The sequence below is a fragment of the Nostoc mirabile CHAB5784 genome (assembly GCF_020829645.1).
In the GTDB taxonomy this organism is placed as follows: domain Bacteria; phylum Cyanobacteriota; class Cyanobacteriia; order Cyanobacteriales; family Nostocaceae; genus Nostoc; species Nostoc mirabile.
In genome coordinates this window covers 173,014-230,684 of record NZ_JAIVFS010000003.1, presented here as the reverse complement: position 1 = coordinate 230,684, position 57,671 = coordinate 173,014, and the positions used below count along the sequence as shown (strand labels likewise).

The window sequence follows — 57,671 nt, the reverse complement described above, 5'->3', positions numbered from 1 at the left end:
ATAGCCCGTCGTAGACATCGCATCGGGCGGGTATGCGATCGCACTTTTGATCCAAAGCATATAAATAACAGCCTAATCTTCAGTTACAATCTCACCTCAGACTAAAATAGTTATGGAAAAGCACCCTTGTAAATAAATCTATGAATGTGTTCTTAAATCCAGAGATAGAGCAATTCATCCAAACTCAGATTGAAAGTGGTAAGTATACTTCGGCAGAGGAAGTAATTATTGATGCTCTCAAGATGTTTGCAGCAAAAGGTCACATTGAAGCACCAGTGCAGGTAAAAACACCCGAAGAATTGGGATGGCCTCCTGGTTTTTTTGAACAGACAGCTGGTTGTCTGCAAGATGATCCTCTGGTGAGATATCCCCAAGGTGAATATGAAGTGCGGCAGCCGTTAGAGTGATTTATTTATTAGATACCAATTTAATCTTAGTTACCCACAAGAGGAGTGAATTTAATCGCGTGAATGGGTTACAGATTGAGGATTGGGAGGAAGAAGGTTGATAATTGAGTTAGTAGCTACGAATTACTACTAATCTGCTTCCACTACTTCTAATGTCAAAATTCCTTTTGGTTTATTCACAACCAACTGCATAATATCTAACCACAGTGAACCCATCAAAATATCAGCTAGTTGTTCTCCTACATGAACAGGAATGATAAATTCTTTGCCAGCAACAATGACTTTTCCTTCATATAAATCAAAATACTCTAATCCTCTGGCAGTTTGCATCTCAATCTTAGGTATAACTATCGGCCAGTCAATAGCTTCCAAGTCTTGAGAATTAATCGCCAGCCACCCAGATGTAAAACCTGTATCAAGTATTGCTTCAACTTCAAATTGCTCACCATTAGCTACAACCAATTGTATTTCAAAGAACAATTCTCCATTGTTACCAAACTTGCCCGCAATCATATCGTGCCGCAGGCTCCAATTTCGTTAAGGCGAAAGATAGTAAGTTTCGCATCTGGATTAGTATATCGCGCGCGAATTTGCTGTAGCAAACCTTCTAGTTTCGGGTCAATCAGGTAGTTTTCGCTTTCTGCATCAATAGCGATAAACCAGTTGTAATGGTTGTCGATGAGTTGGGGACGAAGGCACTCAAAAATAGTACGACACCGCGCACCCAGTTGATGACGTTGTGCTTGACGGAGATTTATTTCTTCAGGCGTGACGTTAGATTTTATCCATCCCCGATTTCGGCTTGTTTTTGATAATTGAGCCATATTGAATAAAAATAGATTAGAAGCAGTATTTTAATTATTGCGTGCTATTGTTGATTGTCTATAAAATATTGGAATCGCTTCGGCTAATGCAGCTAAATTTTGTAGGTTGGGCTTACCGTGTGAGAACCCAACATTAACGTCGAGTATTGTCATGGGTAATGTTGGGTTTCGTTCCTCAACCCAACCTACGAATTACGAACTATGAAGCTATAAGTGATATGATTGAGTTATATATAATACATTCGTGTGATTAGAGCGAAAACAATAGTTCCATTCCTCACCAATTTCTTAACTATGTTATTCTGTACCGAATGTTGGTGTTGTGGTTCTAAAAAATTGCGATGTCTACGACGGGCTGCGCCTACGCACATCGAAGACACCCTACTTCTACCCATCGCTGAAATAGAAAAACGACCATTCAAAAATTAAATCGCCTTCTTCTTTGCGCCTCTACATGAGCAAAAAATCAAACAAAGGCGGGTGCGGGGATTGAACCCGCTAATCCCCACAATGGTGGAGACGTAACCGATAACCCTAAATTCTCCGGCCCCGAAAGGCAAGTTGCGAATAAGGGTAACCCGCCATGAAGTCTGAAGGATAAAGTGTTTCATCCTTTACCCTTCAGCAATATCTACAACTCATCCGTAGCCAGCATTTGGATGATCCGAGGTGTACTTGGGTCGAACCCTGCCAAATCCCAAGACAGCGAATCTTCAGGATCTACTAAAGTAATTTGGTAAGGTGTCAAGGTGACATACACCGCCTTCACGTCAGGATTTACCTTTTTCCGGTACTCCTTCAACGCTTGACTAGGATGCTTATTTCCCGCCCAGCTTTCCGAGTCAGTCCAAAAGCAGACAACATCTGCTTTAAAGTTATTCTTAATCATCCAGTCATAAGCTACAGATGCATCCGTTCCACCAAAGTTTTGGTTGCTAGCTTTGCGAACCGCAGAACTAAAACTATCTTTAGCAGTAATATCTAATTCACGGAATTCGGTAGCAAAGCCGCGAATCATGTAGTTTTTCTCTGCTTTTGCTGTCACCAGTGCCATTGTGGTGGCAATTTCACAACAACTTAGTCCCATATCTGCAACCAAGTTACCCATAGAACCAGAAACGTCTACGGCGTGCATGAACACTTTACCTGTGGGTTGCACAACATCAAAAGATAATTCAACCGCTTTTTCTAATATGTCCACAATCCGAGGAACTGGGTTCCAAGTTTTCTTACTGCGTCCTAATGTTCCACCAGATTCATAAGTTTTGAGTGCTTTCAAAACATCAATCGGATGGATGCGACCTTTACGCAGATGTTCTCTGCGATTAAGAACTGCTTCCACTTGGAGCAAATTAGCGTTTTCATCAGCTCGTAACACACCCAGTTCAGTTAAAGAACCCAAGTTACGTAACATTGCACCTATTGGCATTTCCTGAAATAGCAGCTGCCAAGCAAGCTTGTCCATTTTGCCCACTGGTGCAGCCATTTCGTGGGTTAAGCGTCCTTGGGAAATAGCTTCATGGGTTTGGGTGGGATTCCGCTTGAGCCACTCATACCACCAAATCTGCGCCAACGCCTCTGAGGGGATGTCTGCTGGCAATTCTTCCCAGCCTCTAACTACCCACTCAAATAGTTGACGGTGATTTTCTGTAGGCGGTTTGACATGGAACAATCGCAAGGCATCTCGGTGGGAGAAGCCTTGACGCTGTTGATATTTCAACAGTTGATAAGCCAAGCCCTTGACATCTTCCCTTGAGAGCCAAGTTTTACCAGCTTCCCGTACTACTTTGCCAAATCCCCGCAGAGATTTGGTGTAGTTCAGCCATTCATAGAAGTGGCTACCAGTGCGGACAACTTGCGGGAAGATTTCACCAAACGCCTGTTTTGCTTCTGGTGCTTCACCCATCGACAGCAACACCAAAGCTAATATTGGCGCACTGTTATTGATGGCGCGTCCATCGCTAGCATACAAAATTTCTTCTGCCGCACGGCTGGGATTTTCGGTAACAGCTTGTCTGACAACTATCACAAAATCCTCAGTTAATTCCTGTTTACCAGCGTAGTAAGTGCTTTTTGCTGTGCCAACTAAAAGACAACGCCGCAGCATTTTCCAAATACCAGCATCAAACATCCAGCCGCCGGAACGTCCCTGAACCATTTCTGCTTCCCGACCGGGGATAGGCTGATTTTGTGGTGTAGTTGTTTTCTTATTAGTAAAAAAATTGTAATTCATCGTTTCATCTCCCGGCCCTTGTGGGCAAAATGAAAGGTGGCAGAGCAGGATTTGAACCTGCGACATCCGGCTTAACAGGCGATAACCCTAATTCGTCGGCCTTTTCAGGCAAGGTGTGAATAAGGATGTTTTTCGGCGCTCTACCAAACTGAGCTACCTGCCACATGAAAATTTTGGATTTTGGACTTCGGCTACGCTCAGTCGAACGATTTTAGATTTTGGATTGAATCTAAAATTATTTGGTGTAGCGGAGCGGGATTTGAACCCGCGACCTCTCGAACCCAATTCGATAACCCTAATTCGTCGGCCTTTTCAGGCAAGGAATGAACAAGGATGTTTAGCGCTCTACCTCTGAGCTACCCGCCACATAAAAAGTTAGGAGTTAAGAGTTAGGAGTTAAATATTTAAAACTTCTCACTCTTGAGTTTCTACTCAGCATTCAGTACTCAATTTGGTGTAGTGGAGCGGGAATCGTAGCTTGCTTCCCGTAGGGTACCCGCGACCTCCCGCTTGGCAGGCGAGAAGCCTGCTGCGATAACCCTCAATTCGTCGGCCTTTTCAGGTAAGGGCTGAATAAGGATGTTTAGGCGCTCTAACCACTGAGCTACCCACCACATATCAAGTAAAGTTGACTTGTATTATTAATGTAATATATGTATTATTTGTTGTCAAGGGGTTGGCAAGTTAATTTGTAGAGTTCTTGGTTGAGTCAAAAACCCTCTTATTTTCTTTGGTAAAAAACTTTTGCCCGATCGCAGACCAATCTTAAATAAGTTGCAGATTCAAAAGGTTATAACACTCACTAAGGAAAGGTTTTGCCGGCAACTTTGCCAAAAGATACAAAAAAGTGTCCTAATTTTTGCCAATATAGATAGTATTATTTCCCAAAATTCACTTGGCAAAAATCGGCATGAGTGAGAAACCCATAGAAGATAACGGCAAGGCTTTTCTCGTTCTACTTTTGCCCATCTCGTTCTTGATTATTTTCCTCGTTACCACTTGGAGATTTTTACTGGCGCTAATTGTGCTAGTAATTGGCTTCAAGCTTTGGCAGGAATATCAATGGCAACAGTGGACTCATCGAGTTAACCCAATTTTTCATCAGTTGGTTCGGGAAAATCAGGGCAGACTTACGCCAATGGACTTGGCAATGAGGGGCAATTTTCCTGGAACGACGGCAAAACGCTACTTGGATAGTAAAGCCTCGGAATTTGGCGCTAGTATAGTGAACTCCGAAGATGCCGGGCAGTCTTATTACTTTATAACTGCCAGCATTCTCGGCAATATTCTTGATAGTAGTGAGCCTGTTAAAGAACTTCCTACTCAACCTGTTACTAAAACTGCGCGTTCGCTCCTAGCACCACCACCAACCCTACAGGAGGAAGAACCAGAAACCGAATCACCACCACAGCCAACCCATGAAGAAGCTCAACGATCGCTGGAAAAACAGTTAATTTTTGGCTCTCTCATTCAATCTGAACTTGCCAAACGGCTAAATGTCTATTCCAGCACGGTTTATAAACGGCGAAACGATCCAGAGTTTCCTGAGTGGAGTCGCAGCAAAGACCCTGATGGTATTGCCTGGTCATACTCGGAAAAAACTAAGGAGTTTTTTCCAGTGGAAGAAGGGTAAAACAATTCGTAATTCGTAATTCGTAATTCGTAATTAGAATTTTTGAATTTTTGTTTGTAAACCCACAGCTTCGTTGATGGAATTTAAGCCGCTTTGTTCTAGTAAGACAAGCAAACCTGCTAGAATCTGGCGTACCATCAGTGGGCCTTCGTAAATCCAGCCTGTATAAACCTGGATCAAACTAGCACCAGCAGTAATTTTCTCCCAAGCATCTTCAGGAGAAAATATGCCACCAACGCCAATGATCGGGATTTGTCCTTGGGTTTGCTGCCAAATAAAACGAATTACCTCAGTGGAGCGATTGCGCAATGGTTCACCGCTAATTCCGCCAGCTTCATCCTGGGGTGATTTGCCCGTTTGGTCAATCACCTGGGTTTTTAGTCCATCACGGCGGATGGTGGTGTTAGTGGCGATAATTCCCGCTAGTTGGTAGGTTTTAGCTAAAGAAATAATGTCAGCGATCGCAACCCAATCCAAATCTGGCGCTATCTTGACAAAAATGGGTTTTTGTGTAATATTTTCTTGTTGTAATAAATTCAAGATGGCACTGAGCATAGAAGCATCTTGGAGCGATCGCAACCCCGGTGTATTGGGAGAAGAGACGTTAACAACAAAATAGTCTCCCAAATTTTTGAGTAAGCGAAAACTATCGAGATAATCTTGTGCGGCTGCTTCTAGAGGAGTTACCTTAGATTTACCCAAATTTATCCCTATGGGTATTGACTGGGTTAACTTCTGCTTTTCCTGTGCCAAACGTGCCGCCATTGCTGCTGCACCGAGATTATTAAAGCCCATCCGATTGAGAGCAGCTTTATCCAACGGCAAACGAAACAAACGGGGAGGCAGATTTCCTGGCTGTGCGTGAAAAGTTACAGTTCCTAATTCCGCAAAGCCAAAACCCAGGTTAGACCAGATGCTGGCAGCTACTCCATCCTTATCAAACCCAGCTGCTAACCCTACCGGATTTGGGAAGTTTAGCCCAAACAAATTTTGTTCTAGGCGTGAATCGTACAGACACAAGGATTTTTGTAAGCGTTGGTTTACCCAACTAGCAGGGGTTTGCGATAGCCAGCTAAAACTGCGAATCGTCTGCTGGTGTAACCACTCTGAATCGGCTTTTACCACATTGAACAAAAGCGGACGAATGGCAAATTTATAAATATCCATTAGCTTTTCAAGAAAATTACCCACTTAGGCATAGTTGCATAAAAAATACCCTCACTTACGGGTAAGGGTATTGGAATATTACTATGTATGAAATATCCTTGTTTTGTCACTTTGGGAGAATGTAATAGCCTAAAGGTTTACGGAGCTTTAGTTTCGAGTTTCTGTCTATAATTTTTAGTTGATGTTAGAAAATAAAGCCTCAAACCTTTATAGTCTGAGAGTTTGGTTTCCATTATCGTTTACCGAGAGTGACAAAACAGGGATAAAACAGTTCTTTAGCTGTGTAACAACGACGAATTTATCGTAAATTAAAGGGTTTAAGACCCCAACCATTACATGTAGCATCCATTTCAGTCGGGGTTTAAATCCCCGTCTGAAATGTCTAAAATGTTTGAATTTTGAATGCGTGAATTTTGAATTGTTAATCTGCTTGGGAGGCTTTTTGCTTGCGCTTGCTCATCCATCCCATGACACCAGCAACTGCTATGGCACTAAGAGTACTGGGTTCAGGAACAGAGGTAATCGCTACTTTCGTTCTGAAGATGGCATAATTGCGATCGCTGCTAGAGTCGTCGTTGAGCGAGTCATGCCATATAAACTTTGCTTGCGAAGATATACCTGGAATGGTAAACCAAGGAGAAGTTCCTTGGGGAGCCGACGCCTGTGGAATACTCCAAGTTGCGCTACCTATTTCGCTAGTGACAGTTGTTAATGAAGGAACATCACCAAACACACCTGGATTTGCACCACTACCAATTTTGTATACCCAATCGCTGGTATTTGATAAGAGGGAAACGCCACTAGCCAAATTGAACTCGCCTATCCAGTTTTGTGGGAAGCCATCATCCCAAGCTAGGACGTACAGGTAGTCTCCGTCATTGGCGTTGAAATTGAAGGTTTCAGGCAAAGACCAGTTATATTGTCCAGGATCGCCAGCTTCACCCTTCTCGTTTCTACCAACAAATGTCAACCCGCTACCGTCCTCTTGACCGTAGTAAAGACCATAATGGTTATCTGCTGTCAGGGTTGCTGTAATATTGACAGCTTGAGCCGAAGTTGTTCCAGTTAACAATAAAGCAACTGATCCTAACATCCCTGTTAGCCCAAGTTTGAGAGAATTAGGATTTGAAATGAAAGTAAAACTCATTTGCTCTCCAAAAAAGCTCAAATTTAGTCTGTCCAGACGTACATCGTCGGACAGCATATATATTACTGCTAAAAATACTTAGTATCAATCGCTAATTGAGCTTTTTACAAAATCAACATCATATCAACATCATGTATAATTTATTTTTTTATGAAATTAAATATATTTAAGCTATGTACCAGGTTTGCAGCTTTTTTACAGTGTCTTTACTTAAAATAAAGTTTTTATAAAGTTTAGGACTTACGCATTGACAAGAAATACCAAATATAAAGGAAGTTAAAAACCATATCTTTCGTAAGGGCACAGCATTGCTGTGCCCCTACAGCATGGTCTATTTACGATCGCAGGATAATTAAGAAAGCCTGAAATAACCTATTTTAGTTAATGCACATCACGATGCATTTGTACAGTGCGTAAGTCATAAAGTTATAAATGTTTATAGTTCACTGATTTAAGAGTCTCGTCTGGGCAAAATGCGCGATCACTTAATTACTCAGGGTACTTTTCTGGGCATCTTATATATTACAAGTTATGTTAACCAATAAATCAGATGGGGCAGCCGCAAAAACCTATAGCCGCCGAACAGCAGATCCTCTCATTGGGGCGCGTCCTCCAGAGCCTCAGAGAAGAAGATGATGTTGACGTTCTGATTGAAACTACTATTTCTTATCTTAAAGAACAGTTTGACTACAGACTGATTTGGATTGCTCTTTACGATCGCCTGAATCACATATTATTCGGCAAAGGGGGCATCACACCCGATCATGACACGAGCTTTTTACGCCAAAGGGTTGTTCTCAGTCCTGGGGATTTATTAGAGCAAGTGGTGATTGAACAGCATCCCTTGGGCATAGCTGATTTACAAACTGAAATCCGCGCCCCCGAATGGCGAAAAATTGCCGAAAAATCCCACATCCAAGGAACGATTATTTTACCAATTCGCTATAAAGACCGTTGCTTGGGTGTGTTGTTACTCGGTTCAGAACGCTGGGGCTACCTACTGACAGGGGAAACAAAAGCACGTTTGATGATGGTTTTAGGCGAACTGGGGGCAGTGCTTTATCAAAATGAAATGCATTTGCAGCAAAAGCAAACCAAGCGAACCGACGAGCCATTATTAGAATTGCTAGAAAATTTACGCACCCTTAGTAACCTTAATCAAAGACTAGAAGCTGCGGTGCAAGCAACTCATAAATTTGTCTCTCCCAACCGGACAAATGTTTACTGGTTTGAGCGAGAAGGGCGCTACTTTTGGTGTCGGATGAGCAATCAGCTTGTCACAATCGATCGCAATTCTAGCAGTCAGCAAGCAGCAGGAATGACGGTACAGGAGTTGAGCGACTTTTATTATGCTTTGACAGTTAACCAAATTGTCTCAATTGGTGATGCACGCAGTTCTTTAAAGAGCCATTTTACGGCAAAATTACTGCAACGGCTGAAGGTGCGATCGCTCTTGGCAGCTCCAATTATTTGGCAAAAGAACTTGCTCGGTTTTCTGGCGGTGGAAAGCAATGAACCTCGAATCTGGATGGAGACAGACAAAAATTTTGTCCAAGGTGCTGCTGGCTTAATTTCCCTAGTCGCAACTACCGAAAGCATGGAAAACACTATCAAACAGATTCAAGAGGATGCCCAACTGACTGGCCAGGTTGCCCAAGGTATCTATAGCGAACATGACCTTCAGGAAACTTTAGACAGCTGTGCTAAGAGAGTTTTAGCTCGATTAGCTGCCACCCGCTTTTTGCTATTGCAGTATGATCCTGAACAGAATAATTATCAATTTATTTACCAAAGTCAGCCCTATAATCGCCGGCCGTTGACATTTGCCCTTAATACTCTTAAAGAGTTAGATGGGCAGCTTTTGCAACGTTCAACTCAAGCGGTGGAAATTGAGAACTTAGATGAAGATTTACGCTTTTTTAATTGGCGTTCTTTGTTGTTAGAAAGTGGAGTGCGATCGCTACTTATTTGTAAATGCACTCACAATCATATACCAGCAACGCTTTTGGTCATCACTCACGACACCCATCGTTCTTGGACAACTCTTGAAAAAGAATTACTCTGGGCCGTTAGTCAACAGATTGGTGTAATTATTCGCCAGTGGCAATTACATAACCGCACCACCCAGCAGCAAAAAACTTCCCAGGCATTTGAGCAATGCCTACGCATTCTGACACAATCCCAAAATAGCAAAATCGAGGTAGAAAAAAAACATTTAGAACGTACAGCACTCGAACAAATAGCATCGATTCTGGGTTGTCCCTTAGCGGTACTGCTATCCTGGTCACCTGGTGAAAGTTGGGCAGAAATTATCCCTGGAGTGGTTGACAATAGCCTATTTGGGATTTTTTCCGATGCATCTATTCCTATCCACACAGAAGCCTTAATTCAGTGGGCACTTGCCACAGAGAGTTACCTGACTTTGAACGTAGATAATTTACCCCCCAAAACTCGAAAATGGTTGAATACTCCAGACAAAGGTCAAATTTTGGTGATGGCATTACGTACCAATGCTGATTATGAAATTACGGGTGTAGTGTTGTTAGCAGACTATCAAGAGCGTCACTGGTCAGAACAAAACCTCAGTGCAACCGCAACTTTAATTTCTCAATTAGCCTGGTGGCGTCGTGAAAAGCAAATTACCCGACTTCTAGAGTCTACAACAGAAGAATTACGACAACTTAACTGGTACAAACATCGCCGCTTAGAGGAAATTCAAAGAATAACGGCGCTATCGCTTAGACAAATACATGATTTGGGTATTCCTGCTAATGAACTGACTCAGATGCGCTACGAACTATTGCTGCGGCAGTTAGACCATACAGCCGCCTCCATGAGTGGAATGCTAAAACTTGAGCAATGGCAGCTACATATAAGTTGGGAAACTATGCCCATAGCCAGTTTACTAAAGCGATCGCTCGAACGCATTGAAAATTTACTTAAACACCAAAAGCTGTGGATTGGTGTACATGGTTTGGGACAACATATTGAGGAACAATCGCCAAAAAATTCTTCACTCGCCAGAGGTGTTCCTACCTCCAGCGCTCAATCCGCAATGGCGATCGCTGGTGATATTGTCAAAATTGAGTTAGTTATCCATGAATTATTGGTTAATGCCTGTAACCGTTCTCAAAGCGGCGGCAGAATTGATATTTGGTGTCGCCGTTTAGATGCATCTAAAAACTACGATTCAAAGCATTCTTCTGGAAGTGGAGGGGCTGAACATCAGACATCTTTAGAACTGTCGATTACATACAACGGTGCGATCGAACCACAGCTACTAACAGAACTACATGATAATACACCTAAAGATGTGCTTGCTCCCTCCAAACTCGACCAACCGCCAGGTTTACATCTGCTAATTTGTCAAAACCTTATGCAGGAACTAGGAGGAGAGTTGAATTTCTATCAATTACCAGATAATCGGGTAGTTAGCCGCTTGTTGTTGCCGTTAGTTGGTCATGATTCTTAGCCCGGATTTTTCACTCGTGATAAAAAATCATGGGCGTGAACAAAATTTAGGGTAATTAAATTGATCCATGATTAGACTTTACATAGCAGGATGTCATAGCATTTCTTTTGAAAGATGGCACTATATAACTTACGCAAAAATACACGCCGTAGAAGCAATTGATGAATTGCTTCTACGTGAAGAAAGCGTAGGCTTACATAGAATTGGTATCAAAGACTCAGATTGAGCCAAAAAAGTTTTTCAGCTTCTGACAAGCTAATTTCAAAGTAGCCTATTATGCACAAAGCAGTTATTAAAAAGATGAAGATAAACCGTTTCATATTTTCCTCAAAATAAGTAAGATTTTCTGGCAAACTCATCATATCCAAGCAGCAACTAATTAGTTGCTGCTTACCAGTTTTGGAAGTTTACATCAAGCCCTTAACGGACGATCGCTCGTTAAGTAAGTAATAAATCTGGGTGATTCATTCGGAGGTTAGTTGACAGATTTTAGCTTTTTCAGTTTGCATTTTAGTATTAAGCTGCTATCAAAAATTCCAAAGATTACTGCGCTGGCGATTGAAGAAGCTTCGGCGACAAGGGAATATTGCCAGGGCTGTAAATCTAGTTCCAGAGATGAGCGAGTAAAGCCTGTGAAGTAATGCCTAAGCCAATTAGGGTGATACATAAGGCGCTTGCCACAGGTAACATTTTTATCCTGGGTATCTGCAATGGTAAATGCTCAAACCGATCCTTGGCGTAGACTAGCATTAAGCCGATTCCAGTTAGTACTGCTGCTAGACCTAAGCTAAAGGCAGATACCAACGCTAATCCAAAGCCAACTCGTCCCATTGCGATCGCACTCAGCAACACTACTAAGGCTGAAGGACAAGGTAACAAGCCGCCCGATATTCCCAGCGCTAGTAGACTAAACCACTTCATGGAACTTCCATTACCGTGAGGCGGTAAATGGGAATGCTCATGATGTACATGGTTGTGATGATGGTGATGATGGTGATGATGCAAGCCGTAGCTGTGTTGATGACTATGTACATGGTCATGTGAATGAGAAACCTGAGTCCCTTGCAATCGACTGATAAATAAATTCAGACCAATTACAGTCACCAGTACACCAGAGAGTACGCTTAACCAAGGGTACAATTGCTCTGTTAGGATGAACTGGGATGTGCCAAGAGTGACCAGCCCAAGAGCAAATATGCCAGCAGTATGGGTAATCGTCATAATCAACCCCAGGAATAGAGCGTGTTGGGCATTACTGCGGGAACCCACCAAATAAGCACCAACTATCGTTTTCCCATGACCAGGGGACAGGGCGTGTAAACCACCCCATAAAAAGGCGATCGCTAGAGCTATTAGAATAGTCAGGAAATTATGATTTTCCTGGGTAATTAGGCTAGTGAAGACATCGTTGCTTCTTCCTGTCAAAGCATTATCTAAGCGGCTGGATGACTTAACAGACGGTGGAGGCGCTTGTTCACTTGATGTCAGAGACGGATTGAGTTTAAAGTCAATCCGACGCTGGTCGAGAGGACTGCTAAGTAACTCAGTAGGGTAATCTCTCAAGCGGTTGGTGATACTCAAAGAGGTGAAATCACCTTGAATAGGAACGCCATTTGCAGCCACAGTAATCTCACGCCAGCCCAAGCGGTGTGGATAAAACTGATCTTCAAACTCGATTAACTGATTCGCGCCTACTAACTCCGTTGTCCCCTGAAAATTACAACTAAGCCGCAGTGTAGATAATCCTCCCACACCTGGAGGAAATTCGATTGTGGATTTGCTCAAAGAAAGTGCTAAAGGCTGTTTATTGATCGACAGTTCCAGATATGAATTGACTTCCTGGCATTTTTGGTCAGGGTATTGAACCGTCTCTACAGGTTCAGCTTTGCGGTTGTGATTGGTATCTAAGTGATTAATTTCCTGAAAAGCCGGAATCTCTGCCATGTCTAGAACATAATCAATCCCCACACCATCTGGCGTTACTTGCACTCCTGCGTAGTGATTGATGGTAAAATTGCCTAAAGGATGGGCATCCGCCCTCGGCATCCAAAATAAACATATTGCGATGATTGCAATACTCCAAGCCAAGTAATGTAGCAGCTTTTTCATAAAGAACTCCCTATAGCGTTAGGAATGGGAAAAGAAACAGAGGGTACTAAGTTAGCCAAGACTTGACGAGCTTGATCAGCATACTTGTAATGAAATTGAGGATTGAGGTTAACAGCTTGAGTTAGTCGCTTGATTGCTTCCTCACGCTTACCTAAGTGAAACGCAATCATGCCAGCGTGAAATTGCAGCAAAGCATCCTCTGTCCCGAAGCGAGTTGCCCGTTGTGCTGCCGTTTGCGCTTCTTGCCATTGCCCATTAGCCGCAGCTGCCCAAGCCAACGTATCCTCTGCATATACATCGTCTCGTACTGCTACTTCATTACGGGCAATCTGTAGAGCCTCTGTTAAATGAATTCCGTGTTCGGTGTAGTAGACTGCCAAAGCGCGATCGTAGATTCCTTTAACCTTGCTCAGGTAAGCTACTACCCCGATTAAATCTTCAGTTTCAGCTGCGCCTTTTTGATCTCCCAGAGCTAGTTGAGCATCAGCCTTGTACCCCAGCGTTTCTACCAACGGCATCAGTTCTATACCCTGATTTGCGGTATTCAGAGCATCCTGCCATCGATGCTGTGCCGCATAGAGGCGGACCAGTCCTGTAAACGCAGCTATATGCCGTGGGAAGAGGTCAAGAGCTTCCCGATATCGCTGCTCAGACAGGGCAAAATCCCCGGCTGCAAAAGCCAGATCCCCAGTCCGCACATGAAACCAAGCACGAGTTTCTGCGCTTGTCGTGTAGAAAGAGTCCATCTCCTGCATAGCCTCATCTAGCAGTTGTCGTGCCGAGGCTAGATTGCCGGTTAACTCTAAGTAACGGGCGACAACTGCGTTATGACCAGAGTTCGATTCTTCCTGTGCAAAGTTTTGCAATAGTTGATGAGTTGCTTCATAATTACCCAACTCCATCTCAATCGATGCCAAGAGCGAGACAATATTGGGATTATCAAGAGATGGATCTTGAGTATCGTTTAATACTTCTAAAGCTTCTCGAAACTGATGCTGAGATAGTAAAGCTGATGCTAGGAGCATGGAAGAAATATCATTATGGAGCGGCTGTAGTGCTAGGGATCTACGTGCTGCTTGTTCTGCTCGTAACACATCGTCTATATCTCCAATTTCTCGAAAGCGCCTCAAATATTGATCGGCTAACAGACGTAAAAATATTGAGGAATTGGGAGATTGGGCAACTTTCTCCTCATAGACGCTGATAATATGCGATCGCTGTAAATAATCGGGGAAGACTAAATCTGACTGCTGAACTGGTAATATCTGCCTAGAATTAACAGTCAGCAGTTGCACAGCAGAGGAATATGCGCCTAAATTACTATTGGTGTAGCCTAAACTTAGCGCTTCTGTATCACAGGGTCTTAGTAAAACCACTAGGCTAGTCAGCACTAACACCCATAGTATTCGTAGATGCATAAACCTTACAAAGGATTACCTAAATAAGGGAAGGTAGGAAGAAAGTTAGCATTATTAGGCCCAACATTATCGCTAGTCAGCGCCGGAATTTGTCCTGTAGTAATCCCTGTAACTGCATTACCAAAGACAACAGATGCTGTTACATCGATTACGTCATCTTTTGGTCTTCTGCCGCCAAAGTTTTTACCTAACTGAGTACCAAAATAACTACCGCTAGCTTTAGAAAGGTCTGCTTGGATAACATCAGGAATCGCCACTGAGATAACTGCATCGGCTATGCCTTGAGGTCTGCCGATTGCTTTAACAAAGGCTTGAATGAATTGGGATTGATTGCTAGCGTCCTGTGTTGGTGTCTGAAGATTACTATTATTATGATCCTTGTAGTCCATAAAAAGTTCATTCAGGGCTGGAACTGCTAACCGCTCAATCTGAGCTAAATTCCCGTTTCTGAGTCTAGGAGTTCTAACACTAGTTGTTATCCAAGCACCAATCTTGCCACTACCAAGCAGTTTCCTGGGTAGCTCGACAATAATTGAGTGAACATTGAATGGGGCTAGAGTGTCTTGTGCTTGTCCAGGTGGTCTGAAGGTAAGAACTGTGAAGGGAGGATTAAGATTAGGCTGAATATTATAATTACGATCTGGGATGATTTTGAAGAACTGTTCCAGATCGAAAAAGAACGGGTCTTTGCGTGTGCCAACAAAGAACTTTATGCCGTTAGATGCGGAGAATGTTTGGTTAAGTTGCCCCGTCCAACTTACTGGAAGCAAAGCTGACTTTGTTCCTACTGTGATTGGACTACTTGGGCCGCGCACTGTGACCGTTTGCTGTGAGCCTTTACCATTTATATTGAATTAAAGTACGACATCTTCAATACTGTCGCCAGTGTTATCAATCTTGAACTGATAAAGAAGATTTGGATCGAATGGTCTGTTTTCACCAGAAACGATCAGAGGGTCGAAATCCATCACTAAGACAACATTTTTGGGGTTTGTCGGACTCTCAAACACAAACAAATCTGTGAGATCCGCAGCAGTAAGCCTACTGGCAAGAAAAATTGTGTCCTGGTGGTCTGAAGCCAAAGCTTGAGGGGTTGCATAGATTAGGACTACGAGCAAAATAGCGACAAATGCCACTATGGGACGAAAAAAACGAGTAGCTTTAGTCCAATATAGCGATCGCTTGATCCGAAAAAATACCATATTTTGCACTAGTTTATCTATAAATACCAAGCCTTCAGTTGGTATAAAAGAGCTGAGGTTCTGAGCATTTATTCTCATAGTTGCCCTTGTTGAGGTGTTTTGTCTCTAGTATTGTATGCGTAAAGAATGCGGTTATTACCGAAGTGCCTCACAGTTTATTAGCTCATATTACTCACTTTCCAGACCAAAACTTGCTCACTTTTCTAGTTTATAGTTGTAAGACTTATTTAATACATATACACTACATATAATTTTGTCAGTATTTCTCTTTTTCTTTGACAATGCTACGAAAACCCCTCTCTGGAAAAATTTACAGACTTACTTGAGAGTTGAGTCATCTATTCATAGTTCTATATTCCTAGAGACGTAGCTAAAAAATAAGTCTAAGGATAGATTGACATTACATTTGTTCGCCGAAAGTATCCTCCCTTCCTAGCAAACTGGTTATAATTATTTTCCATCTCTCAGAAATAAAATTCTCATATACAGAGTATTTATATGGGACGTGTTCGTTCTAAATCTGACCTACCGACAAAAATTTGTCCGGTATGTCAACGTCCTTTCACATGGCGTAAAAAGTGGCAAGATTGCTGGGACGATGTGAAATACTGCTCAGAACGTTGTCGTCGTCGCCGTTCTGAAGCGAAAACTTAAAGGGACTGGGGACTGGGGACTGGGAACTGGGGAATGAATTCTTCCCAATCCCCAATCCCTAATCCCCAGTCCCCAATGAAACAAACCGCAATACAGACGCAAATAGCGCAAGGGATTAATGGAGTCACAGGTGCAACCTAAATTAATTATTCATGGGGGGGCTGGTAGTTCTCTCCACGGTAAAGGAGGACTGGAGGCGGTACGCCGATCGCTCCATACAGTAATAGAAGAAGTCTATTCTCTACTATTATGCGGAGCAACTGCCTCTGAGGCGGTGGTGCATGGTTGCCAAATGCTCGAAGATAACCCCCGCTTTAATGCTGGTACTGGTTCAGTACTACAATCTGATGGGCAAATCCGCATGAGTGCTTCTCTGATGGATGGCGCATTAGGGCGGTTTAGTGGTGTAATTAATATTTCGCGGGTAAAAAATCCCATTGAGTTGGCACAATTTTTACAAAACTCCCCAGACCGAGTGCTATCAGATTTCGGATCGGCTGAATTGGCGCGGGAAATGCAACTTCCCAGCTATAACGCTTTAACTGATTTGCGGTTACAAGAGTGGATACAAGAGCGCCAGGATAATTTTAAAAGCGCAATGGCTGGCGTGGTAGCAGAACCCGAACTGGTAGAAACCAGCAATGCCGGACGCGGGACTATCGGTGTGGTAGCTTTAGATGCATCTGGTAGGCTAGCTGCTGGCACTTCTACTGGTGGTAAGGGCTTTGAGCGGATTGGCAGGGTAAGTGATTCTGCGATGCCAGCAGGTAATTATGCTACTAGTAATGCGGGTGTTAGCTGTACTGGCATTGGCGAAGATATCATTGATGAGTGTCTAGCTCCCCGGATTGTAGTACGTGTCACTGATGGGATGTCTCTGAAGGAGGCCATGCAGCGATCCTTTGGAGAAGCGTACCAGAACAAACGGGATTTGGGAGCGATCGCTTTAGATGCTAGTGGAGCGATTGCTTGGGGTAAAACCAGCGAAATCTTACTCGCCGCCTACCACGACGGCGAAAAAATTGGTGACACCTTGGAGTGGAATGATAGTGAATTAATTGGCTATTGTTGACCGGGTAATTAGTTATGATTCCCACATCTAAGTAGCCCAGAGTTGTTAGTGAAGAAATAAGCTTCAAGTTTCTGAAGTTGGAGTTCCATGTTTTGAACTCGACATTTCGTGTTCTGAACTCGACGTTTCATGTTCTGAACTCGGAGTTTCGTGTTCCGAACTCGGAGTTTCATGTTTTGAACTCGACGTTTCCTGTTCCGAACTCGACGTTTCCTGTTCCGAACTCGGAGTTTCATGTTTTGAACTCGGAGTTTTGTGTTCTGAACTCGGAGTTTCGTGTTCCGAACTCGGAGTTTCGTGTTCCGAACTCGACATTCCGTGTTTTGAGCAAACTACGCTTGCAACAGAAAATCTGATGCCGTAAGAGTTGGCGCACCAGTTAGAGTTGCAAATAGACCACCACTGCCAAAACCCGCCGCACTGCCATTTTGGTTGTAGAATAATTGCCCACTCACAGCATCGTAGACAATTTTCGCTGTGCTAGTCCCTGCTAAATTAGTCACTTGAAAATCACTCAAGTTACTAAAACCTGTTCCCACAGCAGAGGTAATTGCACTAAAGGTAGTTTTCTCCAGTACAATCTTGTCACCTTGGGAACTGTTAAAGTCAGTGATCGCATCTACACCAATAGCAGTCAGGGCAAAAGCAGCATCGGTGTTGTAAAGGAAAGAGTCAGCACCTACACCACCAACGAGAATATCATTGCCGAATCCACCCACAAGAGTATCATTACCTTCTCCACCGATGAGAATATCATCGCCTGACCCGCCCCGCAACAGGTCATTGCCACTGAAGGCATTAATGATGTCATTACCTCCTTGACCATTAATCACATCATTGGATTTATCAAAACCTGCGAAGCTTTTGATCCAACACGCTCGGGGAGCATTTCACTTTTGTGAAAATCGTCTAGCTTAAGTTATTTTTGAATCAATTCTAGCGCCTGAGTTAAGATTTCTTGTTCATCAACCATTACGGCTAATTCTTCGGTTTCATAACGCCCTTCAAAAGCTTCTAGCGCCGCCCTTTTCAATGCCACTTGATATCCTTGTTGCAGAATATCGATTAATTCTGCTTGATTCAAGTAAAAACCACCGGATTTGCGGCGCTTGTTTATTTTGTTGATTTCACGCACCGTATTTTCTATCGAAACATCCCAAGAGCGAGTAGAACGTTTTTCAGCCTTTTGTTTAATTAAATGAATAAGAAGAATTACACCATAACTATCAATTTTATTGATTTTGTCGCCGAGGCTCATTTCTTCTAACTCATCCACCAACAGCAGCGCCTCATGGATTTTGCCTTGTTCTAGAAGTTGCCTAAGTTCTAGCAGTTCTTCCATACTAAATTGTGTTTGTCTTGCTCTGATGACTCAAATGGAACAAGCTAAAACCATACAAACCATTTGATTGTACTTGAGCGGTGAAATAACTAAGATACAAGGGTGCATTATCACTATGAGATTGCTCAACCTGCACCTTCTGCTAATTCACCTCAAAAAGAGCGCGTGGCAATCCTGACTGGCGAATAATAGATCGTAAAGTGCCGACACGAAGCTCGTCATAATTAGGAACAGGAACGGTTATAGTTGAGTCTTCTGTTCGCTGCTGCATCATAATATGGCTACCGTGTTGGCGTACTTGCACAAAACCATACATCTCTAAAATTTGACACACTTCCTCACCCGAAAGAACGCGCAGCTTACCCAACACTTACCTCTAGGCGTGTAATAAAGATTTCTGTAATTAGCCGATCTTGGACTTCAGAGGGGTCAGCTGTCTCAAAAAATAATTCCAATGCCTCAACCAAATTACTGCGTGCTTCTTCGATAGTGTCACCTTGGCTAGCAATATCTAATTCTGGACAAAGCGATACATAGCCCTTTTCTTCACGCTCAATAATCGCGGTAAATTGTTTTGTTTTCCTCATCTTTTACCTTTAGTTGAATCAGCTAATCTGATGATTTAATTATCGCTTTATTGGCTCTTCTTGCGCCAAGCTGGTTTCACCACCTGACGACTACGGGCAATCACCAGAGAATCATCAGGCACATCTTCTGTGACTGTAGAACCAGCTGCGATATAGACATCATCTCCCAAGGTGAGTGGAGCCACTAAAACGCTATTGGCGCCAGTTTTCGTGCGATCGCCTATTTTTGTACGGTGTTTCTTCACGCCGTCATAATTGGCAGTAATTGTACCGGCACCAATATTCACCTGATTGCCGACGACGGTATCACCTATATACGACAAATGTGCTGCATTTGTGCGATCGCCTAATTGAGTATTTTTCAATTCCACAAAATTCCCCACACGGCAACCAGCACCGACTTGTACCTGACCGCGCAAATGAGTATAAGGGCCAATTCGGCTTCCCGCCTGCACAGTACTATTTATTACCACTGAGTACTGCACCGTGACATTTTCAGCCAACTGGCTATTTTCAATTAAACTTCCCGGGCCAATGTGACAACTTGATTGAATCACTGTATTTCCCCGCAGGTGAGTTTGGGGTTCAATAATTACATCCGCCTGTAATTCCACTGTTTCATCAATGGTGATGCTTGTAGGATCGATAAGAGTCACACCCGCCAGCATCCATTTTTCCTTGACTCGTTTTTGCAAAATTTCGTATGCTGTTGCCAATTGCAAGCGATCGTTAATGCCGAGAATTTCTTGGTAATCTTCCACATCCACTGCCATAACTTTTCCCACTTGAGTCACGGCATCAGTGAGATAGTATTCTTTTTGAGCATTGTTTGCTTGTAGGTGGGGAAGCACCTTTGCCAAATCTGGCCAACGGAAGCAGTAAACTCCAGCGTTAATCCGGTGATTTTGTCTTTGAGCAGCAGTACAATCTTTGTGTTCGACCATTTGCTGCACAATATTTTCATCGTTACAAAAAACTCGCCCGTAGCCCGTAGGGTCGGGTAAATGGGAGGTAAGAATAGTGGCGGCGTTCTGATTTCGGGCGTGAGTTTGTAACATCTGCTTGAGGGTTTCGCTACGTATCAACGGTAAATCGCCGTTAAGTACCAGCAAATCCCCAGTGTAGTCTTCCAAGTGAGGAAGTAATTGCTGGATGGCATGACCTGTCCCTAGTTGCACAGTCTGTTCGACAAACTCCAAGCTCTTAATTGAATGCATCGCGGCTTGCACTTCCTCAGACTGATATCCTACAATCACGATTCGCCGTGAGGGCGAAAGTGGTTCTACACTTTCGAGAACTCTCTCAACTAGCGATCGCCCACCCAAAGAATGTAAAACCTTGGGTAAGCGTGATTTCATCCGTGTGCCGCGTCCCGCCGCTAGAATTGCTACAACTACCATAATTAGCTATCAGCTATCAGTGAAATTATGATTAATGCTGTTGGTACTTTAAAATATCGGCTCAATTCATACCAGCTAATCATAGAAGACTCAAATATACAATGAGTCAGGATTATACCAATTTTCGCTGATCTCGGCAGCTACAAAATTTTTTACTACCTACTCTTTTTCATAACAGGAGACAATAAACTCGGCAAATTGCTGCATTAGTTTGGGATTACGCCAACCTGAATCAGTTTCTTTTTGCATCACTAAAAGTGCTTCTGCTGAAGTAAAAGCTCTTTTGTAAGGTCGTTCGCTGGTTAGGGCATCGTAAATATCAATCAACTGAAATACTTGCGCCAGGTAGGGAATATCATCCTCTTTGAGTCCATCAGGGTAGCCTGAGCCATCCCAGCGTTCGTGGTGATGACGAATAATGGGAATTACACCGCGCATACTGCGTAGTGGCTGGCAGATTTTTTCTCCAATCAAAACATGCTGCTGCATGATCTGCCAATCTTCGGGGGTGAGTTTGCCTTTTTTCAGCAACACTCCATCGGGAATACCCACCTTACCAATATCGTGAAGATAACCGCCCCGCATCAAATCTCGAATTTGGTAGTGTGAAAGATTGAGGTATTCACCAAAAGCTTGTCCCAATTTTACCAGGCGTTCACAATGGTCGCCTGTATTGGGATCGCGGCTTTCAATCGACATGGCAAAAGAAAATAGTACTTGTTCGGCATGGTCTAAATCTTCGTTCAGACGCTTCTGCCGTACTAAGGACTTTACACGTGCCGCCAGTTCTACACGATCAAAGGGTTTGGTGAGAAAATCATCTGCCCCAACTTCAATTCCCCGAATACGCGATCGCCTGTCATTTAACGCCGTAATAAAAATCACTGGGATTAGCCTAGTCTGCTCATCCTGCTTGAGTAATTGGCACACTTCAAATCCATCCATTCCTGGCATCATCACATCCAGCAAAATCAAATCTGGTTGTTTTTGAGTTACCAATCCTACAACAGTGGAACCACTATCCGCCTCAATCACTTCGTATCCTTCCATCCCCAAGAGGGCAACAGCAGTCATGCGACTGGCGGCATGATCGTCAACTACTAAAACCTTCGGCGGATCTAAATCAAACCCATTCACTTTAGAACCTTTAGCTTGTAGTGTTCTAGAAACCAATGAATCATCACCACAATTAACATCAACTTTTATCCAAGAAGACACTGCTTGGGTATCTTTAAGCATAAGGTCTTCTTGAGATAAGCCTAAAGAATAAGCCTCCGCATTATTTTGCGATCCTACGGCATGATTTGAACCGATACTCTTCACTCTGCTAATGGGGTTTGGGTCACTAACAATTTGTTCTGTAAAGCCTGTATGGTTGGATTTCCATTGAATCACAAAGCCACTCCAGTTTTTTGCACAAGTTAACAGTGTCAGATTTCAAAAACAAATTTAATATTCAACTATATCTGAGCCAGAGTTTTAATAAGGATTATGCATTATGTCAAGCTACGTATCTAAGTTTTTCGCAGCATGTATCTTTTATGTTACAAACAAGGGGTATCTTGTTGTCAAATTTTTTGTTTTGCTTCTAATTCCAGTATGATCAATTGGCACAAATCTTAAATCAGGTTTTCTACGGCTATTTTTTCATCTAGCGGCACTAAAAAGCCTTGTAATTGCTTGTTTTATATCGAGATACCCGGTTTTGAATGTTAAGTCTTTATGGTAATCATTATGTGTATAGCTTTTTACTTACTCAGTTATAGCAATATTTTATTACTGTCAACTATTACGTAGTATTGAATACTACCAAAAACTGAACTACAGGCTAGGGGTTCGTAGTAATCACAAAGCGTGCTTAAAAATCTAGGACTAAAGTCCTGACTACGAACTTTTTCACCCATCGTAACTAATGGGACAGACCACTAGTTTCCATAAAATCTCTGCCTTGTGTTCCCAATAGCCACCTTTTTCGCCAATGGGAAGTAGGTTCGAGTGAAGAGGCTTGTTGCTCTTGTTGTCGCCGCATCACTATGACTTCGGGTGAATCGCTTAATCCAGGATCGCGATAGGGAATAGCAGCACGGGTTAGCAAGTGTTCTTTTTCAGCTTGTGAGAGGATAGGGAGCACTTTCAACTCAGCACTCCCAGAATGGGCTGCCAGAGTACCAGGCGATCGCCTTCCCACAGGTGGGGTAGAACTGATCGCCAAACCAGCAGACAAAAGTGCTGTGCGTACAGCAGCACAAGAATAGGTGGCTAATAAACCATCTTGATGTAAACACAATGACAGTTGTTTAATAAATTCAACAGTCCATAATTGAGGACATTGAGGTGGTGAAAAGGGATCGAGGAAAATTGCATCTGCCCAGAAACCTGACTGACGTAGTAGGGCATGGAACTGTTATCGTAGTTCTAGCATCGCCAATTAATAGCTTTGCTTTTAGACAAGGTGTTTGCACTTGATGATCATTTGCTAGCTGGGACAAAATTTCAATATAGTTACAGTTCCAATTGTCGAACAAGTGATGAGCGATCGCCGCTTGTGGCACTGCTGGATTCAGTTCTAAACCGATTACTTCAACACAACAGCTAGGATTCACTGCCCAAATTGTCTTGCTTTGCAGCAGCTGTGTTATATCCTAGACCATAACAAATATCCAATAGTCGCAACACTGGTTTTTGGGCGGCTGTAGTCAGTTGAGTAGGTTCCACAAACTTGAAAAAACTCTCCTGCTTCGCACCATAATGGCTGTGAAAGGATTCACCAAATTCTTGAGAGACAAAGGTGAAAGAACCATCTGCTGTTAACTTAGGTGTAAAATTTTCTAAGTCTGACATTTTACAAATAAAACTAAATAATGACCAATGCCCTTCAGGAGTACTGAGTGCTGTTAGCGGTAGCTGGGCGTTTAGCCGATGCTGAGTAGGAAATCTAACTTATTGACTCAGAACTCCCAAAAGAGGAAAAGAGGAACTGTTTTACTCAATGCCCCATGCCCTATGCCCAACCCCCAATTTGTTGTTTCGCCAGCTTGGCTGTTTGAACATCTAGAAGATCCGCAAATCGTTATTGTGGATTGTCGCTTTTCTCTAGCCGATCCACAACTAGGGCAGCAACAGTACCAAACAAGTCATATAAATGGGTCATATTATCTAGATTTGAATCAGGATCTTTCCAGTCCAGTGGGTAAGCATGGTGGGAGACATCCTTTACCTAACCCCAATGATATAGCTAACAAATTGGCAGCGATTGGGGTAAATTACCAAAAAAGTTTAGTTGTAGCTTATGATGATTCGCGCTTTGCCTTTGCGGCTCGTCTATGGTGGCTTTTGCGCTATCTAGGGCATGAGCAAGTAGCAGTACTGGATGGAAACTTTGCTGGATGGCAAAAAGCTGGGTATCCTGTTACGGATGTCGTTCCTCAACCCCGGATGGGTACATTTGTAGCTCAAGTACAAATAGAAAAGGTGGTAGATATTACAGAGGTGAAAAGCCGGAAAGATAGCCATGAAGTAGTATTGGTAGATTCAAGAGAAAGCGATCGCTACCGAGGTGAACGAGAGCCAATTGATAAAATTGCCGGACATATTCCCGGTGCAGTCAACTATCCTTGGCAAGAAGTTACAGACTCTTCCGGCTACCTACTGCCTCAACCAGAACAACGCCGTCGCTGGGAACAGCTAGAAACAGCCGAAGAAATCTTGGTTTATTGCGGTTCTGGCGTTACTGCTTGCGTAAATTTACTTTCTTTAGAATTAGCTGGCATTAGCAAGGGTAAACTTTATGCTGGTAGCTGGAGTGATTGGATTAGTAATTAGTCATTAGTCATTAGTCATTGGTCATTAGTCATTAGTTTTTGACAAATGACAAAGGACAAAGGACAAATTTCAAAACTGACCTAATTGCAAACTGTAATTAATACTGAAAAACCAGCCATCAAAATCAATGTTTTCGGCGGTTGAACTACCTAAACTGACTCCAGCTTGCACATTCATATTACTGTTATCAGATATTCGGTAATTTAAGTGCCCGAATAGCCGATGAAATTGGTCTTCTCGATCGCGCTGTGTAAAGTCCGAAAAATTCACCTGGTAGTCAATACCAACCTGGAGAGGCTTTTGCAAGTAGTAGTTCAGAGACACCCAAAAGGAATTGATTATCCGATCGCGACTTTGGGGATTAGCAAAATTTACACTCAATTCGTAAAAGCTATTTAATATTAATTTTGAAGTTAGGGGATCTCGCCGTCCTAAAGACACTTGCAAAGAATTCTCATTTAAAAAGCGATCGCCTGTTTTGAAGCTATCCAGGTGATCGCTGTTGTTGGCATGAAATAACTGTTGATTGCTCCAACTAACTTCTCCATACATTCGCTGCGATAGCTGCTGGTAAATACTGAGATTAAATCTCACCTGGTTGTAATCGTATTGTGACTGATTGATATAACGAATGAGATTGCCATCAATTGAGCCGTTTAAAAAAGTCTTAGCTCCCAAAGGGAAATATGCAGAGGCTAACGTCAGTCCAGAAAAAATTAAACCATCTTCTATAGGAATATCCTTTGAGGAAAAAATATTACTCGTCTGGAAGTAGGCTAGACGCCCTTGTAGATAGCCTATAGGTTGAAACTTAGCAACGGGTTGTTCTGTTGGTGGCAAAGTAGGCTGTTCTAGGGGTCGTAATCGCACCCGCAACCCCAATTCGCGATCGCTATCAGATTCAGGTGGCTGTTTTGGCAATTGTAGCAGCTGCATTAGCCTCTCTAGCCTTTGGGACTGATTTATCTCGGGTGCATTCAACAGTTCCTCTTTTGAGTCTGGAGGAGATGTAGGCAAATCACTTGGCTGCAATTCTAGCTGTGGTGGGTCATTTTGGTTTTGAGTATCCCCAGGTTCTTCGGTTGTGTCTGGGGCTTGAGTAGTTTCGGGTGTTTGCTGCGTCAGCTTTAACGAAGAGGTAGGGGGACTCGGGGCCCCCACGGAGTGGGGATTGGGGGAGAGGGGGCAGGAGGTAGGGGGAAATGACCCCTTCCTCCTGTCGTGGAAATGAAGGGGGGAACATGAGTCTGAATCCTCCACTTCTATTAACTGGTTATCGTACCCTACGGGAAGCTGGCGCAACAGGTAAGGTCGAATCCCCATCTGAACTATCTTCCCAGCTAAGAGTTCCCTGCTCACTTGCCTCTTCTTTAACGGCATCTGCAAGTTTAAAGGATGCGACTCACTGGACTGCTTACATAAAGAGTTAATTACCTCTTGCTCCAAGTTCTGACATAGCTGATAATTTTCCTGTGTGCTTGCTAAATTTTTAGAATGCCAAATATCTGTATTTGCAGATTCTGCCGCATCTACTCTAATGCAACACCAGCTTCCACCACTGGAAGCTAACAAAATACAAAAAAACAAATTCTTCCAGTTTTTGAGTCGCATCTGTTTAGATTGCGTTGATCGCCTTTGGCAAATGTAGACCGACAAGCTGTATTAGAAGTTCCGGCTCAGAATATACAATTGAGTACATCTATCTTAGCTTTGTAGGTATATACTAAAACTACAAACAGAAATTGCTGCTTTTCGGATTTTTCCGCAGATTCTTTTGCAAAACTGAGATGATCGGATACAGTTACAGCTTATGTTAAAATTTAGTGAAATACAGGCAGTGAGTCATTTCACAACAGATTTATAACAACTTTTTGTCCCTGTCGCTGATCTGATTAAAATGGATTATTTGTAAAATACTCCTTATTTAATTGTTGATATCAAGTACTAATATTGAAATCTACCGCAGACTTTATTAGACCTCTTGCATAATTATTTTGTGGTATGATGATAAGTTTTATAAAAATGCATATCAAAATCTATACTGATAACCTATGTGACCTCATTGGTATGTCTGATTGAGATAGAAAGCATATTTTTAAAACCTTGTATTGTACCATAAATTATTTTTGAAGAGGTCTATTGTATCTAATGCCAGTTTCATAAAAAACTTAATCAATTAAACACATAATTGATTTTTTGCCTATTTTATCTATTAAATGTAGGCTAAAGCACAAATAAATTTACTAAATAAACTCGCTATAAAAATTATCAACAGCTTAAACTTTAAATTTAGTTGAAAATCACAAGTTCTCAAACTATGTTCTATAAATCCTTTCCATTGGTAGTGATTGGTTTATGGGGAGTTATAGTACTGCCTTTACCAAATAAGGTAAGTGCCATAACCCCTTTGACGCAAGCAAAGATTCAGGATCTCCGCAACATGGTACAACTGATACCTAAAGATAAACTGAAGAAACGTCCTGCACGCAAATTAGATGCAATGACTCCTGGGGACGGGCTGTCAACTGGTCGAGCTTCCCTAGCAGATTTGCGTTTCAATGATGGCTCTTTGGCACGAGTTGGAGAACAGGCGTTATTTCAATTTTTGCCGAAGACTCGTGACTTTAAACTGTCAAATGGGACTGTGTTGCTGCTCATCCCACCAGGAAGGGGGCAAACACGTATACAAACGCCAAGTGCAGCAGCCGCAATTCGTGGTTCAGCATTATTTGTACGTTACGACCAACAAACAGACACCACGATTGTGGGTGCGCTGACAAATAGCGGCATTGAAGTTTCTAACAAGGAAGGTGAAACTAAGGTGCTGGAAGCAGGGCAGATGATAATTCTAATTAAAGGGAAATTTCAGAACTTATATGATTTTGATCTGAGAAATTTTTATGAAAATAGCGAACTGGTTCGGGAACTTGATTTGGACAGGCAAAGTCCAGTGCCTACATCTGATCCAGCAATCACCAGTGTTCAAGCCGAAACTACTGCGGCTTTGAAAGCACAGCCACCGATAAAAGGCGAGGGAGTAATTGAAATGCGGCTAACTCGTCCTAATAGCCCCACTGAGAAATCACCCAACACCTCAACTGAGAAATCACCCAACACCTCAACTGAAAAATCACCCAACACCCCAACTGAAAAATCACCCAACACCCCAACTGCGAAATCACCCAACACCCCAACTGAGACAACACCCGTAACCCCAACTGAGACAACACCCGTAATCCCAACTGAGCCAACACCCGTAACCCCAACTGAGCCAACACCCGTAACCCCAACTGAGACAACACCCGTAACCCCAACTGAGACAACACCCGTAACCCCAACTGAGCCAACACCCGTAACCCCAACTGAGCCAACACCCGTAACCCCAACTGAGCCAACACCCGTAACCCCAACTGAGACAACACCCGTAACCCCAACTGAGCCAACACCCGTAACCCCAACTGAGCCAACACCCGTAACCCCAACTGAGCCAACACCCGTAACCCCAACTGAGCCAACACCCGTAACCCCAACTGAGCCAACACCCGTAACCCCAACTGACCTTCCAAGCACATAAAACTGCTAATGGGAGTACAAGATGCTCTGCGAATGCCGAACGCGGTTCGTTTTGTCATAATTTTGCGTAAGTAGTGTAGGACTTAGGTGCTCCAACGCAGTAGCACAGACTTATGCCCGAAACCAGAGGCAGAACCATGACAAACAATTTTAGTTACTGCCCCTACAGCAACTAAAGCAAAAAGTGATATTCCCTACGACCAGAGAACATCTGCTAACGCTAGATTAAATCAAGGACAGGACTTACACAGGGTTCACCGGATATCCTCATATAGTTCAATGACGTTTTCTGTGTAAGTTCCCAGGAACTGACTTATTGCTAAAGAGACATAAATTTATGACTTTTGATTACGACCTGTTTGTAATTGGTGCGGGTTCTGGAGGTTTGGCGGCTTCCAAACGGGCGGCTAGCTATGGGGCAAAAGTGGCGATCGCAGAATATGATTTAGTTGGTGGCACTTGTGTGATTCGCGGTTGCGTTCCCAAAAAACTCATGGTCTACGGTTCTCACTTTCCTGCACTGTTCAGTGAAGCTTCAGGCTATGGCTGGAAAGTAGATAATGCCGAGTTAGACTGGGAATATTTCATTACATCTATAGATAAGGAAGTTCGGCGACTGTCGCAACTACATATCAGCTTTTTAGAAAAAGCGGGAGTAGAACTAATTTCTGGTCGCGCCACATTGGTAGACACTCATACAGTAGAAGTGGATGGACGCAAAGTTACAGCAGATAAAATTTTAATTGCTGTTGGCGGGCGTCCCATCAAACCAGATTTACCAGGGATGGAATATGGCATTACCTCCAACGAAATCTTTCATCTAAAAGAACAACCAAAACACATCGTCATTCTTGGCGCTGGTTATATTGGCACAGAATTTGCCTGTATCATGCGTGGTTTGGGTTCTAATGTGACACAAATTACCAGAGGTGAAAAGATTTTGAAGGGGTTTGATGAGGACATCCGTACAGAAATTGAAGAGGGGATGACGAACCACGGAATTCGGCTGATTAAGAATAATGTGGTAAAAACAGTTGAACGCGTGGCGGAAGGTTTTAAACTGACTTTATCAGGAGAAGACCAAGAACCAGTAATTGCCGACGTGTTTTTAGTGGCGACTGGTCGAACTCCCAATGTAGATGGACTAGGTTTAGAAAACGCTGGGGTTGATGTTGTTGCTACTTCTATGGAAGGGCCAGGGTACAATACCACAAATGCGATCGCAGTCAATGAATATAGTCAAACTAATCAACCGAACATCTTTGCCGTTGGCGATGTCACTGACCGAATCAATTTAACTCCCGTCGCCATTGGCGAGGGACGAGCCTTTGCAGATAGTGAATTTGGCAATAACCGCCGCGAATTCAGTCACGAAACTGTTCCCACAGCCATATTTTCTACCCCAGAAGCCGCTACAGTCGGCTGGACTGAAGCCGAAGCACGGGAAAAACTCGGTGATGCCGTCAAAATTTTTCACACTCGCTTTCGCCCCATGTACTATAGTTTGACTGGTAAGCAAGAGAAGACAATGATGAAGTTGGTGGTTGATAGCAACACTGACAAAGTGCTAGGCGCTCACATGGTGGGTGAAAATGCTGGTGAGATAATTCAAGGTGTAGCGATCGCTGTGAAGATGGGTGCAACTAAAAAAGACTTTGACGCCACCGTTGGTATCCATCCCTCAGTAGCGGAAGAATTTGTCACAATGCGATAACTAGGTCATTTGTCATTTGTCATTTGTCCTTTGAAATCACAATTGACAAATGACTAAAGACGACCTAACGGGAAAACTTTAATGTGCACCCAGTATATTTACTTGCACGGTTTCGCTTCCAGCCCTAATTCTACCAAAGCGCGGGATATAGGCGATCGCTTTGCCCAAATTCACACAAAGCTAAAAATTCCCGATCTAAATGCTGGCGATTTTTCGCAGTTGACAATCACTCGTCAGATTACTCAAGTTGCCGCAGAATTCAGTAATAATTCTACGCCAGTAACGCTCATTGGCTCAAGTTTAGGCGGCTTGACCACTGCCCACTTGGGACAGCAATATTTACAAGTACAACGTCTTGTGCTGCTAGCACCAGCTTTTGAGTTTTTATCCCATTGGTTACCCAAGCTAGGCGATGAAGAAGTAAAGCGTTGGCAGCAAGAAAAATATATCATGGTCTACCACTATGGGGAGCAGCGAAAGCTTCCCTTAAGTTACGATTTCGTTACAGATGCTGCCCAATACCAAGAGAAGTTTTTGCAACGTCCTATTCCCACCCTGATTTTGCATGGAAAAAACGATGAAGTCATCCCCATCGAAGCCAGTCGTAACTTTGGGCGTTCGCGTCCTTGGGTGGAGTTAGTCGAACTCGACAGCGATCACGCCTTGGGTAATGTTATGGAAGAAATTTGGCAGGCAATTCGCCTCTTTTGCCAATTACCTTGAAGCTGTAAAATATTAAACTCTCATATAAATAATGTCCTTAGTCATTTGTCCTTTGTTAGTTACCAATGACCAATGACTAATGACTAATGACTAATGACTAATGACCAATGACTAAAATTATGCTTCCCTTTATCCGGTCAGACTTAGCCCAATTTACCGCGTACAAACCTCACCCCAGCAGCGATATAGCCGAATCTGTCCCCGTGCAATTTGATCGGCTAGATACAAATGAAAGCCCTTATGATTTACCACCTGAGTTAAAAGAGAAGCTAGCCTGGACATATCAGCAAGTAATTGAAACAAATCGTTATCCTGATGGCGGACATGAGACACTTAAAGATGCGATCGCCCAATACGTTAATGAATCGTCCGCCATCTCGCTATCTAATACTGCTGCCAATATTTCTGTTGGAAATGGTTCAGATGAACTAATCCGTTCTTTATTAATCGCCACCTGTCTAGGAGGAGAAGGTTCAATTCTAGTTGCTAATCCCACTTTCTCTATGTACGGGATTTTGGCACAAACTTTGGGCATTCCTGTAGTCGCGGTGGGTAGAAATGAAACAAATTTTGAAATTGACTTAAAGGCTGCACAGGCTGCGATCGAAGAAACTCAAAATCCCCCGATTCGCGTAGTTTTTGTAGTGCATCCCAATTCACCGACTGCCAATAGCTTAACTGCGGCAGAGTTGGCATGGTTAAGAAGTTTGAGTCAGCATATTTTGGTAGTAATTGATGAAGCTTACTTTGAATTTAGTCAAAATACCCTAGTAGGTGAATTAGCACAACGCCCCAATTGGGTGATATTACGCACTTTTTCTAAAGCCTTTAGATTGGCATCTCTCCGTGTTGGCTATTGTGTCGCTCATCCCGAAGCGATCGCCATCTTAGAAAAAGTTCGCTTACCTTACAATCTCCCTAGCTTTTCCATAGCAGCAGCATTAGTTGCTTTACAAAACCGCACACTCTTGCTAGAGTCAATTCCCCAAATCTTGAGTGAACGAGCCAAACTCATCGAAATTTTATCCCAGCAACCAGAACTACAAATTACCCCAAGCGCTGCTAACTTTATTTACCTACGTCTTAAACCAAATAACTTTAATTCATCCGATGCTGCGTTAAAAACTTTCCACCAGAAACTTAGAACACTTGGCACCGTTGTGCGACACATTAGCCCAGGATTGCGAATTACTGTAGGGACAATAGAGGAAAATGCCCGCACCGTTAATCGAGTACAAGCTGTTTTGGCAAATTTGGAATTTTAGCAATTCGCTCAATAATTAAATCGGCTGTTCACCTCACTGCCCAAACGGCGTACTATTCCCACTGTTTGTGGCAGCACACCTACCAAAAGAGCAAAAGCTACATCCGGCAGAAGAGCCACTATATCTGGTGGAAAGTACTGTTCAAATTGATCGAGAATTTTTTGAACTCGCTGCCCAGGCACTGGGTTTTCTGTAATTTGTTTGATCAATCGAATCCACTGTCGTCTAATTAAGTAAGCCTTCTGGCGTTCTTCATTAGATTCGGGAGTTAATAAAGAGAGATTACCTATGGGCAGTGCCCTTTGGCAATCACAATCGTAATCCCCACCTACAGCAGCCCCAGGCCCAGCAAACTCTGCATGATAGCGTTTAAAGAGGATTAATCCATTTCGTCTACGACTATTGACAATGAAAACTTCCCCACTGTGTAAACGTGTAAGGATATCCGAGCCTTGCGATTGCTCAGTTCCATCTGGCATGACAAGAGAATCAAGGAAACTTGCTTCAGGGTAATAAGTTGATACCATAGAGGTCTGATAGCGCCGATGCTGTTCGCTATCCATATTTTTTAAAATTTCAACGAATTTGGTAGTAATATGCACTTCAAAACAAAATTAGCTGTTATGTCAAATCAGGTTTTTGAATTCTTTATATTATCAAGAGTTTTTTGACCAATTTTACTAAGATAGTAATAAATAGGCATTGTTTAGTAATTGAGTGATCATATTTTATGAGATATAACTAGATTTGTCTTCCAATTCCGAGAGGGTTTTCTTAAAGTTTTTATAAAGATGAATATCTTAATTAAAAAGTTATTATGAGCTATTGCTAGTTTTCTCAGGGCAATTGTGCAGCTATTTTCATTATAATTAATTTATTTATCTATATAAAATATTATAAAATACTTGTTTAATAGCAAACAAAAAAGACAAAGTTTAATAACTTAATCAATCATTTAAGATAAATTTTCCAAAGTTATATATTTATTAATATTACGAATAATAAGCTCCTTAAAAAGTCCAAACAAAATATGTTTAAAAGAATTATTTAAAGCTATATAGCAGTCCTAAATGATTCATAAATTTTTTTGCTTCTTTTCTTCTTTACGAGACGCTACGCATTGGCAAAAACCTCTCGTAGAGATAGTGGTTCGATAAGTTTTTCAAAAATCTAAGTGTATGTAGGGTGCGTTAGGACGGAGTCCGTAACAAAGTCTTTAGACAGTGCTATACTCTCGTCTGGCACACCTTGCATGTACTTCAAAAACAAAATATCAGTCCTATAGCTAATACTAGCTTAGTTTTAATTAAGTTAGTTTGTGCTTTGATTGATTATATTAGTGAGAAATTTTCCCAAAAGTAATTACAACATCAAAACTTACTTATTATCTGCCAAAATAAAATTCAAATAGTGGAATCAGTACTCAGATGCTTGTGCAATAACATTTGGCTTGAGCGTCTTAGGAAAAATTTATTCCAATTCGATTCGACTTTATGCACCCGATATCCCAACTTAAAATAAAGTTGCCTTGCTTGATGATTATTTTCCAAAACGTGGAGATATAAGTCTTGAAATCCCCAGTCACGAGAAACTTTTTCACAGCTAGTCAGTAAGCCTGAAGCAACACCGTGTCTACGGTATTGTGGGTGAACTGCTAAATTAGATAAGTAAGGAAAACCCATGCCAACCTGGTTCCACGAATCACTGTAACGTACACCCAGTTCTACACTTCCCACTAAGTTATTAGCCGCAACAGTAGTAGCTTCAAAGGCTACTAAACAAATATGACGCGACGGAGGTGATGCCATGCGATGCCTTAAGTCTTCGTAAATACCGAGACGTAGTAATGGAAAAGCCCATCCCCACATACCCTGTTGGGAATGAAAGCTTTCAGCAATAATTTGAGAAACACCGATCAAATCAGCAGGTGTAGCTGTACGAATTTGAAATTGGCAGCAAGCTGGATTGATTGGCTGTTGCTGGTATGGATGAAAAAACCGATATTTCAAGGCTAGTTTAGTATTGATTTTATTCAACGAAAATTTTCTCAAATATCCTCAAACACCATTTAAACTGAAGAAAAACTTTATATCTGCCCAGGATATTGAACTGACCTAAAATTGCTAATTTGGTTTAGCTTCTGGAGCATACAAAGTTTCACACTTTAGTTTGGGGCTTTATAGCCTGTATTTTTGGAAGAGTCTTAGAAGTTACAGCTTCATCAATCTACAATCTTAAGTTCAGTAGGTTCAGGTGCATCCCTTACTTTAGATAGAGAAGATATGAGTCTGTTTACCAAAAAAACATCTGTAAAGTCGTACAGTTTAGGTGAATGGGTAGATAAATAGCATAACCTGTCCGTAAACATTACTTACAAAATTGTTAAGTAAGTACATTACTGACAAACTCTGGTTGCAAATCACCTTTAGTTACAGTACTGAACTTGCTTATGCAATTGCCGCTACACTAACAGGACTTTACTACTAGGTCATAGTAACAGGATGTGCAGGTACTGGGGAAGAATCTCCAAGATCCGTAATCCCTAACTTCTTAACCCTACACTTGTCTTAATGATAGTTCTGATTGCTAAATTAGAAGGAGGTATTTGTCTAATAGTATACTTTGGCTTTAAATCTTATTGTTTTAATATTGCTGACCCTACCATGACTACCATAAATAAAATTTACCTGCAAGTGTTAGTACAACTGCTGCAAAGGGAAAACTTAATATGCAGCTTCATCTGGATTTTTCAGCTAGCTATGAGCGCTGTATGTAGTATCAGACATTGCTCACAGGAGGTGAAGGAAGATTTGGCAAGCAAGCACCGACTCTGTAACCCTAAAACTGATTATGAAAGCAATTACACTGCACCAACGCAATCGGTAATAGGCATAAGCCATTGAGACGAATTACTGTGCGTAAACGCTCCTACACTCAGCAGTCATGTAGCCAAACAGCCTTATTGGTCGAAATGCTCTGCTCTTACCTGACTCAGAAAAATCCTTACCTGATCAGATTATTCTTTATCCGACTGCCGTTGCAGCAGGAAAGCGGTGCATGAAATCCCAAGCAAACAGTAAGCCTAAAATTTTGGTTGTCGATGATGAACCAGACAACCTTGATTTGCTTTACCGCACTTTCTATCGCGACTATAAGGTGCTAAGGGCGAACTCTGGCCCTGCGGCACTCGATCTGCTGGCTCAAGAGGGAGAGGTCGCAGTGATCATCTCCGATCAGCGGATGCCGATGATGAGCGGTACAGAATTTTTGAGCCTGACAGCAACTCAATATCCAGATATTATCCGGATTATTTTAACTGGCTACACCGATGTCGAAGACCTGGTGGAAGCAATCAATGCTGGTAAGGTATTTAAATATGTAACCAAACCGTGGGAAGCTGAGGAACTCAAAGCAGTGGTACGCCAAGCTTTGGATACTCACAATGTCCTCAAAGCCCGCACCCGTGAGCTTACCCGCACACTCCGACAAGAATCGCTGCTGAATAGCGTTACAAATACGATTCGCAGTGCTTTAGACTATCGCCAAATTTTGCAGGCAATTGTAGATACAGTGGGTCACATGTTGGAGGTGGATGTTTGCCTGTTGCGTCCCTTTCAAGATGAGCAGTTAGCGGATAAAGGATTTATTTATCAGAAGGCTCTTTCTGAAGAAGCAGGGGAACAGACACCAGCAGAGGTGCAGGCAAATAGTTCTTTTGCTGTGTCCCTCTCACCTTCTACCCCTCTGCCTCTTTTGGCTCAAACTGTGTGGGAAACTCGTGAAGTCCAAGTGATTCACGATGTAACTGATGATGAGCGCATTCACGGTAATACTCCCGAACTGCGCCAACGTGAGGAAGCTTTTGCTGCTGCTAACATTTGCTCTAGTTTAGTTGTGCCATTGATCTGCCAACAAGAACTGATGGCAGTGCTGGCGCTGCATCAGTGTTCTCTACCTCGCTTTTGGGGGGATGATGAGGTGCAGCTAGTGTTGATGGTGGCGGATCAGGCAGCTTTAGCTTTGTCTCAAGCTTATGCTTACGAACAAGTACGTGCCCTTGCCAAGCGAGAAGCCCTAATCAATACGATTACTAGCGCTATTCGCTCTAGTCTAGACCCCCAAGATATCTTTGCGGCTATTACTCAACAACTGGGACAAGCTTTACAAGTCGATGGCTGTGTCCTGTCTTTGTGGACAGAGGAAGATGAGTTTGTCGAGTGTGTAGCGTTGTATGACAGTTTTCAACATTCGGAAAATTTGCATAGGCACAGCCCAACCCAGGCATCGCCAGCCCCAGACGATAATCCAAGTAGCAAGAATAACCTATTGCCTCCGAGATTACCCTATTCTCAAGCATCTATACAGGAGAATCCAATCCTCCAACAAATGCTACAGACTCATGAACCTGTGGTAATTGGTAATGTGAGCCATTCTCCCTCAGATGTGCAGGGTTTTGATTTGCCGTTAAAAATGCCAGCGCGATCGCTAATGTTTGTACCATTATTAGCTGATGGTAAATGTATCGGTAGTATTACGCTGCATGAAGGTAAAAAAGTACGCCAATGGCTGTCATCTGATATTAATTTGGCGAAAGCAGTAGCAGCTCAAGCAGCGATCGCTGTGCAGCAGTCATACTTATATCAAAAAACTCGCCAACAAGCTGAACGCTTACTGGAATTAGATAAACAAAAAACCGAATTTTTCCAAAATATTTCCCATGAGTTTCGCACACCCATCACCTTGATTCAAGGGCCTTTAGAGTCGGCGGTGGCGGCTGGTGAAGGATTATCTTACTCCCAAAGTGCGATCGCCCTGCGTAACTCCCGCCGCCTACTGCGACTGGTAAATCAACTCCTAGATTTACAACGCCTGAATGCGGGGAGAATGCAGCCTAGCTTCCATCCCTGCGATTTAGTGGAATTTGTCAGCCAAATTGTGGAATCTTTTCGTCCCTACTGTGAGAAAAAGAGACTGCATCTCGTTACCCAGTTAGATGACTGTTCCCCGGTGTACTTGGACATGGAAAAATTTGACAAGGTGGTTTATAATCTCCTGTCAAATGCCATGAAGTTTACTCCCGAAGGTGGGACGATTAGTGTCAGACTAAAATCTGAGCGCGATCGCTGCATATTGCAAGTACAAGATAGTGGAATTGGCATTGTTAAAGAACAAATTCCCCACCTCTTTGAGCGCTTCCGCCAAGCTGAAGGTTCAGCAAACCGATCCTATGAAGGTAGTGGTTTGGGTTTAGCTTTAGTTAAAGAATTGGTGGAATTACATGGTGGTCAAGTCACTGTGGAATCAGTTTACGGTCAAGGCACTACCTTTAGTTTATGGCTTGTGACTGGAAATGCTCATTTACCCACACAGCAAGTACTAGAAACGCCTACCGAATTGAATACGAGCCGCGCTAGCGTAGAATTGGCTGATTTAGAACTGGTATCAACAAGAGACAATATTGAAGATATTACAATAAACCTCTCCCCCAGTATTGATACTCAAGACTCAGCACTTAAGACTCAGCACTCAATTTTAGTTGTAGATGACAACCCGGATTTACGAACCTATGTATCTGAGATTTTCCGCCGCAACGGCTATCATGTACGCACAGCTCGTAACGGTTATGAAGGGCACAGTATAGCGAAAGAAATTATACCCAGCTTGATTGTGACTGACTTAATGATGCCCTTGGTGAGCGGACTTGAAATGATTCAGCTGATCCGCAAAGAGGAGAAGTTGAAAGGAATACCAATTATTCTGCTGACAGCAAAAGCTGATGAGGAAACCCGCATCGAAGGTACAGAACATGGTGCAGATGCTTATTTAGCAAAACCATTCAATGATCGGGAACTTTTGGCGGAAGTTCGGAATCTTTTGGCATTGAAGGAAAATGAACGGCGAATTGTGGAGTTAAATACTTATCTAACAGAATCGGTGCTAAAGCGCTTTTTACCGGCTGTATTGGTACAAAAAGCCGCAACCGGAGATTTAACGTTAGATTTGCGCCCAGAACCACGCTTAATTACAGTTTTGTTTAGTGATATCGTGGGTTTTACACAGCTATCAAATACTCTCAGATCCCGACGAGTCGCAGAATTGCTAAATGAATATTTAGAAGCTATGACCAAGGTTGTATTTGGCAATGGCGGCACTGTAGATAAATTTATGGGAGATGCTATCTTAGCTTTATATGGAGCGCCGGAAGAGCTAACCCCCAATGAACAAGTGCGTCGTGCAATCAATACAGCAAGAGCAATGCACCGCTCACTGGCTGAGTTGAACCAGCGCTGGCGAAACCAAGGTGTATTCGATGGTGACAGACTTACTAGCGTCCAGTTTCGGTGCGGTATTCACCAAGGTACTGCTGTTGTGGGGATGTTTGGTAGTGCTGAACGGGCTGATTATACTGCCATTGGCCCAAGTGTGAATATTGCTGCAAGGTTGCAAGCTGCTGCTGTTCCCGGTACGATCCTAGTTTCTGCTGCCGTGGCAGATTATTTGCAGGAAGAAGAAATTACTAAAGGTAGTCCGCTAGAACTTAAAGGAGTAGATGAAACAGTTTTGACTTTTGCTGTTACACCAGAAGTAATGGTTAATCGCTAAAATTTAGACTGGTATTTTAAAGCATTAGCAATGAGTAATACTGCCTAATCATATCCAGTTTATATAATATGACACCATCAGTTGCAGACAAAACTCCAATTCCAACCAAAGTCTGGAGGCGACACACAGATCCACCAGCTTTATGGATTTCTGTCGTTATAGGTTCAGTGTCTCTGCACTTGCTAGCATTCTGGCTGATGCGCTCATCTAATGCATTTAGTCTGTGGTTTCCCCAACAAAGTCAATCTGCTGTTCCCATTGAATTGATAGACATTGCTCCCAAATCAAAATCAACAGCCAAAACAGTTTCGCCAAAGCCAGCATCTGCAACTAAAAAGTCTGTATCAGCACGTTCATCACAAACAGCACGAACTACGCTTAGAAATCAAGATTTTGGCGCAATAAATTCTGCGGATAATCTCCAGCAGAAGAGTCAAACTTACGCCTCTCAACCTAATAAACCTAATAGCCAACCCTTTAGACAACAGAGAGTTGCTACGGCGACACCGACACCGAAATCTACACCGAAATCTATACCGACACCGACACCGACACCTACAGTTCCAGTCAGTAATCTACCTTGGAACCGCCGTCAAGAAATCAAACTGGGAAAGGGAACACTACTACCAACAGGTGTTCCATCAAATTCACCAGGTTCGGAAGCTGAAAACAGAGAGACGCCACCTACCTCCGCTCAGAAAACTCCAGCAACACCAACTAGAGAAACTCCACGCACCCCTACTCAAGAAACTCCAGCAACACCCACTAGGGAAACTCCACGCACCTCTACTCAGGAAACGCCAGCAACACCCACTAGGGAAACTCCACGCACCCCTACTCAGGAAACTCCAGCACCACCGACTAAGGAAACTTCACGCACCCCTACTCAGGGAGCATCAGTAGCAATAGTAGCTCCTTTGCTTAGAGATGAAGTCAGCAGCTTGATACAATCAGGAAGATTACGACAAGATGCTTTACCCGACGTTATCGCTTTATATAGGGGAAGCAACACAAAAGAATTAGACTCAAGTTTTCTTGTGCAGAATTCTGGCCTTGAACCAGCACAACTCTTGGCTAGCTTAATAATTGATAACAATGGCAATTTTCAACAGGCTGTAGTTCTAGAAATAGAACCAGCAACACTGCAAAGTGAAAAAAGCAGATACCAGCAAGTCCTCAGCGAAGTTTTCAAAAGAGAAAACTTTATTGCTGCTCACAACAACGATGGCACAAAACCAGAATTGAGCAATCTGTATGTCAGGATCAACATCCAACCTGCTAATTCCAGCTAAATGCTTGAATTTTTCCAAAAGCTGTGTTAAATTTATAGGGTTGGAATTTTGCGGGCGTAGTTTAGTGGTAAAACTATAGCCTTCCAAGCTATTAATGCGGGTTCGATTCCCGCCGCCCGCTTAAAAAAGTCTGAAATGCACTAGTGCAGCACGGTGTAAATCCACCTGATATTTTGAAGGCAAGGGGCAAAATCCCATTTTCCAAGCTAGGCAAACTTCCGCCACAGTGTACTAGTACTGTGTGAAGCTAATAATGCTTGGATTAAATAACGAACCGCAGAGGCACAGAGAACACAGAGAAAGATTCTAAGATTTGGTTTACCAAGGATTGTTGGCTTGACGGACTACTAGTGCAAGAAGTAAGTCTGGGCTTGGTAAAATAATCAGTTAAAAAATAACTGTTTAAATCATGGAATGCCTGCTCTGTAGTTATCACAAAAGCTACAGCTAGATAATAACTAGCAAGCCAAGCCAATACTAGTACTGCGATATGTGTGGGACTATTTTTGAGTGGGTATCTTACCCATGCAGTCAATAGACCTCTTGCAAAAAAGTTTTGTGATAAAGTAGGGGGTTGAGTAAATCAAAGAGAAATTGACGTTTTCTGAAGTTCGTAATTGTAAATCCCAGCAATCAAGTGACAGCGCAATCCAAAACGTTTGCGGCGATTACGGTAGCGTTGACTCAAAATCCGAAAAACTTTTAAACGTCGGTTGATATGTTCAATCAGGATGCGACGACGGGCTAAGTTACGGTTGGATTGTTTTTGTTCCTTAGTTAACTTCCCTCCTCTGGGTTTTTTCGCTCGGCAAACGACTATTAGAATGTAACTTGGAAATTCCTTGGTAGCCACTATCTTCTAGGCTTTCTGTTAGAGCGTGAAAAAGCACCTTACTGTCTACAAATAGCTTGTAGTCATGCTGGCGACCATAACCGTTGACAACACAACGAATTTCTTGGGTTTCCTGGTCAATTATTAATTGGGATTTGAGCGTATGTCGTTTTTGTTTCCCACTATAAAAGCGTTTTTGTCCGTGTTTAGGACGTTCAATTGGACTCTCCGTTACATCCTTCCCTTCCGTTTTCGGTTTCTGTGATCAGGTCAACAAGGACTTTTTTCCTCCCAAACGAAACTTCCCAGAAACGATTAGTGTGCTTTCAACCCAATGAACAATACGACAAACCGAAGATTTAAGATACTTGCCAGTCACCAGCAATATGGAAGTAAGTTCTATATTCTCGCCAATACTGTAAGCAAACTAAGGCTTGGTCTTCCAATCCCAATTTGTTTGGATAACCCCGTGTTTGCTTAAGACTAGCTGCATCTTCCAATATTTTGACTATTTCATCAAAGGTGCGTCTTTGTACCCCAACCAGACGTTTGAACTCTCGATTCGATAACTTTTTTGTTTGCTCGTATCGCATAGGTAGACTGATTCAAACTACAAAACTCTCTAATTTACCATAAAATAATTTTGCAAGAGGTCTAATGTAAGTCTTAATATTAAATAGGTTAATTATTGCTTTTCTTTAACTAAGAAACAACCATAATTGATCAAGCGATGCCTGCGGCGGGCTACGCCTACGCTAACCTTGGCAAACAAATAAAAAACTAGAGGAATATCGCCCAGCTTTAATTTCCGAGTATCCCTCATTGTTCTAACATCAACAATGTGTATTTATCTACTTATCCAAATCTACCGCTAACGTAATCTCTGGTATCTTGCTGCTGAGGATTGTTGAAAATTAATTCTGTGGCGTCGTACTCTACCATGTAGCCGTTACGACCTCCGCTCTCTGTAGTCCGAACGTTAAAAAAGGCTGTTTTATCAGAAACCCGCGCTGCTTGCTGCATATTATGGGTGACGATAACGATGGTATATTGCTCTTTAAGCTGGTGAATTAGTTCTTCAACCCGCAACGTGGAAATAGGGTCAAGGGCAGAGCAAGGTTCATCCATTAATATAATTTCAGGTTGGACTGCGATCGCACGAGCAATACATAACCTCTGTTGTTGTCCACCAGATAAAGACGAACCGCTTTGTCGCAATTTATCTTTGACTTCATCCCACAAAGCTGCTTGTCGCAAACTCCGTTCTACTAATTCATCCATATTACCTTTGTAGCCGTTGATTTTGGCTCCAAAAGTAATATTGTCATAAATTGATTTTGGAAACGGGTTTGGTCTTTGAAACACCATTCCAATCCGACGACGCACTTCTACAGGATCAATGTCGGATGCATACAAGTTTTTATCGTAAAAAAGTATTTTCCCTTCTGCCCGAAATGACTCAATCAGGTCATTGAGGCGGTTATAGCATCGCAACAAGGTACTTTTACCACAACCAGAAGGGCCGATAAAGGCTGTAACCTGATTTTTTGGTATATCTAGCCAAATATTCTGCAAGGCTAAAAATTTGCCGTAGTAAACGTTGAGGTTTTCGGTGCGTAAAACGGTTTGAGTATCGTTGACTGTGCTAATGTTGTTAGCCATAAATTAAATGTAGTATTAGTTTTAGCGATACAAATCCGCTATATAGATGCTATTTGACTAAGCTTTCTTGCGAGTTGCCCAGCGAGCGATGATACTTGTGATTAGAACCATCAATACCAAAATTAAAGATGCTGCCCAAGCTAGTGATTGCCAATTTTTAAACGGAGAAATAGCATATTTGTAAACCAAAACAGCAAGGGAAGCTGTGGGTTCAAATAAGCTACCAGGCCAAAAGTTGGAAAATAGCGCGGTAAATAGTAAAGGTGCGGTTTCTCCAGATGCTCTGGCGATCGCTAACGTTGCCCCAGTTACAATTGCAGGTAGGGCTGCTGGCAACACTACTTGTGTTACTGTTTGAAAGTTAGTTGCTCCTAACCCTACAGATGCTTGTCGCAAATCTTGCGATACTAACTGCAAGGCTTCATCAGTGGTTCGGACAATAATTGGCAACATCAAAATTGCCAGTGCAAACCCTCCACCGAGAGCAGAGTATGATCCTAAGTTTAACTTTACCAGTGTCAAAACTACAATGCCATAGGCAAATACTCCAGCAATAATTGACGGGACTCCACTCAGGACGTTAGCCGCAAAACGTACCCATCTCGCTACTTGGGCCGAGCTAAATTCTGTGATGTAAATCGCCGCCAAAACACCAAATGGGATGCTAATCACCGCAGCAATTCCTACCATTAATAGTGTGCCTAAGATTGCATTACCAAAGCCTCCTCCCTGTTGTAAAGCTTTAGGTGGCAGTTCAAAAAAGATGCTGGGAGTCAAACTGCTAAAGCCTTGAATAATGACGTAAGAAAGTACTGCTAGCAAAGGCACAAGTGCCAATACCCCACAGATAAATGCGACTATAGTCATTACTGTATTAAACAGTGTCCTTTGAGACATGGGAGCGCGAGTTAGACTGCGCTCTGGAAAACTAGAAGTCATAATTCAACCCAAAACTAAGCTACAGTCGCTTGACTCTCAAAACGATAAACTCGGCCATGATATTAACTACCAAAGTCAAGAAGAATAGAACTAAAGCAGCGTACATTAAAGCCGAAACTTGCAAACCACTAGCTTCTGAAAATTGATTCGCCAGTAGAGAAGAAATCGTATTGCCTGGTGCTAACAGTGAGATACTAATGTTGTTGGAATTACCAATCAACATTGTTACAGCCATTGTTTCTCCCATTGCCCGACCGAGTGCCAACATCACAGCGCTAACTATCCCCGAAAAGGCTGCTGGAATCAGAATTTGTAAGATAGTTTCCCATCGGGTTGCTCCTAGTCCTACGGCGGCTTGGCGCAAACTGGAGGGTATAGAAATCAAGGCATCGCGTGATAGAGCTGTGATGATGGGCAAAGTCATAATTGCTAATATGACTCCTGCCGGTAACATTCCTGGGCCTGTAGGGGAGGTGCTAAAAAATGGTATCCAGCCAAAGTAACTATTGAGCCATTTTCCCAAATTAGTTAAGATAGGCACTAAAACAAAAATACCCCATACGCCGTAGACAACGCTGGGAATAGCTGCGAGCAGTTCTACTGCAAAAACCAGTACCAACTTCACTTTGGCGGGTAAAAAATCCTCGCTTAGTACAATAGCAGTACCAACTCCAATCGGTACAGCTATCAGTAAACCGATAAAAGAACTCAAGAGAGTTCCATAAATTTGAGGTAGCACCCCGTAGGTATCATTAACTGGGTTCCAAATGGTGTTAGCTAAAAAGCTAGCACCAAACTTTTGGATGGCAGGCCCAGAAGCAATTGCAACCTGTAAGCCGATCCATAATAAAGCGGCAGCAACCCCAAAGGCGAAAATTTTAGTAAGCCAAATGAAACCCTGATCTAGGGACTTTTCTACATCAGAGCGATTTTTTGTCGCTGATGAAAGGTTTTGAGAATTTGTAGTCATGACTACCGACTTTCACAATTAAATCAGAGGAAGATATGGGAGGCAACCATATCAACAAATTTGTTGCCTCATCGTCTTTTAAAACTGAGACACTGGTAACCCAGAGTTCCAAATTACAAATGGCTATAGTCTAAGTAAGCAGCCTAAAAATTATTCTCTAGGAATGCCTCATGTCTTGACTGTAGCTACTTGCTAGCACTAGTACCACTACCAACAGCGATTTTATACTCTGGACTGATTTGATCGGCAGCAGCAGCCACCTTTGTAATGACGTTTTGGGGTAGAGGAACATACCCTAGTGCAGTAGCCTGCTTTTGACCCTCAGTTAAGGCGTATTCGATCGCAGCTTCAACTGCCTTAGCTTTTGCCGCATCGGGATATTTCTTGTAAGCCAAAATCCAGGTGTAAGTGACGATAGGATAGGAATCAGCGCCTTCGGGATCGGAAATGAAGACGCGGAGATCAGGGGGTAGAGTCACTGATGCCAGAGTTTTAGAGGCTGACTCCTCAGTAGGTACAATAAACTGACCGCCTTTGTTTTCTAAAGCAGCAAACTTGAGACTATTTTGTTTGGCATAGCCGTACTCGACATAACCAATAGAACCTTGTGTTTGTTGGATTTGGGCGGTAACACCCTCATTCCCTTTAGCACCAACTCCCTTAGGCCAATTCACAGTTTTGCCTTCACCAACTTTAGTCTTCCACTCTGGACTAATAGCGCTGAGGTGTTTTGTAAACACACCTGTTGTTCCGCTACCATCAGAGCGATAAACAACTGTGATTGCCTCTTTAGGAAGCTTTACACCTGGGTTAGCCTTGGCAATTTGGGGATCATCCCAAGACGTGATTTTGCCTAGTAGAATATCGGCGTAAACGGCTCGTGGTAGCTTTAGTTCTGCAACATCTGGCAAGTTATAAGCTAGCACGATGCTACCAGCAGTTACAGGCAGTAAAATAACACCCTTATCGGCTGGCACTTTCTGGATTTCTTCATCTTTCATAGCAACATCGCTGGCACCAAAGTCTACAGTCCCTTTGATAAATTGCTCAACTCCAGCACCACTACCAACTGAGGCATAGTCAACTTGCAGGTTTGGATATTTTTTGTTTAGATCCGTAAACCATGTATCATACAGTGGTGCTGGGAAAGACGCACCAGCTCCGCTTAACTTGAGATTTCCACCCAAATCTAATTTGGTTGTGCTGGAGGCTGTGGTATCTGTAGCAGTGCCAGAAGGAGTATCCTTGGTGGCTGTATTATCTGGGTTTTGCTGTCCGCCACATGCAGCTAGGCTGATTGTCAGTGCTAACACTGAAACTGAAGCTGTGAGGCGATGGATTTTTGTTACACTAAGAGGTGAGGGCATCGCTATCAATGTTTGGGTAACTTTTCAGGTGAGCGCTTCTCAGGATACCCCTAAAGGATGAAGGTTAAGGTAAAGGATAGGTTAACAAAGCAAAAAATGCTTGTTTTTTTTTGATGAAGAACAAACACTCGTTTCTACTTTTACTTGATAAAATTTATACTGCTGCCTTACTCACATATTAGAAATAGTACCACAGTAAATTGGTTACAGATATTTACAAAACTCAATTATTAGTGTAACTTTATTTGTCAAGTGATAAAAAATATGTAAAAAGTCACAAAATGTGGTGGTATTTAAAAATTAATAAGTTTGGGAACCTATGAAACGTTCTTGCTGCTTATAGGTCTAAGCAGACTTAAGGTCATAACTAAACAATCTAAGTTTAGACAGTGAACTTATTGTTTAGAGAATGCAGAAGAAAAACCATAAATTGCCTATTTTATGGAGAGTAGGGGGAGCGATCGCTAAAAAATAGTGAATTAAGGACTATCTTTACCACTTTGTACCAAAAGTTGGCATTGAGTCTAGAAATTTCTAAAAATTTAGTTTAAATACTATATTTTACTAATATTAACATATTAGGTTAAATACTATAATCAGACTACGCTTCAGTCAATAAAATTACAGCTATAGACACCTAAGCCATAATTTCAGAACTGAAAAGTTACATACCAAAAAGGCAAAAAAAATATGCTAATTCTTAGAGGTGTCAGCACAAATCTCATTTTAACACTAATGAATATACTAGTACAGCAGGCGCGGAAATAAACATACCATTTGAAATGGCGCAAAAGCCTGAAATACAATTATGCGTGAATGCGTGAATGCGTGACTTCCGCCTTGCGGTACTAGTAGCTGTTGGTTTTTCCTTTTGCCTTTCCCTGGTTGACTGATAAATGTTTGCTGCTTCCAATCAATTACTATGGTCCATGATTGGCTTACTCCTGACAATGGGTGGCACCTTCCTAGACGCTTATGGCATCACCTTACCTTGGAGTTGGAGTAAGCACGGAATTCAGACAATTTCATTAGGTGTCACTTTTCAAGTTGGCGCAGTATTGTTGGTGGGTTGTTTAGGGGGCAAAAATGCTGGTGCGCTCTCACAAATTGCCTATTTAGTCATGGGGTTGACCTTATTACCCGTATTTGCCGATGGCGGCGGTATTGGTTATTTTAAGTTATCTAAGTTTGGCTATCTACTAGGCTTTATTCCTGGAGCTTGGATTTGTGGCTTGTTCGCTTTTAAAGCTAGACCTCGACTAGAAACTCTCGCCTTTAGTTGCGTCTGTGGCTTGTTAACTCTCCACCTATGCGGTATTACTTATTTGATTATTAGCTATATTTTCCAGTGGAAAGGCACAGAAAACCTACCCTTGATGCAAGCAATCCTTAGATACTCCTGGTTTGCATTACCAGGGCAACTAAGTGTGGTCTGTGCCGTTACTGTAATAGCATATGTATTGCGTCACTTAATGTTTTATTAGTCATGAAGGGGCTAGAGGCTAGGGGCTAGAAATTTAAAATTCTTCTAATCCTTAGTTCTTAGTCCCTAGTCCCTAATCTTAGCCCCTAGTTTCATGCGTTTAAAAAATCGCCTTTTCTGGATAGCTGCCTTCATAGCTTTTTTCTTAGATCAAATAACAAAATACTGGGTGGTGCAAACCTTTAGCTTGGGGCAAACACTACCACTCTTACCTGGAATATTTCACTTCACCTATGTCACTAATACTGGTGCCGCTTTTAGTCTGTTAAGTGGGAAAGTAGAGTGGTTGCGCTGGTTATCTTTAGGAGTGAGTTTAGTATTGATAGCGTTGGCCTTGTTTAGCCCAACGTTAAATTTGTGGGATCAGTTGGGCTATGGCTTGATTTTAGGTGGAGCTATGGGCAACGGTATCGATCGCTTTGTTTTAGGCTACGTCGTTGATTTTCTTGATTTTCGCCTGATTAACTTTGCTGTATTTAATGTGGCAGATTCATTTATTAGTATCGGTATTGTTTGCCTGTTAATTGCTTCCTTGCAAAAAACACCGACTTCAACTGACAGGTCGCATTAAACTATTAAGCCTGGGATGATTAATCCCAGGCTATTGGTTACTCAACCCTTGCTCAGTAGTATATGCAAAGACTTGATCTATTGGTTCTGGCAATTTTGAGTTTTTGATCTTACACCAGTTTGCATAACTGGTGTAAGAGGTCAAGATGCACTGGCGATCGCTGATGGCAAACTAGTATTCAGATTATTATGCCTCAGCTTTTAATTTAATTATCGACTAGGAGTTGGCGAACTAGAGCCTGGAGTATTATTGGGAGAACCAGTACTTGGTTCGGGATTGCTGTCAGTAGTACCAGACTCAGGTGTAGTTGGGTTTCCTGGTACGGTAATGCTGCCAGGAACGGCAGGATCAGATGGAGTAACGGTTCCTGGTGCTGGTGGAGTTAAGTTGCTAGGAGCGCCAGGATCAGATGGAGTAACGGTTCCTGGTGCTGGTGGAGTTAAGTTGCTAGGAGCGCCAGGATCAGATGGAGCAACGGTTCCTGGTGCTGGTGGAGTTAAGCTAGGAGCGGTAGGATCAGATGGAGTAACGGTGGTTCCTGGTGCTGGAGTGCTTTCGGGAGTGGCAGATCCAGATCCAGGTGCAGTTATGCTATCTGGTGCAGTTGTGCTATCTGGAGTGCTTTCTGCTGGTGCTGTAGTGCTACCAGGAACGCTAGGGGTGAGTGCTGTGCCGCCCGGACAGCGGGAGTTGAGCGGAAAATTCTCGCACAGAATTTTCATCCCTTCTGGCGACATTTTAATTTCCGTTGGTGCACTAGTTGAGTTGGTACTGGATTGGGCTATGGAGGATTTACTAGATTCAGCTACAGCAATGTTAGCGGTGAATGCTAAAGATAAAGCTGCACCAATCAGACTCAGAGATTTTCCCATCATTCTGTAATTAACCTCAACGGAACACTCGGCCCATTAAAACAGACAATAGGATTTAGAAAATCTTCCTAAATGAATATATTTAGGTTTGTTTCAGAATATGTGGATATGTAAAATTGGTAAAAATTAAATCTGTTGTCTATAAATAACTAGTGTTTAAAAATACAACTTTAAAACTATGGTTGTAGTTATATAACTAGTAATATTAGACTCAATAAGCCTTTGAGAATGGAGAGAAAATTTGTGTTCCTGTAGATAAGTTACAAAAATTACAAATAGTTTTTGGTAATAGGCTCAATTGAAGTATAAATTAGGTCAAAAAATTCCGTATAGACAATTTATGCTTTGGCTTATGAGTAAAATGATGAAAGACTAACATCTAAATTGATTGTAATTCGCCCGATTCTTCACTAAAAAGTGTGATGTGAATAGCCGATGAGTTCTCCCCAACCCCCTCAAAAGCCACAAACTTTACTTGGTCAACTGACTCAAGCGGTACATACTATCCAAGCTAGGGTCGATTTTTCTAAATTGGCACTCAAGCCTAATGCCAAAGTACCGGAACTCTGGGTGCAGGATGCGGGGGCGGATAAGGCAGAGGTATATCCACTGTTGGGCGATCGCTATATTCTAGGTCGTAGCTCCAAATCCAGCGATATCGTCATCCGTAACCCTGTTGTCAGCCAAATTCACCTGTCGCTATCGCGGAATTCTACTCAACGCACACCAGTTTTCGTTATCAAAGACGAAAACTCCACCAATGGCATTTATCGGGGCAAGCGTCGTGTCAATTCCCTAGAACTGCGTCACGGCGATATTCTGACTCTAGGCCCCCCAGAACTCGCCGCTTCTGTGCGGTTGCAATACGTCGATCCACCAGCCTGGTATGTGAAAGCTGCAAGTTGGACAGCTTATGGCGTCGGTGGTACTAGTGCCCTGTTAGCGTTAGTAATTGGTGTCGAATGGCTAAAATTTCAAGTTAAACCCCTACCTACAGCTACACGCGCCCCAGTAGTTGTTTACGCCCGTGATGGAGCCACTCCTCTGCGAGAGCCTCGGACTACCTCTCATGTAGACATGAAGCGTTTAGAGGAATTTGGCCCTTATTTGCCTGCTGCGGTGGTGGCTTCAGAGGATAGTCGTTATTACTGGCACTTTGGGGTTGACCCTGTGGGGATTTTACGAGCCGTGTTGATCAATAGCCGCAGCGGAGATGTGCAGCAAGGAGCCAGCACTGTTACCCAGCAAGTTGCCCGCAGTTTGTTCCGCGAGTATGTAGGCAGACAAGATACCCTTGGACGTAAATTGCGAGAAGCAGTTGTCGCCCTGAAGCTCGAAACATTTTACAGCAAAGATGATATTTTGCTGATGTACTTAAATCGGGTATTTTTAGGGGGAGATACCTCTGGCTTTGAGGATGCATCCCAGTATTACTTTGAGAAGTCGGCTAAAGAATTAACTTTGACAGAAGCAGCAACATTGGTAGGAATTTTACCTGCTCCTAACGCTTTCGATTTTTGTGGGGATGGGCCAAATAAGCTAGAAGCAGCTGAATACCGGAATCGCGTGATTAAGCGGTTGCTGGAGATGGGCAAAATTAAAGCTGAGGATGCGAACCGAGCTAGACGCTCCACTGTCCAAGTTAGTCCTAAAGTGTGTGAACAGCAAGCCAAGACGATCGCTCCTTATTTTTACAGTTATGTCTTCTCCGAACTTGAATCAATCCTGGGGGAAGGAGCCGCAAGAGAAGGAAATTATATCATTGAAACCAAGCTTGATCCAGCGATACAGAGTCAAGCAGAAGCAGCATTGAATAATTCAGTGAACAACGCTGGTAGAAATTTTAATTTTTCTCAAGGGGCGGTAGTCACTCTTGACTCTAGTACAGGCAGTATCCTGGCAATGGTGGGCGGGACTGATTACAGAAAAAGTCAGTTTAATCGTGCTGTTCAAGCCAAAAGACAACCAGGTTCCACCTTCAAAATCTTTGCTTACACCGCTGCTATTCAACAGGGAATTTCAGGATCAAAAAGTTATTCTTGCGCTCCTTTAACTTGGCAAGGCTTTACTTATAAACCCTGTCGTGCTGGTGCTGGCGCTAGTTTAGATATTGCCACGGGGCTGGCTCTTTCAGAAAATCCCATCGCTTTACGAGTTGCCAGAGAAATCGGGCTGAATAAAGTCGTGGCAATGGCACAGAATTTGGGAATAAAGTCAACCCTTGATCCAGTTCCTGGCTTGGTACTAGGTCAAAGTGTAGTCAATGTTTTGGAAATGACTGGTGCTTTTGGCGCTATTAGTAATGGTGGTATACGGAATCCTCCCCATGCGATTAACCGAATTTTAGACAGTGGTGATTGCCGCGATCGCAATGATATCAAAACCTGCCGTGTAATCTACTCCTTCGACCAAGATCCGGATGCCAACAAACGAGTGCTGCCAAACGGTGTAGCCGATGAGATGACTAGTTTGATGCGCGGCGTAGTCACAAGAGGTACCGGTCGTAGTGCTGCCATTGGACTGGGGGAAGCTGGCAAAACAGGCACAACTGATAAAAACGTTGACTTATGGTTCATAGGTTTTATCCCCAGTCGGCGGCTTGTAACTGGTGTCTGGCTAGGAAACGACAATAATTCCCCTACATCTGGTAGCAGCGCTCAAGCAGCTCAGTTGTGGGGAAATTATATGCGGCGGATTACAAAGTAAATTCGTAATTTGTAATTTCATAGTTAAAAATTACGAATTACGAATTACGAATTACGAATTACGAATTATTATTGATATCCCTGCCAAGGAGTAACTTCCATCGTGCCGCTAGGCTTAAATATCACTTGGAAGTGGGCGAGAGGTTCTTTATTGTTGGGAGCTGCTACATTGGAACCGTAGACAGCGTTGAACATCTTGGGAAGGGGTGTTTCGCGGAAATAGTCAAAGGCGACTTGGTTGAGTGGTTCATAGTCAGCAATTACACCATCTTTGTTGACTGCTACCCGATATTTCAAATCTCGCGTAAAGGTGGGAGTGCCACTCCAAGTTTGCCGAACTGTACTATAAAGCTTTTGGTTTAAACCTTTGACTATATTAGAGTCAGTAATTTTTGTACCTACTACCTCTGGCGTCCTAGCATATCCCCGCCAAGGACTAACTTCTAGCACACCTTTTGTAGTAAATACTACTCGGAATTGGGCGATCGGTTCATTAGAAATGGAAGGGCGCCTAGCTGGATTGTAAAGTACGTTAGGCAGAGGAGTTTGCCCCACTCCTACATTTGCCTCTTTATTCACCGCTTTATAACCAACGATCGCTCCATCCGCAGCTACACCCAGACGATAGATCAAATCCTGTTGCAATCCTGAGCGATTAGTCCAAGCTGGATGAACTTGGTTGTAAACTTGACGATTCAATGCACGCAACTGCGATGGATCAGTAATTTCTGGAACTGTATTTAAAAGTGCTTCTAAATCTTTAACTGCGGGCTTTGTATTAGCTGTGGATGTTGCTGTGGGTGTTGCAGCAGCTGATGCTGGAGTAGTGATATTGTTTGTTGTAGAGCTAGTTTGCTCATTTGGTTTAGGCTGCGGTGGACGCATTTGGGGAGGTGGAATCAAGTTAAAGGCGATCGCTGCTACTGCTAAACTTGACACACCCACAGCAGCAGGAACAGCCTGCCTAATCACAGCCTGACTAGCACCGCCATAGCGTCTAGTAACTGGTTGTAGTTCTAAGGAAAGTTCAGGTAAAGTTTGGGTATCAGCAAAAAACTGATCCACTGCTTCCACTAAATCAAACAACTGTACTGTATTCAAATCTATTTCAATAGGCGGATGTTTGGAATTGTTAGAGTGATCGAACCCCTCTGGAGCGCCTTCTGAATGTATAATTAACCTATGTCGGTTGCTGTCAATTTTCCGAAACTCTACAAGCTCCGATTCGTGGTTATGTGCTTGCGGATTGGGTACACTACTTAAAAATTCTTGGGCATAGCCACTAACAGCCCTCACCAAACTTTCAAAAAATTCCCGCCCTCCCGTTAGGGGTTGGTTGTAACCAGATAAATAACATTCTGCATTTACCAATATTGATAATTCCGGGCGCATTTCCTGGAAATGTGCAGCCCTACTGAGATCGCTTAACCCTTCTAAAAGCAGTGTACAATTAGGCAAACTGTACTTACGTTGAATATTCATTCCACTTCACCGTCAAAAAGACTAATCCAGAATCGCTGCATTCCAGCTGTACCAGTACAAAATAGTAATTGTCCTAACAAATTTATAGCTAGCTCATCTAATTTTGCATCAGAAGTTAATGCCAGGACACCAGAACGTCGAGCATTCATCCGGCTCTTAAAATGCGCTCTAAACCGCTCTAGGTAATTAGATAGGCGCAAATTCTGTTCTAATGGAATCTGCTTTTCTTCCATTTGCTGACATATCATTAGTAACTGGCGAATCACAACAGTTAAACGCCGTGCTATGTAGCAAGCAATGACCACCAGAGCTTTTGCTTCCATGATACTTAAGGGACGGCGCATGTGCGCTCTCCGTAGCGGATTAGAGCTACGCATCCGCCATAAATTTACCCTGTCTTTAACAATTCCTTTTAGATCCAACTCTTGAGCAAAAGTCAGGATTGCTTCCGAACCACCAAGCTCTAAAGCTTCAATTGCCAGTAAAATCAGGTCAATTTGCAGCCTGGTTCTGCGAGGACACGTTTTGGAAGCGATCGCAGGATCTGGCAAAGTGTCCAAAACCATCGGCAGTGAATCTTGAGTTGGACTGTTGAACGGCGTTAAACTTGCTGAGACATTCATTCTATAAATACCTTGTGCGGTTCCAACAGACTAGATAAAACAAATTTAAGATCGGTAGCCAAGACTTGAGCATTAGACTTGTAGCAGTAGCATGACTACCTGATATATACATTACTTAACTCTTTCTACTCAAAGTTTTCCTTATATTGAAATCAAAATTTTAAAACATAAGTTAATTCACCTCATTTATTTAGTGCAATACCTCTTCTAGCTTGATTTAGATTCTAATTATCGTCAATAAAGGGCGAAGCTTCAGCCTCGACCCCCAGCGTATGACATTATAGTGTACGATTTTTCAGGTATCTGAAATTTGGCATTGGGCACTTGTACTGCCCTTCGACTACGCTCAGGAACCGCGACTTGTGCCGAGCGACTTGTACTGAGCGTAGTCGAAGTAAGCCGAGGTAAGTCGAAGTATTGGGCATTGATTATTAATTCTTCTCCCTCATCTCCCATTCCCCACTCCCCACTCCCCACTCCCCATTTTATGGATTTGAAGTCTCTCGTTCGTGACATCCCAGATTTCCCTAAACCCGGAATTTTATTTCGGGATATTACTACCCTGCTGCGCGATCCAGAGGGACTGCGCTACACTATTGACTTTCTAGCACAAAAATGCAATGAATCTGGCATAACGGCGGATTATGTCATTGGTATAGAGTCGAGGGGATTTATTTTTGGTTCACCTCTGGCTTATAAATTAGGAACTGGTTTTATTCCCGTCCGCAAAAAAGGTAAGTTACCAGCAGCCGTTCATTCAATTGAATATGAACTAGAGTATGGTATGGACTGCCTAGAAGTGCATCAAGACGGTTTACACCAAGGTAGCCGAGTATTAATTGTGGACGATTTGATTGCCACGGGTGGAACTGCGAGTGCAACAGCAAAGTTAGTGCAGAAGATTGGCTGCGAACTAGTAGGATTTGGGTTTATTATCGAGCTACGGGATTTAGAAGGGCGTAAATATCTGCCGGACGTGCCGATTATCTCTCTAATTGAATATTAGTTATTTGTCATTGGTCATTAACAAAGGACAAATGACAAATGACCAATGACAGATGACAAAGGACAAAGGACAAAGGACAAATGACATCTACGAGAATTTCCTTGGAGACAGGTCGGGATTGGCTAATAACGCTAGTCACGAGCGAAACTTTTGTTTATGTGGTAAAGCGGATATTGCAGGCACTACTAACTTTGTTGTTGGCGTCGGCGTTGTCGTTTTTCATTATTCAACTCGCTCCAGGAGATTATGTAGATACGCTGCGGCAAAACCCGAAGATATCGCCAGAAAGAATTGAAGAAATCAAGCGGCAGTTTGGTCTAGATAAGTCTTGGCCAGAGCAATTTTGGCTATGGCTATGGCGAATCTTGACAAAGGGGGATTTTGGCACGAGTTTTATTTATCAACGTTCAGTAGCATCGCTGTTGTGGGAACGAGTACCAGCGACTTTACTATTAGCGATCGCATCTTTAATTGTCACATGGGCGATCGCCATCCCTTTAGGGATCTTTGCTGCTGTTAACCAAAATAAGCTAGCAGACCGGGTTTTACAAGTAATTAGCTACGCCGGACAAGGCTTTCCCAGTTTCATCACTGCCTTAGCGCTGCTGGTTTTAGCCCAAATCACCTCGCCCTTCTTCCCAGTGGGTAGCATGACTAGCATCAATCACTCGGAACTGTCGTGGTTTGGCAGAATCTTAGATATCGGCTGGCACATGATTTTACCCACCATCGCCCTCTCAATTACTAGTTTTGCTGGTTTACAACGCATCACTCGCGGCGAATTATTGGATGTTCTGCGTCAAGATTACATCCAAACGGCTCGTGCCAAAGGACTGCCAGAAAACCGCGTTATCTACGTTCATGCACTCCGCAATGCGATAAATCCCTTGATTACCTTATTGGGTTTTGAATTAGCTGGTTTATTAAACGGTGCTTTTATTGCCGAATTCTTCTTCAACTGGCCCGGTTTAGGGAGGTTGACTCTACAGGCTTTACAAGCTCAAGATTTATATTTGTTAATGGCAAGCTTGGTAATGGGCGCAGTCTTGCTGATTGCTGGTAATTTAATCGCCGATTTAATGTTAAAAGCCGCCGATCCTCGCATTCGCCTAGAAAATTTGAATTAGTCATTAGTCATTAGTCATTAGTCATTAGTCATTAGTCATTAGTCATTAGTCATTAGTTACTCTCTCCCCCTGCCCCCTGCCCCCTGCCTCCCCTACTGCCCCACTCTCCCCATCCTTATTTCCATGCTGTCCGAAGTCTATTACTTAGTGCGCTCAAAAACTGACGGTAATTATCTCATAGCTCGTCCTGATACCGAAACATCAGGTTATTTATTGCTGTTTCAGGAAAACTTTGATGCCCTTAGCTATCTCAACACCCATGCAGCAGACGTAGCCAATCGCTTTTCTGTGGAATCTATTGCGCGTACACAGTTAGGAAACTTGCTCAAACGCTGGGGTTTTAGGGGTGTGGGTATTGTAACTGACCCGTTATTGCCCAAAGTTGAGTTTTTACAGCACAGTTAAGCTTTACTTCCTCCTTTGTTAATTGAATATCGATCATGAATGTTGGGTTTCGTTCCTCAACTAGCAAGGGAAGCAATCGCACTTAACAAAACCAATTCTCTAGTTGAAGTTCTTGAAAATCGGCATAGTCTGAAACATTATTTGTTACCAAAATCAGACCATTTACTTTTGCGATCGCTGCAATCTGTGCATCTGGATACGCGGGAGTTTTTCCTATAGTTACCAGTCGCGCTCTTTCTAAAGCAAACCATTCAGCTCCCACGTTATCATAGGGCAGGATAGGAATATTTGGTTGGACTATATGCTTGAGATACTGCTCAATTCTCTCTCGCCTTTTAGAAGTGGGCAGACGATAGCAACCAAATAGCAATTCATGCCAAGTAACGGAAGCAATAGCAAATTCCCCTTGATACTGTTGCAACCTTTGGATAACTGCTGGATTCGGTTGTGGTCTTAACGGCTCAGAGATGATGTTAGTATCCAGTAAAAAGCGACTCACAAGAGGATCTCTCGTCCAGGAGACTTGTCACGTACATCTTTCCAAACCTCATCGGGATCAATCTCGGTTCCTTCTTCCATGATTTCTTGACGAAATCGCTCCAGAGATTCCCAAAAATCCGGCTTGCCATGCAACAAACGCTGATATTCAGCCGCAGGTAGAATCACAGCAACTTGCTGCCCCTGTTGCGTAATTTGTACCGATTCGCCTTGTTTAATTTCCTGAAAAATTTTATCCAGACTCTTAGGAACTTGCTCAATCGAATACTGCTGAGACATTGCGCTTTCCCCTGTGTACATCACTATTTATTAAAAATTGCGAATAGTAAGAAGTTACTGCAATTCTGCGAACTTGTGTTAAGTAAATAAGGATGCGATCGCACAATTAAAATCAGGCAATATGGGTGAGTTCAACTCATCACCATTGAACAACGTAGCAACTAACTTTAAACTCGCTTGCTCACGTCGATAAACTTCCACCTGTTGCTTACGCCAATCCACAATCCAATATTCCCTGACACCTCTTGCTGAGTAAAGTTTTAGTTTAAGTTCCCTGTCCCGCTTTTCGTTCTCACTACCGGAAGATAGTACTTCTACTACTAGTTCTGGCGCACCAGTCAAATGCCCCGCCTCGTCCAAAAGTAGGGGCAGTCTCTCATTGCTAGCCCAGACAACATCGGGAATTACATTATCATTATCGCCAAAAATTATGCCTGGAGCAGTCACAGCTTCTCCCAAACCAGTAGTCTGTGACCAATTATCTAAAGAAGTGCTAATTCTGACACAAGTTTTTTGATGATTCCAGTGAGGCGCTCTGGTCACAAACAATTCTCCGTCAATAATTTCATAGCGGTTCCCGTTATCTGGAAACAACTCTAAATCGGCGGTAGTCCAGCGCACTCTCTCAGATATCGGCTGGTTCATAAACCATCTTTAGTTAAGGGATTTACCTATTTTAGACGGATTGGGCATGGGGCATTGGGAAAGAGGAGGCAGGTGGTCGCCGAGCGCAGTCGAGGTGAGGTAGAAGGCAGAAGTTCTAAAATGTTTGAATTTTGAATTTTGAATTGATTTCTCCCTCATCTCCCCACTCCCCACTCCCTACACCACTACCTTTTCTAAACTCAACTTAGAACGCTTCACTTGCTCAGGAATCGCTACGGGATAATCTCCAGTAAAGCAGGCAGAGCAGAAACTATTGGTATCTTCTCGTGTCGCTTCTAGCATTCCTTCCCAACTGAGATAGGCGAGGCTGTCTACTTCCAATTGCTTGGCAATTTCCGCTACTGACTTGGTAGCAGCAATCAACTGATCTTGAGAATCGGTATCGATACCATAGAAGCAGGGATGAGTTACTGGCGGCGAAGAAATTCGCATGTGTACTTCCACTGCACCCGCTTCACGCAAGGTTTTGACTAATTTACGGCTGGTAGTACCCCGCACAATCGAGTCATCAACAATAATTACTCG

47 protein-coding genes, 3 tRNA genes and 3 pseudogenes (1 of these 53 running past the window's edge) are annotated in these 57,671 nt (G+C 42.8%); 20 read left to right on the top strand and 33 right to left on the bottom strand.

The window, feature by feature from the left end; genetic code table 11:
- Positions 1-140: 140 nt before the first annotated feature.
- Complete coding sequence (locus LC653_RS04355; RefSeq protein ID WP_229492802.1) at positions 141-407, top strand: ribbon-helix-helix domain-containing protein; 267 nt, start codon at positions 141-143, stop codon at positions 405-407.
- Positions 408-536: 129 nt separating this feature from the next.
- Here LC653_RS04355 and LC653_RS04350 read toward each other — a convergent pair whose 3' ends face one another.
- From LC653_RS04350 to LC653_RS04330, 5 genes are all read right to left on the bottom strand, one after another.
- Complete coding sequence (locus LC653_RS04350; RefSeq protein WP_229492801.1) at positions 537-920, bottom strand: aspartyl protease; 384 nt, start codon at positions 918-920, stop codon at positions 537-539.
- The gene (locus tag LC653_RS04345; protein ID WP_229492800.1) at positions 917-1,231 is read right to left on the bottom strand and encodes a hypothetical protein; all 315 of its coding nucleotides are present in this window, start codon (positions 1,229-1,231) and stop codon (positions 917-919) included. Before LC653_RS04345 ends, LC653_RS04350 begins: the two co-directional genes overlap by 4 nt.
- A gap of 631 nt (positions 1,232-1,862) precedes the next feature.
- On the bottom strand, positions 1,863-3,464 hold the full coding sequence (locus LC653_RS04340) for a TROVE domain-containing protein (protein ID WP_229492799.1): 1,602 nt from the start codon (positions 3,462-3,464) through the stop codon (positions 1,863-1,865).
- A 36-nt stretch (positions 3,465-3,500) separates the two neighbouring features.
- Positions 3,501-3,627: transfer RNA gene (locus LC653_RS04335), tRNA-OTHER, on the bottom strand.
- Positions 3,628-3,704: 77 nt separating this feature from the next.
- Positions 3,705-3,831: transfer RNA gene (locus LC653_RS04330), tRNA-OTHER, on the bottom strand.
- Between the two features lie 543 nt (positions 3,832-4,374).
- Between LC653_RS04330 and LC653_RS04325 the strand changes: the two genes are divergently transcribed.
- Entirely contained in the window at positions 4,375-5,097 is a 723-nt protein-coding gene (locus LC653_RS04325; RefSeq protein ID WP_229492797.1) for a hypothetical protein, read from the top strand.
- 33 nt (positions 5,098-5,130) lie between these two features.
- Here LC653_RS04325 and LC653_RS04320 read toward each other — a convergent pair whose 3' ends face one another.
- Entirely contained in the window at positions 5,131-6,264 is a 1,134-nt protein-coding gene (locus LC653_RS04320; protein ID WP_229492796.1) for a quinone-dependent dihydroorotate dehydrogenase, read from the bottom strand.
- Between the two features lie 421 nt (positions 6,265-6,685).
- Positions 6,686-7,468 (bottom strand): PEP-CTERM sorting domain-containing protein, encoded by a 783-nt coding sequence (locus tag LC653_RS04315; RefSeq protein WP_229492794.1) that lies wholly within the window; start codon positions 7,466-7,468, stop codon positions 6,686-6,688.
- A 493-nt stretch (positions 7,469-7,961) separates the two neighbouring features.
- On the opposite strand from LC653_RS04315, the gene LC653_RS04310 reads away from it, so the two are divergent.
- Complete coding sequence (locus LC653_RS04310; protein ID WP_229492793.1) at positions 7,962-10,883, top strand: sensor histidine kinase; 2,922 nt, start codon at positions 7,962-7,964, stop codon at positions 10,881-10,883.
- A gap of 603 nt (positions 10,884-11,486) precedes the next feature.
- Here the strand turns inward: LC653_RS04310 and LC653_RS04305 are convergent.
- The 3 genes and pseudogenes from LC653_RS04305 to LC653_RS04295 all read right to left on the bottom strand — a co-directional run bounded on the left by LC653_RS04305 (position 11,487) and on the right by LC653_RS04295 (position 15,612).
- Entirely contained in the window at positions 11,487-12,992 is a 1,506-nt protein-coding gene (locus LC653_RS04305) for a nickel/cobalt transporter (protein ID WP_229492784.1), read from the bottom strand.
- Complete coding sequence (locus LC653_RS04300; RefSeq protein WP_229492783.1) at positions 12,989-14,410, bottom strand: tetratricopeptide repeat protein; 1,422 nt, start codon at positions 14,408-14,410, stop codon at positions 12,989-12,991. Before LC653_RS04300 ends, LC653_RS04305 begins: the two co-directional genes overlap by 4 nt.
- A 5-nt stretch (positions 14,411-14,415) precedes the next feature.
- Positions 14,416-15,612, bottom strand: a pseudogene (locus LC653_RS04295) (DUF4331 domain-containing protein).
- Positions 15,613-16,110: 498 nt separating this feature from the next.
- Here LC653_RS04295 and LC653_RS04290 point away from each other — a divergent pair.
- Together LC653_RS04290 and LC653_RS04285 are read left to right on the top strand one after the other, a co-directional pair.
- Positions 16,111-16,266, top strand: a complete 156-nt coding sequence (locus tag LC653_RS04290) for a DUF2256 domain-containing protein (protein ID WP_094341107.1) — start codon at positions 16,111-16,113, stop codon at positions 16,264-16,266.
- A 118-nt stretch (positions 16,267-16,384) separates the two neighbouring features.
- On the top strand, positions 16,385-17,338 hold the full coding sequence (locus LC653_RS04285) for an isoaspartyl peptidase/L-asparaginase (RefSeq protein ID WP_229492782.1): 954 nt from the start codon (positions 16,385-16,387) through the stop codon (positions 17,336-17,338).
- Between the two features lie 63 nt (positions 17,339-17,401).
- Here LC653_RS04285 and LC653_RS04280 read toward each other — a convergent pair whose 3' ends face one another.
- From LC653_RS04280 to LC653_RS04245, 8 genes and pseudogenes are all read right to left on the bottom strand, one after another.
- Positions 17,402-17,653 (bottom strand): hypothetical protein, encoded by a 252-nt coding sequence (locus LC653_RS04280; RefSeq protein WP_229492780.1) that lies wholly within the window; start codon positions 17,651-17,653, stop codon positions 17,402-17,404.
- A gap of 17 nt (positions 17,654-17,670) precedes the next feature.
- Positions 17,671-18,171, bottom strand: coding sequence for a calcium-binding protein (locus tag LC653_RS04275; protein ID WP_229492778.1), 501 nt, complete (start codon positions 18,169-18,171; stop codon positions 17,671-17,673).
- Positions 18,172-18,257: 86 nt separating this feature from the next.
- Entirely contained in the window at positions 18,258-18,680 is a 423-nt protein-coding gene (locus LC653_RS04270; protein ID WP_229492776.1) for a DUF29 family protein, read from the bottom strand.
- A 142-nt stretch (positions 18,681-18,822) separates the two neighbouring features.
- Complete coding sequence (locus LC653_RS04265; protein WP_229492774.1) at positions 18,823-19,050, bottom strand: type II toxin-antitoxin system HicA family toxin; 228 nt, start codon at positions 19,048-19,050, stop codon at positions 18,823-18,825.
- Entirely contained in the window at positions 19,040-19,267 is a 228-nt protein-coding gene (locus tag LC653_RS04260; RefSeq protein ID WP_229492773.1) for a type II toxin-antitoxin system HicB family antitoxin, read from the bottom strand. The genes LC653_RS04265 and LC653_RS04260 overlap by 11 nt, the downstream gene beginning before the upstream one ends.
- 47 nt (positions 19,268-19,314) lie before the next feature.
- Positions 19,315-20,667, bottom strand: a complete 1,353-nt coding sequence (gene glmU / locus LC653_RS04255) for a bifunctional UDP-N-acetylglucosamine diphosphorylase/glucosamine-1-phosphate N-acetyltransferase GlmU (protein ID WP_229492772.1) — start codon at positions 20,665-20,667, stop codon at positions 19,315-19,317.
- A 159-nt stretch (positions 20,668-20,826) separates the two neighbouring features.
- On the bottom strand, positions 20,827-22,062 hold the full coding sequence (locus LC653_RS04250; RefSeq protein ID WP_229492771.1) for a response regulator: 1,236 nt from the start codon (positions 22,060-22,062) through the stop codon (positions 20,827-20,829).
- A gap of 514 nt (positions 22,063-22,576) precedes the next feature.
- Positions 22,577-23,508, bottom strand: a pseudogene (locus tag LC653_RS04245) (tRNA (5-methylaminomethyl-2-thiouridine)(34)-methyltransferase MnmD).
- A 162-nt stretch (positions 23,509-23,670) separates the two neighbouring features.
- On the opposite strand from LC653_RS04245, the gene LC653_RS04240 reads away from it, so the two are divergent.
- Positions 23,671-24,489, top strand: coding sequence for a sulfurtransferase (locus LC653_RS04240; RefSeq protein WP_229492770.1), 819 nt, complete (start codon positions 23,671-23,673; stop codon positions 24,487-24,489).
- Between the two features lie 69 nt (positions 24,490-24,558).
- On the opposite strand, the gene LC653_RS04235 is transcribed toward LC653_RS04240, so the two are convergent.
- Positions 24,559-26,100: a porin family protein gene (locus LC653_RS04235; RefSeq protein WP_443689787.1), complete on the bottom strand. Its 1,542-nt coding sequence runs from the start codon at positions 26,098-26,100 to the stop codon at positions 24,559-24,561.
- Between the two features lie 706 nt (positions 26,101-26,806).
- Here LC653_RS04235 and LC653_RS46735 point away from each other — a divergent pair.
- The 4 genes from LC653_RS46735 to LC653_RS04210 all read left to right on the top strand — a co-directional run bounded on the left by LC653_RS46735 (position 26,807) and on the right by LC653_RS04210 (position 31,764).
- Complete coding sequence (locus LC653_RS46735) at positions 26,807-28,063, top strand: FecR domain-containing protein (protein WP_229492768.1); 1,257 nt, start codon at positions 26,807-26,809, stop codon at positions 28,061-28,063.
- Positions 28,064-28,399: 336 nt separating this feature from the next.
- Complete coding sequence (gene gor / locus LC653_RS04220; RefSeq protein WP_229492766.1) at positions 28,400-29,776, top strand: glutathione-disulfide reductase; 1,377 nt, start codon at positions 28,400-28,402, stop codon at positions 29,774-29,776.
- Between the two features lie 81 nt (positions 29,777-29,857).
- Positions 29,858-30,499: a YqiA/YcfP family alpha/beta fold hydrolase gene (locus tag LC653_RS04215; protein WP_229492764.1), complete on the top strand. Its 642-nt coding sequence runs from the start codon at positions 29,858-29,860 to the stop codon at positions 30,497-30,499.
- Between the two features lie 119 nt (positions 30,500-30,618).
- Entirely contained in the window at positions 30,619-31,764 is a 1,146-nt protein-coding gene (locus LC653_RS04210) for a histidinol-phosphate transaminase (RefSeq protein ID WP_229492823.1), read from the top strand.
- Between the two features lie 8 nt (positions 31,765-31,772).
- Here LC653_RS04210 and LC653_RS04205 read toward each other — a convergent pair whose 3' ends face one another.
- Together LC653_RS04205 and LC653_RS04200 are read right to left on the bottom strand one after the other, a co-directional pair.
- Complete coding sequence (locus LC653_RS04205) at positions 31,773-32,327, bottom strand: hypothetical protein (RefSeq protein WP_229492762.1); 555 nt, start codon at positions 32,325-32,327, stop codon at positions 31,773-31,775.
- 840 nt (positions 32,328-33,167) lie between these two features.
- Complete coding sequence (locus LC653_RS04200) at positions 33,168-33,800, bottom strand: GNAT family N-acetyltransferase (protein WP_229492760.1); 633 nt, start codon at positions 33,798-33,800, stop codon at positions 33,168-33,170.
- Positions 33,801-34,821: 1,021 nt separating this feature from the next.
- Between LC653_RS04200 and LC653_RS04195 the strand changes: the two genes are divergently transcribed.
- The 3 genes from LC653_RS04195 (at position 34,822) to LC653_RS04185 (ending at position 39,780) form a co-directional block, all read left to right on the top strand.
- A complete protein-coding gene (locus LC653_RS04195) occupies positions 34,822-38,367 on the top strand; it encodes a response regulator (RefSeq protein ID WP_229492758.1) in 3,546 nt (1,181 codons plus the stop codon).
- A 68-nt stretch (positions 38,368-38,435) separates the two neighbouring features.
- The gene (locus LC653_RS04190) at positions 38,436-39,659 is read left to right on the top strand and encodes a hypothetical protein (RefSeq protein ID WP_229492757.1); all 1,224 of its coding nucleotides are present in this window, start codon (positions 38,436-38,438) and stop codon (positions 39,657-39,659) included.
- Between the two features lie 50 nt (positions 39,660-39,709).
- A tRNA-Gly gene (locus LC653_RS04185) sits at positions 39,710-39,780 on the top strand.
- Between the two features lie 462 nt (positions 39,781-40,242).
- Here LC653_RS04185 and LC653_RS46730 read toward each other — a convergent pair.
- The 6 genes and pseudogenes from LC653_RS46730 to pstS all read right to left on the bottom strand — a co-directional run bounded on the left by LC653_RS46730 (position 40,243) and on the right by pstS (position 45,429).
- Positions 40,243-40,711 (bottom strand): annotated as a pseudogene (locus tag LC653_RS46730) (transposase family protein).
- Positions 40,712-40,850: 139 nt separating this feature from the next.
- On the bottom strand, positions 40,851-41,084 hold the full coding sequence (locus LC653_RS46725; RefSeq protein WP_308189031.1) for a transposase family protein: 234 nt from the start codon (positions 41,082-41,084) through the stop codon (positions 40,851-40,853).
- Positions 41,085-41,346: 262 nt separating this feature from the next.
- Positions 41,347-42,153, bottom strand: a complete 807-nt coding sequence (gene pstB, locus LC653_RS04175; protein WP_229492755.1) for a phosphate ABC transporter ATP-binding protein PstB — start codon at positions 42,151-42,153, stop codon at positions 41,347-41,349.
- Positions 42,154-42,210: 57 nt separating this feature from the next.
- Positions 42,211-43,092: a phosphate ABC transporter permease PstA gene (pstA, locus tag LC653_RS04170; RefSeq protein ID WP_229492753.1), complete on the bottom strand. Its 882-nt coding sequence runs from the start codon at positions 43,090-43,092 to the stop codon at positions 42,211-42,213.
- Positions 43,093-43,111: 19 nt separating this feature from the next.
- A complete protein-coding gene (pstC, locus tag LC653_RS04165) occupies positions 43,112-44,062 on the bottom strand; it encodes a phosphate ABC transporter permease subunit PstC (protein WP_229492752.1) in 951 nt (316 codons plus the stop codon).
- 185 nt (positions 44,063-44,247) lie between these two features.
- Positions 44,248-45,429 (bottom strand): phosphate ABC transporter substrate-binding protein PstS, encoded by a 1,182-nt coding sequence (gene pstS / locus LC653_RS04160; RefSeq protein WP_229492750.1) that lies wholly within the window; start codon positions 45,427-45,429, stop codon positions 44,248-44,250.
- A gap of 896 nt (positions 45,430-46,325) precedes the next feature.
- Between pstS and LC653_RS04155 the strand changes: the two genes are divergently transcribed.
- From LC653_RS04155 to LC653_RS04140, 4 genes are all read left to right on the top strand, one after another.
- Positions 46,326-46,913, top strand: a complete 588-nt coding sequence (locus LC653_RS04155) for a biotin transporter BioY (protein ID WP_229492748.1) — start codon at positions 46,326-46,328, stop codon at positions 46,911-46,913.
- Positions 46,914-47,006: 93 nt separating this feature from the next.
- Positions 47,007-47,483 (top strand): signal peptidase II, encoded by a 477-nt coding sequence (gene lspA, locus LC653_RS04150; protein ID WP_229492747.1) that lies wholly within the window; start codon positions 47,007-47,009, stop codon positions 47,481-47,483.
- A gap of 249 nt (positions 47,484-47,732) precedes the next feature.
- Positions 47,733-48,365, top strand: coding sequence for a hypothetical protein (locus LC653_RS04145; RefSeq protein WP_229492745.1), 633 nt, complete (start codon positions 47,733-47,735; stop codon positions 48,363-48,365).
- Between the two features lie 425 nt (positions 48,366-48,790).
- Positions 48,791-51,061 (top strand): transglycosylase domain-containing protein, encoded by a 2,271-nt coding sequence (locus LC653_RS04140; protein ID WP_229492744.1) that lies wholly within the window; start codon positions 48,791-48,793, stop codon positions 51,059-51,061.
- Between the two features lie 68 nt (positions 51,062-51,129).
- On the opposite strand, the gene LC653_RS04135 is transcribed toward LC653_RS04140, so the two are convergent.
- Positions 51,130-52,542 carry a DUF4335 domain-containing protein gene (locus tag LC653_RS04135; RefSeq protein WP_229492742.1) on the bottom strand — a complete coding sequence of 471 codons (1,413 nt, stop codon included), beginning with the start codon at positions 52,540-52,542 and terminating at the stop codon, positions 51,130-51,132.
- Positions 52,539-53,165: a DUF3038 domain-containing protein gene (locus LC653_RS04130; RefSeq protein WP_229482797.1), complete on the bottom strand. Its 627-nt coding sequence runs from the start codon at positions 53,163-53,165 to the stop codon at positions 52,539-52,541. The genes LC653_RS04135 and LC653_RS04130 overlap by 4 nt, the downstream gene beginning before the upstream one ends.
- Positions 53,166-53,652: 487 nt before the next feature.
- Here LC653_RS04130 and LC653_RS04125 point away from each other — a divergent pair, with 487 nt between their 5' ends.
- The 3 genes from LC653_RS04125 (at position 53,653) to LC653_RS04115 (ending at position 55,703) form a co-directional block, all read left to right on the top strand.
- A complete protein-coding gene (locus LC653_RS04125; RefSeq protein ID WP_229482798.1) occupies positions 53,653-54,171 on the top strand; it encodes an adenine phosphoribosyltransferase in 519 nt (172 codons plus the stop codon).
- Between the two features lie 80 nt (positions 54,172-54,251).
- On the top strand, positions 54,252-55,298 hold the full coding sequence (locus LC653_RS04120) for an ABC transporter permease (protein WP_229492740.1): 1,047 nt from the start codon (positions 54,252-54,254) through the stop codon (positions 55,296-55,298).
- Between the two features lie 123 nt (positions 55,299-55,421).
- Positions 55,422-55,703, top strand: coding sequence for a hypothetical protein (locus LC653_RS04115; RefSeq protein ID WP_229492738.1), 282 nt, complete (start codon positions 55,422-55,424; stop codon positions 55,701-55,703).
- 82 nt (positions 55,704-55,785) lie between these two features.
- On the opposite strand, the gene LC653_RS04110 is transcribed toward LC653_RS04115, so the two are convergent.
- The 4 genes from LC653_RS04110 to purF all read right to left on the bottom strand — a co-directional run.
- Positions 55,786-56,202, bottom strand: a complete 417-nt coding sequence (locus tag LC653_RS04110; protein WP_229492737.1) for a type II toxin-antitoxin system VapC family toxin — start codon at positions 56,200-56,202, stop codon at positions 55,786-55,788.
- On the bottom strand, positions 56,199-56,480 hold the full coding sequence (locus LC653_RS04105) for a type II toxin-antitoxin system Phd/YefM family antitoxin (RefSeq protein ID WP_229492736.1): 282 nt from the start codon (positions 56,478-56,480) through the stop codon (positions 56,199-56,201). Before LC653_RS04105 ends, LC653_RS04110 begins: the two co-directional genes overlap by 4 nt.
- A gap of 78 nt (positions 56,481-56,558) precedes the next feature.
- Positions 56,559-57,125 (bottom strand): Uma2 family endonuclease, encoded by a 567-nt coding sequence (locus LC653_RS04100; protein WP_229492734.1) that lies wholly within the window; start codon positions 57,123-57,125, stop codon positions 56,559-56,561.
- A gap of 177 nt (positions 57,126-57,302) precedes the next feature.
- A protein-coding gene (gene purF / locus LC653_RS04095; RefSeq protein ID WP_229492732.1) for an amidophosphoribosyltransferase crosses the window boundary here: on the bottom strand, positions 57,303-57,671 show its end. 1,131 nt of this gene lie beyond the right edge of the window; the window shows 369 of its 1,500 coding nt (coding positions 1,132-1,500); its start codon lies off the right edge, out of view — the gene reads right to left on this strand; it ends in the stop codon at positions 57,303-57,305.

Bases quoted from the DNA above. Each gene is read 5' to 3' on its own strand.
- LC653_RS04350 (WP_229492801.1), bottom strand. From the start codon at position 920: ATGATTGCGGGCAAGTTTGGTAACAATGGAGAATTGTTCTTTGAAATA.
- LC653_RS04340 (WP_229492799.1), bottom strand. From the start codon at position 3,464: ATGAATTACAATTTTTTTACTAATAAGAAAACAACTACACCACAAAAT.
- LC653_RS04105 (WP_229492736.1), bottom strand. From the start codon at position 56,480: ATGTCTCAGCAGTATTCGATTGAGCAAGTTCCTAAGAGTCTGGATAAA.
- LC653_RS04240 (WP_229492770.1), top strand. From the start codon at position 23,671: ATGCCCAACCCCCAATTTGTTGTTTCGCCAGCTTGGCTGTTTGAACAT.
- LC653_RS04310 (WP_229492793.1), top strand. From the start codon at position 7,962: ATGGGGCAGCCGCAAAAACCTATAGCCGCCGAACAGCAGATCCTCTCA.
- LC653_RS04300 (WP_229492783.1), bottom strand. From the start codon at position 14,410: ATGCATCTACGAATACTATGGGTGTTAGTGCTGACTAGCCTAGTGGTT.
- LC653_RS04155 (WP_229492748.1), top strand. From the start codon at position 46,326: ATGTTTGCTGCTTCCAATCAATTACTATGGTCCATGATTGGCTTACTC.
- LC653_RS04100 (WP_229492734.1), bottom strand. From the start codon at position 57,125: ATGAACCAGCCGATATCTGAGAGAGTGCGCTGGACTACCGCCGATTTA.
- LC653_RS04130 (WP_229482797.1), bottom strand. From the start codon at position 53,165: ATGAATGTCTCAGCAAGTTTAACGCCGTTCAACAGTCCAACTCAAGAT.
- LC653_RS04190 (WP_229492757.1), top strand. From the start codon at position 38,436: ATGACACCATCAGTTGCAGACAAAACTCCAATTCCAACCAAAGTCTGG.
- LC653_RS46735 (WP_229492768.1), top strand. From the start codon at position 26,807: ATGTTCTATAAATCCTTTCCATTGGTAGTGATTGGTTTATGGGGAGTT.
- LC653_RS04140 (WP_229492744.1), top strand. From the start codon at position 48,791: ATGAGTTCTCCCCAACCCCCTCAAAAGCCACAAACTTTACTTGGTCAA.
- LC653_RS04280 (WP_229492780.1), bottom strand. From the start codon at position 17,653: ATGTCGAGTTCGGAACACGAAACTCCGAGTTCGGAACACGAAACTCCG.
- LC653_RS04290 (WP_094341107.1), top strand. From the start codon at position 16,111: ATGGGACGTGTTCGTTCTAAATCTGACCTACCGACAAAAATTTGTCCG.
- LC653_RS04345 (WP_229492800.1), bottom strand. From the start codon at position 1,231: ATGGCTCAATTATCAAAAACAAGCCGAAATCGGGGATGGATAAAATCT.
- pstS (WP_229492750.1), bottom strand. From the start codon at position 45,429: ATGCCCTCACCTCTTAGTGTAACAAAAATCCATCGCCTCACAGCTTCA.
- LC653_RS04195 (WP_229492758.1), top strand. From the start codon at position 34,822: ATGAAATCCCAAGCAAACAGTAAGCCTAAAATTTTGGTTGTCGATGAT.
- LC653_RS04115 (WP_229492738.1), top strand. From the start codon at position 55,422: ATGCTGTCCGAAGTCTATTACTTAGTGCGCTCAAAAACTGACGGTAAT.
- LC653_RS04215 (WP_229492764.1), top strand. From the start codon at position 29,858: ATGTGCACCCAGTATATTTACTTGCACGGTTTCGCTTCCAGCCCTAAT.
- LC653_RS04305 (WP_229492784.1), bottom strand. From the start codon at position 12,992: ATGAAAAAGCTGCTACATTACTTGGCTTGGAGTATTGCAATCATCGCA.
- LC653_RS04125 (WP_229482798.1), top strand. From the start codon at position 53,653: ATGGATTTGAAGTCTCTCGTTCGTGACATCCCAGATTTCCCTAAACCC.
- LC653_RS04120 (WP_229492740.1), top strand. From the start codon at position 54,252: ATGACATCTACGAGAATTTCCTTGGAGACAGGTCGGGATTGGCTAATA.
- LC653_RS04270 (WP_229492776.1), bottom strand. From the start codon at position 18,680: ATGGAAGAACTGCTAGAACTTAGGCAACTTCTAGAACAAGGCAAAATC.
- LC653_RS04135 (WP_229492742.1), bottom strand. From the start codon at position 52,542: ATGAATATTCAACGTAAGTACAGTTTGCCTAATTGTACACTGCTTTTA.
- LC653_RS04235 (WP_443689787.1), bottom strand. From the start codon at position 26,100: ATGCGACTCAAAAACTGGAAGAATTTGTTTTTTTGTATTTTGTTAGCT.
- gor (WP_229492766.1), top strand. From the start codon at position 28,400: ATGACTTTTGATTACGACCTGTTTGTAATTGGTGCGGGTTCTGGAGGT.
- pstB (WP_229492755.1), bottom strand. From the start codon at position 42,153: ATGGCTAACAACATTAGCACAGTCAACGATACTCAAACCGTTTTACGC.
- LC653_RS04320 (WP_229492796.1), bottom strand. From the start codon at position 6,264: ATGGATATTTATAAATTTGCCATTCGTCCGCTTTTGTTCAATGTGGTA.
- LC653_RS04285 (WP_229492782.1), top strand. From the start codon at position 16,385: ATGGAGTCACAGGTGCAACCTAAATTAATTATTCATGGGGGGGCTGGT.
- LC653_RS46725 (WP_308189031.1), bottom strand. From the start codon at position 41,084: ATGCGATACGAGCAAACAAAAAAGTTATCGAATCGAGAGTTCAAACGT.
- LC653_RS04210 (WP_229492823.1), top strand. From the start codon at position 30,619: ATGCTTCCCTTTATCCGGTCAGACTTAGCCCAATTTACCGCGTACAAA.
- pstC (WP_229492752.1), bottom strand. From the start codon at position 44,062: ATGACTACAAATTCTCAAAACCTTTCATCAGCGACAAAAAATCGCTCT.
- pstA (WP_229492753.1), bottom strand. From the start codon at position 43,092: ATGACTTCTAGTTTTCCAGAGCGCAGTCTAACTCGCGCTCCCATGTCT.
- LC653_RS04315 (WP_229492794.1), bottom strand. From the start codon at position 7,468: ATGCTGTCCGACGATGTACGTCTGGACAGACTAAATTTGAGCTTTTTT.
- LC653_RS04325 (WP_229492797.1), top strand. From the start codon at position 4,375: ATGAGTGAGAAACCCATAGAAGATAACGGCAAGGCTTTTCTCGTTCTA.
- LC653_RS04205 (WP_229492762.1), bottom strand. From the start codon at position 32,327: ATGGATAGCGAACAGCATCGGCGCTATCAGACCTCTATGGTATCAACT.
- LC653_RS04355 (WP_229492802.1), top strand. From the start codon at position 141: ATGAATGTGTTCTTAAATCCAGAGATAGAGCAATTCATCCAAACTCAG.
- glmU (WP_229492772.1), bottom strand. From the start codon at position 20,667: ATGGTAGTTGTAGCAATTCTAGCGGCGGGACGCGGCACACGGATGAAA.
- LC653_RS04260 (WP_229492773.1), bottom strand. From the start codon at position 19,267: ATGAGGAAAACAAAACAATTTACCGCGATTATTGAGCGTGAAGAAAAG.
- lspA (WP_229492747.1), top strand. From the start codon at position 47,007: ATGCGTTTAAAAAATCGCCTTTTCTGGATAGCTGCCTTCATAGCTTTT.